Annotated in this window: 36 protein-coding genes; 14 read left to right on the plus strand and 22 right to left on the minus strand. The window is 54.4% G+C overall.

Annotated elements, in window-relative coordinates; genetic code table 11:
* Window positions 1-160: 160 nt before the first annotated feature.
* A complete protein-coding gene (locus Q0796_RS16380; protein WP_298445086.1) occupies window positions 161-937 on the minus strand; it encodes a nucleotidyltransferase domain-containing protein in 777 nt (258 codons plus the stop codon).
* Between the two features lie 244 nt (window positions 938-1,181).
* On the opposite strand from Q0796_RS16380, the gene Q0796_RS16385 reads away from it, so the two are divergent.
* The gene (locus Q0796_RS16385) at window positions 1,182-2,150 is read left to right on the plus strand and encodes an integron integrase (protein WP_298445088.1); all 969 of its coding nucleotides are present in this window, start codon (window positions 1,182-1,184) and stop codon (window positions 2,148-2,150) included.
* 247 nt (window positions 2,151-2,397) lie between these two features.
* Here Q0796_RS16385 and Q0796_RS16390 read toward each other — a convergent pair whose 3' ends face one another.
* Window positions 2,398-3,291, minus strand: coding sequence for an aldo/keto reductase family oxidoreductase (locus Q0796_RS16390; RefSeq protein WP_298445089.1), 894 nt, complete (start codon window positions 3,289-3,291; stop codon window positions 2,398-2,400).
* Between the two features lie 247 nt (window positions 3,292-3,538).
* Between Q0796_RS16390 and ompW the strand changes: the two genes are divergently transcribed.
* On the plus strand, window positions 3,539-4,162 hold the full coding sequence (gene ompW, locus Q0796_RS16395; protein WP_298445090.1) for an outer membrane protein OmpW: 624 nt from the start codon (window positions 3,539-3,541) through the stop codon (window positions 4,160-4,162).
* Between the two features lie 64 nt (window positions 4,163-4,226).
* On the opposite strand, the gene serA is transcribed toward ompW, so the two are convergent.
* The 7 genes from serA to Q0796_RS16430 form a co-directional block, all read right to left on the minus strand.
* Window positions 4,227-5,456, minus strand: coding sequence for a phosphoglycerate dehydrogenase (gene serA / locus Q0796_RS16400; RefSeq protein WP_298445092.1), 1,230 nt, complete (start codon window positions 5,454-5,456; stop codon window positions 4,227-4,229).
* A gap of 107 nt (window positions 5,457-5,563) precedes the next feature.
* Window positions 5,564-6,178: a TetR/AcrR family transcriptional regulator gene (locus Q0796_RS16405; protein WP_298445094.1), complete on the minus strand. Its 615-nt coding sequence runs from the start codon at window positions 6,176-6,178 to the stop codon at window positions 5,564-5,566.
* Complete coding sequence (locus Q0796_RS16410) at window positions 6,175-7,611, minus strand: coniferyl aldehyde dehydrogenase (protein WP_298445096.1); 1,437 nt, start codon at window positions 7,609-7,611, stop codon at window positions 6,175-6,177. The genes Q0796_RS16405 and Q0796_RS16410 overlap by 4 nt, the downstream gene beginning before the upstream one ends.
* A 134-nt stretch (window positions 7,612-7,745) precedes the next feature.
* Window positions 7,746-8,276, minus strand: coding sequence for a glutathione peroxidase (locus tag Q0796_RS16415; protein ID WP_298445098.1), 531 nt, complete (start codon window positions 8,274-8,276; stop codon window positions 7,746-7,748).
* Between the two features lie 81 nt (window positions 8,277-8,357).
* Window positions 8,358-9,014, minus strand: a complete 657-nt coding sequence (gene rpiA / locus Q0796_RS16420) for a ribose-5-phosphate isomerase RpiA (protein WP_298445100.1) — start codon at window positions 9,012-9,014, stop codon at window positions 8,358-8,360.
* 97 nt (window positions 9,015-9,111) lie between these two features.
* A complete protein-coding gene (locus Q0796_RS16425) occupies window positions 9,112-11,220 on the minus strand; it encodes a molybdopterin-dependent oxidoreductase (RefSeq protein ID WP_298445102.1) in 2,109 nt (702 codons plus the stop codon).
* Between the two features lie 161 nt (window positions 11,221-11,381).
* Window positions 11,382-11,822 (minus strand): Hsp20 family protein, encoded by a 441-nt coding sequence (locus Q0796_RS16430; RefSeq protein ID WP_298445104.1) that lies wholly within the window; start codon window positions 11,820-11,822, stop codon window positions 11,382-11,384.
* 281 nt (window positions 11,823-12,103) lie between these two features.
* Between Q0796_RS16430 and Q0796_RS16435 the strand changes: the two genes are divergently transcribed.
* Window positions 12,104-13,726, plus strand: coding sequence for a methyl-accepting chemotaxis protein (locus tag Q0796_RS16435; protein ID WP_298445106.1), 1,623 nt, complete (start codon window positions 12,104-12,106; stop codon window positions 13,724-13,726).
* A gap of 61 nt (window positions 13,727-13,787) precedes the next feature.
* Here Q0796_RS16435 and Q0796_RS16440 read toward each other — a convergent pair whose 3' ends face one another.
* Entirely contained in the window at window positions 13,788-14,000 is a 213-nt protein-coding gene (locus Q0796_RS16440; RefSeq protein WP_298445108.1) for a hypothetical protein, read from the minus strand.
* A gap of 192 nt (window positions 14,001-14,192) precedes the next feature.
* A complete protein-coding gene (locus Q0796_RS16445; RefSeq protein WP_298445110.1) occupies window positions 14,193-15,467 on the minus strand; it encodes a DEAD/DEAH box helicase in 1,275 nt (424 codons plus the stop codon).
* A 186-nt stretch (window positions 15,468-15,653) separates the two neighbouring features.
* Between Q0796_RS16445 and Q0796_RS16450 the strand changes: the two genes are divergently transcribed.
* Entirely contained in the window at window positions 15,654-16,994 is a 1,341-nt protein-coding gene (locus Q0796_RS16450) for an ammonia-forming cytochrome c nitrite reductase subunit c552 (protein WP_298445113.1), read from the plus strand.
* A gap of 101 nt (window positions 16,995-17,095) precedes the next feature.
* Here the strand turns inward: Q0796_RS16450 and Q0796_RS16455 are convergent, their stop codons facing one another.
* On the minus strand, window positions 17,096-18,361 hold the full coding sequence (locus Q0796_RS16455; RefSeq protein WP_298445115.1) for a diguanylate cyclase: 1,266 nt from the start codon (window positions 18,359-18,361) through the stop codon (window positions 17,096-17,098).
* 212 nt (window positions 18,362-18,573) lie between these two features.
* Between Q0796_RS16455 and Q0796_RS16460 the strand changes: the two genes are divergently transcribed.
* Complete coding sequence (locus Q0796_RS16460) at window positions 18,574-18,963, plus strand: GFA family protein (RefSeq protein WP_298445118.1); 390 nt, start codon at window positions 18,574-18,576, stop codon at window positions 18,961-18,963.
* 32 nt (window positions 18,964-18,995) lie between these two features.
* On the opposite strand, the gene Q0796_RS16465 is transcribed toward Q0796_RS16460, so the two are convergent.
* A complete protein-coding gene (locus tag Q0796_RS16465; protein ID WP_298445120.1) occupies window positions 18,996-19,331 on the minus strand; it encodes an EscU/YscU/HrcU family type III secretion system export apparatus switch protein in 336 nt (111 codons plus the stop codon).
* The gene (locus tag Q0796_RS16470) at window positions 19,321-20,364 is read right to left on the minus strand and encodes a hypothetical protein (RefSeq protein WP_298445123.1); all 1,044 of its coding nucleotides are present in this window, start codon (window positions 20,362-20,364) and stop codon (window positions 19,321-19,323) included. The genes Q0796_RS16465 and Q0796_RS16470 overlap by 11 nt, the downstream gene beginning before the upstream one ends.
* 151 nt (window positions 20,365-20,515) lie before the next feature.
* On the opposite strand from Q0796_RS16470, the gene Q0796_RS16475 reads away from it, so the two are divergent.
* From Q0796_RS16475 to Q0796_RS16485, 3 genes are all read left to right on the plus strand, one after another.
* Complete coding sequence (locus Q0796_RS16475; protein ID WP_298445125.1) at window positions 20,516-21,295, plus strand: VacJ family lipoprotein; 780 nt, start codon at window positions 20,516-20,518, stop codon at window positions 21,293-21,295.
* A 28-nt stretch (window positions 21,296-21,323) separates the two neighbouring features.
* Window positions 21,324-22,433 (plus strand): response regulator, encoded by a 1,110-nt coding sequence (locus Q0796_RS16480; protein WP_298445128.1) that lies wholly within the window; start codon window positions 21,324-21,326, stop codon window positions 22,431-22,433.
* 125 nt (window positions 22,434-22,558) lie between these two features.
* Window positions 22,559-24,064, plus strand: coding sequence for a GGDEF domain-containing protein (locus tag Q0796_RS16485; protein ID WP_298445132.1), 1,506 nt, complete (start codon window positions 22,559-22,561; stop codon window positions 24,062-24,064).
* 279 nt (window positions 24,065-24,343) lie between these two features.
* Here the strand turns inward: Q0796_RS16485 and Q0796_RS16490 are convergent, their stop codons facing one another.
* On the minus strand, window positions 24,344-25,303 hold the full coding sequence (locus Q0796_RS16490) for a LysR family transcriptional regulator (protein ID WP_298445134.1): 960 nt from the start codon (window positions 25,301-25,303) through the stop codon (window positions 24,344-24,346).
* A 105-nt stretch (window positions 25,304-25,408) separates the two neighbouring features.
* On the opposite strand from Q0796_RS16490, the gene Q0796_RS16495 reads away from it, so the two are divergent.
* A complete protein-coding gene (locus Q0796_RS16495; RefSeq protein WP_298445139.1) occupies window positions 25,409-26,593 on the plus strand; it encodes a multidrug effflux MFS transporter in 1,185 nt (394 codons plus the stop codon).
* Here the strand turns inward: Q0796_RS16495 and Q0796_RS16500 are convergent.
* Window positions 26,590-26,937: a hypothetical protein gene (locus Q0796_RS16500; protein ID WP_298445142.1), complete on the minus strand. Its 348-nt coding sequence runs from the start codon at window positions 26,935-26,937 to the stop codon at window positions 26,590-26,592. The two genes, Q0796_RS16495 and Q0796_RS16500, sit on opposite strands and share 4 nt — an antisense overlap.
* Before the next feature lie 169 nt (window positions 26,938-27,106).
* Between Q0796_RS16500 and Q0796_RS16505 the strand changes: the two genes are divergently transcribed.
* Together Q0796_RS16505 and Q0796_RS16510 are read left to right on the plus strand one after the other, a co-directional pair.
* Complete coding sequence (locus Q0796_RS16505; RefSeq protein WP_298445145.1) at window positions 27,107-27,757, plus strand: thiol:disulfide interchange protein DsbA/DsbL; 651 nt, start codon at window positions 27,107-27,109, stop codon at window positions 27,755-27,757.
* 185 nt (window positions 27,758-27,942) lie between these two features.
* The gene (locus Q0796_RS16510) at window positions 27,943-28,554 is read left to right on the plus strand and encodes a hypothetical protein (protein WP_298445147.1); all 612 of its coding nucleotides are present in this window, start codon (window positions 27,943-27,945) and stop codon (window positions 28,552-28,554) included.
* 106 nt (window positions 28,555-28,660) lie between these two features.
* Here Q0796_RS16510 and Q0796_RS16515 read toward each other — a convergent pair whose 3' ends face one another.
* Window positions 28,661-29,467, minus strand: a complete 807-nt coding sequence (locus tag Q0796_RS16515) for an FKBP-type peptidyl-prolyl cis-trans isomerase (RefSeq protein ID WP_298445149.1) — start codon at window positions 29,465-29,467, stop codon at window positions 28,661-28,663.
* A 217-nt stretch (window positions 29,468-29,684) separates the two neighbouring features.
* Between Q0796_RS16515 and Q0796_RS16520 the strand changes: the two genes are divergently transcribed.
* A complete protein-coding gene (locus Q0796_RS16520) occupies window positions 29,685-30,233 on the plus strand; it encodes a YaeQ family protein (protein WP_298445151.1) in 549 nt (182 codons plus the stop codon).
* 166 nt (window positions 30,234-30,399) lie between these two features.
* Here the strand turns inward: Q0796_RS16520 and Q0796_RS16525 are convergent, their stop codons facing one another.
* From Q0796_RS16525 to Q0796_RS16535, 3 genes are read right to left on the minus strand one after another with little or no spacing between them, the layout of a single operon-like run.
* A complete protein-coding gene (locus Q0796_RS16525) occupies window positions 30,400-30,825 on the minus strand; it encodes an HIT domain-containing protein (protein WP_298445152.1) in 426 nt (141 codons plus the stop codon).
* A gap of 55 nt (window positions 30,826-30,880) precedes the next feature.
* On the minus strand, window positions 30,881-31,924 hold the full coding sequence (locus tag Q0796_RS16530; protein WP_298445154.1) for an HD domain-containing phosphohydrolase: 1,044 nt from the start codon (window positions 31,922-31,924) through the stop codon (window positions 30,881-30,883).
* On the minus strand, window positions 31,905-37,169 hold the full coding sequence (locus Q0796_RS16535) for a PAS domain S-box protein (protein WP_298445157.1): 5,265 nt from the start codon (window positions 37,167-37,169) through the stop codon (window positions 31,905-31,907). The genes Q0796_RS16530 and Q0796_RS16535 overlap by 20 nt, the downstream gene beginning before the upstream one ends.
* Before the next feature lie 302 nt (window positions 37,170-37,471).
* Between Q0796_RS16535 and Q0796_RS16540 the strand changes: the two genes are divergently transcribed.
* Window positions 37,472-39,052, plus strand: coding sequence for a sensor domain-containing diguanylate cyclase (locus tag Q0796_RS16540; RefSeq protein WP_298445160.1), 1,581 nt, complete (start codon window positions 37,472-37,474; stop codon window positions 39,050-39,052).
* Between the two features lie 432 nt (window positions 39,053-39,484).
* On the opposite strand, the gene Q0796_RS16545 is transcribed toward Q0796_RS16540, so the two are convergent.
* Together Q0796_RS16545 and Q0796_RS16550 are read right to left on the minus strand one after the other, a co-directional pair.
* Window positions 39,485-41,428: a DEAD/DEAH box helicase gene (locus tag Q0796_RS16545; protein WP_298445162.1), complete on the minus strand. Its 1,944-nt coding sequence runs from the start codon at window positions 41,426-41,428 to the stop codon at window positions 39,485-39,487.
* Between the two features lie 259 nt (window positions 41,429-41,687).
* The gene (locus Q0796_RS16550) at window positions 41,688-42,311 is read right to left on the minus strand and encodes a glutathione S-transferase family protein (RefSeq protein ID WP_298445165.1); all 624 of its coding nucleotides are present in this window, start codon (window positions 42,309-42,311) and stop codon (window positions 41,688-41,690) included.
* A gap of 110 nt (window positions 42,312-42,421) precedes the next feature.
* On the opposite strand from Q0796_RS16550, the gene Q0796_RS16555 reads away from it, so the two are divergent.
* Complete coding sequence (locus Q0796_RS16555; protein WP_298445167.1) at window positions 42,422-42,919, plus strand: YbaK/EbsC family protein; 498 nt, start codon at window positions 42,422-42,424, stop codon at window positions 42,917-42,919.
* Window positions 42,920-43,226 lie beyond the last annotated feature (307 nt).

Below are 43,226 nucleotides of genomic sequence, written 5' to 3' on the forward strand. Positions count from 1 at the left end.
TTTCCATAATCAAAAAGAAAAAGAAAACACCAAATGCACTCCAAAACTCCACCATACTCTCCTTTACATATAACGCCTTGCTAAGCGGCGCAAAATAGTTGGCTATAATTTGCGAGGAACGAGCGAAAGCCAACTGTTTTTCGTCCGTTTAAGCAACTTGTTAACTGCCATATTCGCCATTTAGAACATCAATGAAGAATGGGTTTAATTTACTAAAATCTGTTTCAGATTTTTGTTGCTCTTGGGCTTTGTCCTTAAACCTTTCTAACTCTGAGCTAATAAAGTCACTAATTACATCAATTCGAGGAAGGTATGCACTTTCAAAACCTTTACGCTTATCTTCGAGTAATTTCTGAATTGCAGACTTTAGGGTTTCATCATGCACCAATTCATTTACTAGCACTTCAAATTCCATTGGTACAACACCACGATCTTGTTCGATCCATTGCATCGCTAGAATTGGTCTAAGGACATAGAAGTACTTCTTAATTCTTACTGTTTCACCCTGAAGGTATTCTCGAAAATTTCCACTCGCCATATGTGAGTAGTGGTAAAAGCAAGAGCGCGGCGAATAGAGAATTGGTATTAACTCTTTAAAAGCCTCTGTAAATTTTTCATTTTGCTGATAAACAATTGGAGAATTGAACCATTCAATTAAAGCTGGGTTTGATTTTCTAAGAAGCTTAAGTGCTTTTTTCAAGTCCCAACCACTAATATCTAATAAGTCATTAATAGGTTTTTCAACTACATCTCTACAATATTCATGATCAACTCTAAGGTACCAATCCTTATTTCGAACATATACAAAACGAACATCATAGTCACTGTCAGCTGATGGGAACCCCCATGCTCGACTGCCTGATTCACATGCATACAGTATTTTAATGTTCTCTTTAATTTCTAGAGTTTTAAGATTTTCCAATATCTCAGTACGCACTGAATACTCCTTGGCAGTTAACAGCTTATTATGATGCCAACTGGCACTTTGTTTACAACATTGGTAGGCATCTTATGTCCACTGTTGCAGTTTACTAACAATTTTTTAAAGTTAAACTTTTCAATACTTTACACGTAATTTATCTTTTAGGAAAACAGAATTCCGGTGTGATAGGAAGACTTGGCTTGTAAACAAGATGCCAAACCACTTAACTGTGTTTACATACAGTCTTTTGGTGGTGTTGATGGCTTCTCCTTATCTTGAGTGGATCGCAGAACAGATGCATCTACGTCGTTATCGTTTAGCTACGGTGAAGACCTACGTACACTGGATTAAAAGATTTATTTTATTCCATGGTAAACGTCACCCTAAAGGAATGGGCGCGACCGAGGTTGAACAGTTTTTATGTTATTTAAGCAATCAACGTAACGTTTCTGCTGCTACACAAGCAATTGCTCTTAACGCGTTAGTATTTTTATACAAAGAAATTATTGCTGCGCCACTCTCTACCACACTGAATTTTAATCATGCTAATCGCACTCGGGCTTTACCGGTGGTGCTTACTAAAGATGAAATTCGATCGTTATTTCGCTACTTGATCCCACCGCACTTACTGATTGCCCAGCTGATGTATGGCTCTGGTTTACGTAAGTCAGAAGCATTGCGGTTACGGATAAATGATATCGATTTTGATTTTTTGGCACTTCGTGTTTGGGATGGCAAAGGCGGTAAACATAGACAAACTACGTTAGCGAAAGAACTATTGCCCGCTCTATGCCAGCAGATTGAATTGGTTCGTAGGCTGCATCAACAAGACATTATTCAGCCTAATTATCTTGGCGCATCAATGCCTTTTGGCTTGGCCAAAAAGTACCCACAAGCACCAAAGCAACTGGGTTGGCAGTTTCTGTTTCCCTGCCGGAGCCTAAGCCAAGATCCTGCCGGTGGGGGATTACGACGTCATCATGTGCATGCCACGGCTTTGCAAAAGCAGTTGCTCAAAGCCGCTGCCAGTGCTGGTATTGGTAAACGTGTAACGAGCCACTGTTTACGGCATTCATTTGCCACACATCTGCTGCAAGCTGGTGCCGACATACGCACGATCCAAAGTCAGCTTGGGCACAGTGATGTACGCACTACTCAGATCTACACTCATGTGCTAGAGCAAGGGGCGGATGGGGTACTAAGCCCGTTGTCATCGTTGCTTAGGTAAGTGTTCGCTAACTGTGAACACAGCCATTGCTGCTGTTGGTTTCATGGCGGCAATAAATTCGCGCTATGGCTCCGCCTAAGTGTTTTCACCCTAAATCCAATCGGCTATTTTTGACACAGATAAAATCTAATAGATTTAGGATGTTAGAGTTTAATTGTGTAAGAAATATACCCGAGTTCGAATTGGAATGAAAAAGCCGAGCGTTTGCTCGGCTTTTTGTTGTGGTAACGGGAATTCCATGCGGTGGTTAAGGCACGTTGTGACCGGTGGCGGCAACCCAGATACGGAACCATTGCTCGCGTGTTAATTCGATGTCGAAGGCACCGAGCGCGCTTTGGATCCGCTCAATTTTTCCTGTACCTAAGATGGGCAGTGGTTTGCTTGGTAGCGCCAGCACCCACGCGTAAAGTACTTGATCGATGCTGTTGACGTTGACTTCACTGGCAATGGTTTGCAGTTCTGCTCTAATCCGGCGAGCTTGTGGATCTTCTGGGCTAAATAAACGGCCACCACCAAGGCAAGACCAGGCCATTGGGGCAATGTTCTGCATTTGCAGGTGATCTAAGGTGCCATCGTGTAACGGATTGAGTTGCAGCGGTGAGATCTCGAGTTGATTGGTGATCAGCGGCACATTGAGCCGCGACTGCAGCAGTTCAAACTGGGATGGGCTGAAATTGGAAACACCAAAGTGCAGCACTTTACCGGCTTGTTTGAGTTGCTCAAAAGCATACGCCACTTCGTCGGCGTTCATTAAGGGATCAGGGCGATGGATCAGCAGCAGATCAAGGCGATCAGTGCCGAAATTGGCCAGTGATTGTTCTACCTGCTTAACGATGTGGCCGGCGCTGGTGTTGTAGTGAGGCAGATCATAGCCTTTGTTGCCGGGCAGACAGATCCCGGTTTTGCTGATCAGCTCGATGTCGTCTCGCAAAGCCGGTTTTCGCTTTAGTGCCGCCCCAAAGGCTTGCTCACATTGATAATCACCGTAGATGTCGGCGTGATCAACACTGGTGATCCCCATATCTAGGTGTGCTTCAAGGTAGCTCAGCAGCTCCGTTGGGGTTTTATTCCAATCCAATGTGCGCCAATAACCGGCGATGTAGCGGGACAGTTCGAGTCCCTGCAGTGGCAGTCTTTCCATGAACAGCTCCTTTGCGCTAACGGCTTGATGCCGAAGGATATAGTGCCAAATTAGCAATTGCTATGGGCTGGTCTTAGGCATACGTATGCATTGCTCGTTGGGCGCAAAGTGTGATCACGGTCGACTTTATTACTTAAGGGGTAGTGTTCTGGTCACATTTTGTTCTGGATCAAGAACTGCGCCCTGCCACAAGGGTAGCCTTTGCGGCAAGAGATTTCGGCCATCGCCGTTCAAAAGGAGTGATAAGATGAAAAACAACCTACTTTCCGCCACCCTAATTGCCCTATTGGCTGTTCCGGCTTTTGCCCACGATGCGGGCGACATTATTGTTCGAGCGGGTGCTGCGATGGTGGCCCCGAATGACAGTTCGGATGATGTGGTTGGCATTGGTGAATTTGGGGTAGACGACAACACACAGCTGGGCTTGAACGTTACTTATATGGTGACGGACCATTGGGCGGTAGAGCTGTTAGCCGCGACTCCCTTTAGCCACAATGTGTCGTTGCCGGGGGTGGGTGATATCGCCAAACTAAAACACCTGCCGCCAACCTTGGTTGGGCAATATTATTTTGGTGATGGCAAGCTACGGCCATACGTTGGTGCTGGGATCAACATGACCGTGTTCTTCGATGAACAATTCAGTAACGATCTGGATGGCGCCTTAACGGATCTGGATGTGGATACCAGCTTTGGGCTTGCGGCGCAGGTTGGGGTGGATTATCAGCTTAATCAACATTGGCTGCTGAATGCGTCGGTGTGGTACGCCGATATTGGCACAGACGTTAATTTTAAGCTGGGCGGCACCGATCTGAGCATTGATACCGATATTGACCCTTGGGTTTACATGGTGTCAGTGGGGTACGTATTTTAAGTTGGTAACACCAAGCAAAAACGGGGGCTCATGTGAGCCCCCGTTTTCGTTTGTCGCTTAGTGCTCAGTGCAGGGCGCGGGCGCGAATGGTGCCGTCAATCTGCTTTAGTTCAACCAGCGCATCGTCGGCGTGTTCGGTGTCTACGTCCATCACAACGTAACCGATCTCGGCGGTGGTTTGCAGATACTGGCCACTGATGTTGATCCCTTTGGCGGCAAAGGCTTGGTTTATCTGATTCAACACCCCTGGCTGATTGCGGTGGATGTGCAGCAAGCGTGAACTGCCCACGTGCCCTGGCAGCGATACTTGCGGAAAATTAACCGCCGATAGGGTAGAGCCGTTATCTGAGTATTTCACCAGCTTTTGGGCAACCTCTAGGCCGATGTTTTCTTGCGCCTCTTGGGTTGAACCCCCGACATGGGGAGTTAGGATCACGTTATCAAATTCGCACAGCGGGCTGATAAAGGGATCTTGGTTGGATTTGGGTTCGGTAGGAAAGACATCCACCGCCGCCCCAGCTAAGTGCTTGCTTTGCAGCGCTTGGCACAGGGCATCAATGGCCACAACGGTACCGCGTGAGGCGTTGATTAAAATCGCCCCTTGGCGCATCTGTTGCAGTTGGCTGGCGGCAATCATCTCTTTGGTGGCTGGGGTTTCTGGCACATGCAGTGAGATCACATCCGCTTGCCCCAGCAGCTCTGACAAGCTGGCCACTTGGCTGGCGTTGCCCAGTGGCAGTTTATTTTCGATGTCGTAAAAGCGCACCTGCATGCCTAAGCCCTCGGCCAGCACCCCAAGCTGGGTACCGATGTGGCCATAGCCGATGATCCCCAACACCTTGCCTCGTGCTTCGTAGCTGTTGCTGGCCGATTTTTGCCAGATCCCGCGGTGTGCCAGCGCGTTTTTTTCTGGGATGCCGCGCAGCAGCAGCAAGATCTGCCCCAGTACCAGCTCTGCCACCGAGCGGGTGTTGGAAAACGGGGCGTTGAATACGGGAATGCCGTGCAGTTCGGCGCTGGTCAGGTCCACTTGGTTGGTGCCGATGCAAAAACAGCCAATGGCGGCCAGTTTGCTGGCTGAAGCGATGACGTCTTGGCTGAGTTGGGTGCGAGATCGAATGCCGATAAAGTGGACGTCTTTTACTTTTTCAATCAACTGTTGTGACGACATAGCGCCGCTCAGTTGTTCGATATTGTGGTAGCCGGCTTGATGGAACACTTCCAGTGCTCGTGGGTGTACGCCCTCGAGCAGCAGGATTTTTATCTTATTTTTATTGAGTGAATAATGATCCATGTAACGGCAACTCCCTGATGACGTAACGCTAACGCGGTAAGCGTTTTAGCATATCGAAAAGCCGTGCACATTAGGTCGGTAAATGCGCGACCGATAGCGGTTGTAAATCACACCATTGATGGCGCCATGTGCGGCGAACTGGCTCCCAAGGCACGCCATAGCATGGCAAAGCTGGCGTCAATATGCTGGGCGTGTGGCTGGTTGCTGCCTTGTTCGATTAACCACGCGGCACAGGTAAGAAACTGCGCGTGCGCCAGCCGATTGATCAGCTCTGGCGGTAAGGGCGGTAAGCCTTCTTGCTGCTGCCCCTGTTGCAAGATGCAATCAACGAAGGCGAACAGTTGATCAACCGTGTGTTGGCGCAGTGCATCGGTTGGGTGAAAGTGGATCTGCTGTAAAAACCGCAATTGCCGTGGATGAGTCAAGGCCCAGTTTAAGCCGCTGCGCCAGATCTGCAGGGCTTGCTGCTGCAACGGCGCGGGCTGATCCAGCTGGCCAATGCTGGCGCGCATCTGCTGCGCCAGCTCGGTTTTTACTTCGGTAAAGAGCGCGTTCACCAACACCGATTTACTGCTGAAATGGTGGAATAGGGTGCCATTTGCCACCCCCGCCGAACGGGCGATTTGCGCGGTGGCGGTGGCTTCAATGCCCTGTTCAACAAACAGCGTTAAGGCGGTATCGAGCAGCAGCTGCTTCTTCGAGGTGATCTGGCTCGAACTCATTTGGCGAACATTTTAACCATCATGCGTTGCAACCAGTTGCCGTAAGGCGGGTGCATCAATTTGGTGTAGTTGATCTTGCCTCGGTGCAGCACGGTTTTGGCGTGGCTGAAGGTTCTGAATCCTTCTACGCCGTGGTAGTGCCCCATGCCGGATGGGCCAACGCCGCCAAAGGGGGCGTCGTCTGCGGCAACGTGCACAACGGTGTCGTTTAAGCTCACTCCGCCGGCGTGGGTTTGCTCTAAAAACTGTTGTTGTAAGGTCGGGTCAAAGCTCATTAGGTACAGCGCCAATGGCCGTGGTCTATCCAAGATGTACTGCTTGGCTTCTTCGATGCAGTCGTAGGGAACCAATGGCAGCAGCGGCCCAAAGATCTCATCCTGCATGACGGTCATGTCGTCGTTCACGTTGGTTAGCAGGTGGGTGGTCATGCGGTGGTTGGCGTCATCGCGTGGGTGTTCAACCACGGTGTGGACGGTGGCGCCCTTGTCGCTGGCGTCTTGCAGGGTATCGCTTAACCGCTGGTATTGGCGAGCATTGACAACGGAGGTCAGATCTTTGCTGGCTAAGCCATCCGGGAAGCATCGATTGAAGTGGGCCTTATAGGCGCTGATAAAATCATCCACTTTGGCGCGGGGCAACAAGATGTAATCCGGTGCGGTACAAATTTGCCCAGCGTTAAGGCACTTGCCGTAAATCAAGCGCGCGACCGCTTCGCTAACGTCAAAATCCGGGGCGATCACGGTGGGGGATTTGCCGCCCAATTCTAGAGTGACTGGGGTGAGGTTGGCGGCGGCGGCACGCATAACGTGCTTGCCCACGGTGGTGGAACCGGTGAACAGCAGATGATCAAACGGCAGGGCACTAAAGGCGGCCGAGGCTTCCGCTTTGCCTTCAATGATGGCCACTTGCTGTTCTGGGAACTGCTGCGCCAGCATGTCGCGCAGCACCTTGTTGGTGGCGGGCGTGAATTCCGACATCTTGATCATGGCGCAGTTACCGGCGGCAAGGGCGGTGATCAGCGGCCCTAAAGATAGGTACATTGGGAAGTTCCACGGCACCATGATGCCAATGATCCCCAGCGGCTGATAACGCACCTCGACCTTCGAGGGCGCCAACATTAAGCCGGGGCTGCGGCGCGATGATTTCATCCATTTTTTGAGCTTTTTACGGCTGTAATGGATCAAGTTCAGGCAAGGCACAATGTCGCTGAACAGGGTGTCGTATTCGGCGCGCTGGCCAAAATCCGTTGAGAGCGCGGTAATAATTTGCTGTTTGTGGTTTTGCAGCAGCGCCGCCAATTTGGCTAAGTCTTGATCTCGTTGCGCCGCACTTGGGTAAGGATTGGCCCGGAAATGCTGCTGTTGCAGGGACAACAGCTGCTGCATGGAATCGATCGCCTGTTGCGGTTCGGCATCGGCTAGGGCTAGGTTCATGGTGGCTCCTCAACGGTCCGTTGTTGATGGGACGGACAATACAGCGTTGATTCTTTGCCCGACTGATTAGTCGGTCTAAAGTTAGCCAAAAAAAATCGACCCTGCAAGGATCGATTGATGAAAGCCGTGGGCCGTTATCGCAATGCGGCTTCGATGGCGTTGGTGATGTCGCTGTCATCGGGGCTGGTTTTGGGCGACCAGTAATCCACCAAGTTGCCTTGTTTATCCACCAAGTATTTGTAGAAGTTCCACTTTGGCGATCCGCCTTGGCGAGCAAGCTCGACGAAGATTGGATCGGCATCGGAGCCGCGCACTTCGGTTTCGGTCAGCATCGTGAAGGACACGCCGTAGTTTTTGTAACACACCTCGGCCGCTTCCTCTTCGTCGTCTGCCGCTTGGAAGAAGTTATTGGAGGGGAAGCCAATGATCACCAGCCCTTGTGGGCCGTATTGTTTATGCAAGGCTTCCAGCTGTTCAAACTGTGGAGTGAAGCCACAGTGGCTGGCAGTGTTAACAATCAGCACCGGTTTGTCGGCGGTAAGCTGACACAGATCGACCTTGTCTTTGCTGTGCAACTGGCGTTTTTCTACGTCTAACCAAGCTGGGCATTGTGCTAGCGCGGGGCCTGCAATCAGCAGTGCCAACAGCGGCAAAATCCGTTTCATGGGGGATCCTATGTAAGAGGGCGAAGCGATAAAGCAACGGCAACGGCATGCACTAAGCATACACGTTGCCGTAAAGAGACGTTACTTAATGGTTTTAACGCCGTCTGGGCCGCCCAGCAGCAGCACGTCAGCGCCGCGACGAGCAAACAAGCCGTTGGTTACCACACCAACCACGTTGTTCAGTTGCTGCTCTAGCGCTTTGGCATCGGTGATGCTTAGGCCGTGCACATCTAAGATGTGGCAGCCGTTATCGGTAATGCAGCCTTCGCGGTAGATTGGATCGCCGCCCAGCTTAACGATTTCACGGGCTACAGCGGCGCGTGACATTGGGATCACTTCCACGGGCAGTGGGAAGGTGCCCATCACCTCTACCAGCTTGCTGCCGTCGGCAATGCATATGAACTGCTTGGCGATGGAAGCCACGATTTTTTCACGGGTTAGGGCAGCGCCGCCGCCTTTGATCATGTCCATATCGTGGTTTACTTCGTCGGCACCATCTACGTAGATGCTGAGTTCGCTGACGCTGTTCATGTCGAACACTTCAATGCCCAGCGCTTTTAAGCGCTCGGTGGAGGCTTCAGAGCTGGATACCGCCCCTTTAATTTGATCCGCCATGCTGCCCAAGGCATCAATAAAGTGGTTTACGGTTGAACCGGTACCCACCCCAACGATGGTGTCTTTTTCAACGTAATCAAGGGCTGCCCAACCGGCGGCTTTTTTCTGTGCATCTTGCGACATGACAAGTTCTCCATAGGTTAATGGGGGCGATTATAGAGCGCCGTTGCGATGCTGTCGCGGTTTGATTAGAGCCAAACTAGATCCGAATCACATCTGACTAGGTTATTGATACCTCTACCTCTATGCCGCTTAAGATGGCGTTGCCGCACAGCGGATCCAAACCATTAACGTCGGTCAGGGCGTTCATGTTGGCGCCGGGGTGTTCGTTGGCCACCTGTTGGCGGGTATCACTGAAGGTGTGCCCCCAACCGTGGGGCATGCACACCACCTGCGGCATCATCTCGCGGCTGGCGCAGGCCGGCAGGCTGATCTGGCCAACCCCGTTACTAACGGTGACCTGTTGGCCCTCATTGATGTGGCGTTGTGTCATGTCGTCGGGGTGCATCAATAGCACGCAGCGCGGTTTGCCTTTGAGTAAATAAGGCAAGTTGTGCATCCACGAATTGTTGCTGCGTAAGTCGCGCTTACCAATTAACGACAACCCACGACTAGGGGCGCTGTCCATCGCCTGTTTTAGTCGTTCAATGTCGGGGGCAATGGCGGCTGGGAAAGTGTGAATGCGGCCATCGCTGGTGCACAAGCGCTTGGTTAACGAGGGGCGCAGTGGGCCTAAATCGATGCCGCTGAGGTTGGCTTTTAGGGTATCCAAACTGATGGCAGGTATGTCGCCACGGGCTTTGCTGTACGGCCCCTGTGAGAGCCAGTGTGCCAGCAGTTTTTCCGGCTCGGGCAGCGGCTTCAGTTCAACCTGCTGCAACTTAGCCAGCGCCAATGCTAAGCCGTTGAAGATCTGATGATCAAAGCGTTCCTGTTCCGCTTTGGCAAAAATGGCTGGGCTGAACTTCGCGCTGTTGTGTACCGCTAAACGGGCAAAGGCTAAGTCGTAATGGCTGTGCGCCAACGGGCTGGCGGGGGGCAGAATCAGATCCGCATGGCGGGTGGTTTCATTTAAGTAGGGATCGACACTCACCATAAAGTCGAGCTGGCCTAAGGCGTGATCCAGCTTGTGGCCGGAGGGGGTGGACAGCACCGGATTCCCGGCCACGGTGATCATCGCTTTGATCTGGCCGGTACCAGCGGTGGTGATCTCTTCCAGCATGGCTGAGCAGGGCAGTTCTTTGGCAAATTCGGGCAGTTGACGCACGCGGCTGTGCCAGCGGCCAAAACCGCCTTTGGCGTGATCCGTTGGCCCGGCAGGGTTCACTGCTGGGTGGGTTAACAAGGTGCCACCACGGGCATCCAGATTGCCGGTAATAAGGTTCAGAACTTGAATCGCCCATTGACACAGGGTGCCAAACCCGTGGGTTGAGACCCCCATGCGGCCATACACCGCAGCACTGTTGGCGGTGGCTAAGCGGTTGCCCAAACTGATGATGTCGTCGGCGCTGATGCCGCAGTAAGCGCTGGCCCACTCTGGGCTAAAAGCGCTGACGGCGGTTGCGATGGCATCCAGATCATCGCACAGGCTGCCTAAGTGATTAAGCGACACTTGGTTGCTGCTGAACAGGTGGTTGATTAACGCCAGTAACAGCGCGGCATCGGTGCCGGGGCGAATAAAGTGGTGCTCGCCTAATTTGGCGGTTTCGGTGCGGCGCGGATCGATCACCACGAGCTCGCCACCGCGATTGCGGATCGCCTTTAAGCGATTGCGAATGTCTGGGGCGGTCATTAAAGAGCCGTTCGAGGCCATCGGGTTCGCGCCCAACACCAATAAGAAGTCGGTGTGATCGAGGTCGGCAATCGGCAGCAAAAATTGGTGGCCATACATCCAATACGACACCAAATGGTGTGGCAGCTGATCCACCGAGGTCGCGCTAAAGCGGTTTTTGGTTTTCAGCAGGCGGCTGAAATGAGGGCCGTGGGTTAGGTGGCCATAGTTGTGCACATTCGGGTTGCCCGCGTAGAAGCCAATGGCGTCGGCGCCGTGTTGAGTGCTGATGCGGTGCAGTTGTTCGGCGACCAGCTGGTAGGCATCGTCCCAGCTGATCGGCTGCCATTGGCCATCCACTTTATGCAGTGGGGTTTTCAGTCTATCGGGATCGCGATGCAGATCTTTTAAGGCAACGCCTTTGGGGCAGATATGGCCTTTCGACAACGGATCGTCCATGTCGCCAGTGATCGAAATGATCTGCTCGCCTTCGGTCACAATTTTGAGGCCACAGATCGCTTCGCATAGATGGCAGGCGCGGTAATGGGTGGTAGGCATAGAGACTGTCCTTAGCTTTAAGCAATGATCTGCTTAAGTTGCCTCTAAGGCGCAGGCGCGGCAATTGAATAGTATTGCAATCCCAGTGTGAACCGCAGGCGGGCTGGGCGTTGGACCCAAAAAAGGGGCCTTGGGGGCCCCTGCATCGGTGTGCGTTTCAGTTAGTTGACTTGGGCGTCAACCACACGCTGACCGATGGTGATTTTCCGTGGTTTCATCGCTTCTGGCAGCTCGCGAACTAGGTCGATATTCAGCAGGCCATTTTCCAGCTGTGCGTCCATCACTTTAACGTGATCCGCAAGGCGGAAGCGGCGCTTAAAGTTGCGCTCGGCAATGCCTTGGTGCAGGAATTTACGCTCTTGTTCGCCTTTATCGCGGCGGCCTTCAACCCGGAGGGTATCGCCTTCCACTTCGATGTCCAGATCCGCTTCAGCAAAACCGGCAATGGCCATGGTAATGCGGTAGCGATCTTCTTTAACCAGTTCGATGTTGTATGGCGGGAAGCCGTTTTGTTCGGCACGCATCGCTTCGTCCATAACTTGGGCAAAACGATCAAAACCAATGGCGGATTTGTACAGCGGGGAAAGATCAAAAGTACGCATAGTTCGAGTCCTCAATTGAGCAACAGAGTGAATGGTATGGACCTCCATTGAGCATCCACAAAGACTATTTGAGGCTGGCATCTTGGGATTTAAAGGGGCAGGGCGATAAAAACGTAGATTTTTTTAAATATCTAAAAAAATCAAAGCTTTCCAATAGATGAAATCCCGTGATGACGGTCACGTTTTTCGGGGTTGGACTAGGAGAAAGCTTATGGATCTTGTTTCAATGCCGATACTCACCACCATGAACCCTCGCATAAAAAACGGTTGGTACTACTTCCATGGAAGATACTTCTAAGACGCCTCTTCTAGGGCGCATATCCTTAAATCAAATTACTTTTTTCTGGTTCGGCCTGATCTTGCTCTTTTGTGGGATCAGCGGGTTGACGCTCTCGAACAGCATTCGTACTGATATGAATTCATTGGTTGAGCGCGGCTTGCAGCAGCAGGCGCAGTTTGCCGCCCAAGTGTTGGCGAACGAAGCACAGCAGCCCGAGCGGATCCAAGCCAACTTAAATAAGATCCTCTATGGCGAGCACGGCAGCGATTACGTGTTTGTACTGGATGGCAGCAACGGCAACTATGTGGTTAACCCGCCTGAGCCGAGCAAAGTGGGCAGCCGGATTGGCACCATACGCATGGACGATGGCCGCACCCTTGTTGATGTTGCCGCCAAGGTGGCGCGGCAGCAACAGATGCTGACGGTGACTTACCATTTCCAAAAGCCAGGGCAGCGTGAATCGAGAGAAAAAATAACGGTACTGGCGCCGGTCACGGGCAGCAGCTTAGTGGTTGCCGTGGGCAGTTATTTGGATGAAACCAGCACGGTGTTTTGGACCATGCTGGCAGAGATGGCGCTGATTGGCGGGATCTGTTGTGTGCTGATGTTTGGTTTAGTCGGCAGCACCAACCGCTTGGTGCATTTTCGCATTGGCCGCTTGATTGATGGCCTGCAGCAGGTGGTGGACAAAAACCTCAGCCAGCCGATCCAACCGATGGGCAACACGCGCTTTAGCCAAGTTGAGCGGCAGCTGTTGGTGACCCAGCAAACCCTGATTGACTTGGTGAGCGAACAGCGCAGCGGCGCGGCAACCTTGGTGGCGGCAGCAAATCAGCTGGATCAGCTGGTGGAAAAATCGGTGGAAGACAACAGCGACGAACTGAACCGAGTGAATAACTTGGCGGCCGCGATGGAGCAGATGTCGAGCGCCATTACCGAGGTGGCGAACATGTCGGCCGCCAGTGCGGAAGAACAAGAGCTCAACCGCAACCGCACCAACGATGGCTTAGCGCATCAGCAGCAAAACGTCGATACCATTGAAGAGTTGGCGCAGCAGCTGCATCTGGGTGAGCGCAGCATGTCGCAGGTGGACACCAACGTGGGGGACATCGGCTCTATCATCGACACCATCAACGCCATTTCAGAACAAACTAACCTGTTGGCATTGAACGCCGCCATTGAAGCGGCCCGTGCTGGTGAACAAGGCCGTGGCTTTGCCGTGGTGGCATCGGAAGTGCGTGAGTTGGCTTCTCGCACCCAGTTAGCCACCGGTGAAATTGCACAGATGATCACCCGTTTGCAAGGCAACAGCAGCGAAGCCTTAGCGGTCTTGCAGCGTTGTGTGGCCAGCACCGCCCAAGGGCAGCAGTTGGTGCTTAACGCCACTCAGATCTTTAACGACATCGCCCAAAGCGTGATGAGCCAAAGCGATAATGGCCAATTGGTGGCACGGGCAACGGAAGAGCAATCCAGCGCGTCGAATGAAGCATCGAGCAACCTGCAGCAGATCCAACTGTTGGTGGAAAGCTCGGAACGTGAGCTGGAAAACTTAACCGCCGCCAGCCGTGGCTTACGCCAGCAAGCCGACAGTTTCTTAGCGCAAAGCGAAAGCTTTACCCTGTGATAGTTTGCGCTGACTCGGCATAAAAAAACGCGCCTTAGGCGCGTTTTTTTATGGCCATGGTTTACGGCATTTCGCTCCAGCCGCCGTCCATAATAATGCCATTGATGTGGCGCAGTTCATGGCCACAGGCATCGCAGTGGTACTCATGTTCCGAGAAGCCCCCATCCACGGTACTGGCTTCGTGATTCGCAAACTCACGCAGCTGGTCGTGAGGTGCGCTGGGCTGTTCGCTGATTTGATGCTGACACTGTTTGCAGAGCGGTTGCGTAGACATGGTGACCCCCAATTTAAGCGCGAGTGACTCCCTTTCGGTCTAGTTCAGCAACGTGCTATTTGCCAGTTCTTACGCTGAAAAAGCGCCGCTGCAGGCATGTTGCCAGTTGATTTAAGATCGGGCTTCTTCTGCGACAAAAAAGCCGATCACAAGGATCGGCTTTAGGCGAGCGCGGGGCGTTAAGGGCGCGGGTTAGCGCTTTTTGCGGGCACGCAGGCTTTTTTCGGCGGCAGATTGAGCGTTGCTGCGATCTTCGCTGGCGTTGTTACGGCGGCCGGTTTTATTGACGTAGCGCTTCTTGTTGCGCACGTCGTGCAGCAAGTTGTTGCGATCGGCAACCTCGTACCCGGTTTGGGTAATGCGGTGGATGTGTTGGCCGATCAGCTGTTCAATCTGTGCGATCGACAGCTCTTCGTCACGGCCCACCAACGAGACCGCATGACCACGTTGGCCAGCACGGCCAGTACGGCCAATGCGGTGAACGTAATCTTCCGCCAAGAACGGCACATCAAAGTTCACCACGTAAGGCAGGCCAATGATGTCGAGGCCACGGGCGGCCACGTCGGTGGCCACTAAGATGCGGGCTTTGCCCTCTTTAAATTCGGCCAAGGCGCGGCGACGGCCACTTTGGCTCTTGTCGCCGTGGCACACCACCGTTGGTAAACCGTTCAAGTTAAGTTCTTTCACTACGTTATCGGCGGTCTCTTTGTAGTTACAGAACACCATTACCTGACGCCAGTTCTTGCGGCCAATCAGTTCAGACAGCAGCTCGAGCTTACGGTTGTCTTCGACCGGGTAGAGCACGTGCGAAACGGTTTCGGCGGTGGAGTTATGCTCGGCGACGGCCACTTCAACGGGATTGGATAGACTTTGTTTGCACAGCTGCTTCATCGCCGGCGGGTAGGTGGCCGAGAACAGCATGGTTTGGCGTTTGGCTGGCACCAAGCTGAACAGGCGCTTCAGTTCGCCCGCAAAGCCCATGTCGAGCATGCGATCGGCTTCATCCAGCACCACGTGCTCGACACTGCCCATGGCGATGTTGCCTTCGGAAATGTGTTCTAACAAACGGCCAGGGGTGGCGATCAACAGATCAACCCCTTGCTGCAACGCTTTGGTTTGGCTGGCCATCTTAACGCCGCCATAAATGGTGGCGATGGACAGATCCAGATACTTAGCGTACGCCGCCGCGTTGGCGCCGATCTGCGCCGCCAATTCGCGGGTTGGCGCCAAAACCAAGGCGCGGCAGTTGTACTTACGCGTGGCTTTGGGGCTATCCGCGAGTTGCTGCAAAATGGGCAGCGCGAAGGCGGCGGTTTTACCGGTGCCGGTTTGCGCGTTCGCCAGAATGTCACGACCTTTGCGCGCAGCAGGGATCGCTCGGCGTTGTACCGGTGTCATTTTTTGGTAGCCGCATTCGGCAACAGCGCGGACAATTTCGGGGCAAAAACCTTGTGATGCAAAACTCATAAGCGGATAGAAAGCCTAAAAAACGGGGTGGCGTATCATACAGGATAAATGACTTTGGGGTAAGACGGTTGCGGCGGCTGTTGTGTTGCGCGGATTTGGCGAGCGGATCTGTTGCCAAGCTCACACTGTGGTTACGCTATGCTCGCTGTAAGCCTTGTGCTCGTGCGAAGATAAGGAACATATAAAATGAATCTTTTTAGCCTAATGAAATCTTTGTTCCCCATCGCGTTTTTGGCATTGCTGAGTGGCTGTAGCCCGGCAGAGTCTGTGCCGTCGGCTGATTTAACCCAACCGGCAGACACCCAACCGACCATCAGTTGGCAGTCCACCAGCAACAACGATGAACGCAGCGATATGCTGGCAGCGCGACCGCAACTGATTGTGCTGTGGTCGGGCTCGGGCTACGACAAGCAGTTCAGCACCCCCCGGGGTCACCAGTTTGCCATTAAAGACGTCACCAACGTGCTGCGTACCGGCGATGGCGAAAAGTCAGCCAGTTGCTGGAGCTGTAAAGGCCCTGCGGCACCGGCGATGATGGCGGAATTTGGCGAAAACGGCTTTGGTGGCAAAACCTTTGGCGAGGTTGGTCATCGGATGGATGTGTCGGTGGGGTGTGATGATTGCCACAGCCCCGATCGCAAAGCGCTGAAATTGGCGCGCCCGTTTGCCCAAAAGGCGATGGCGAAGGTGCAGCAAGATTTCGACACCATGTCGCCCGCCTGGCAAGGGGCGCAAACCTGTGGGCAGTGTCACGTCACTTACTACTTCCAGCCCGAACAAGACAATCGAGTGAACATTCCGTGGATCTTCGGTAACGACGCCGATGCCATTGAAAAGTACTACGACACTCGCCGTTTTTACGATTGGATCCACCCACTTTCTGGGGCGCCAATGGTGAAAGCGCGCCACCCAGAATATGAGCACTGGAGCCGCAGCGAACACGCCAAGATGGACGTAACCTGCGTGAGCTGTCACATGCCAACCCAGGTGGATGACGAGGGGCGGGAATACCACAGCCACAACACTGGCAAAGTGATGGATAACTTTGACAGCACCTGCGCCAGTTGCCACGCCAGTAAGAAGTCGCTGCAAGCGAAGCTGAGCAAACGCAAGCAACAGATCGACGACGCCCGTACCGAAGTGGAAAAACTGTTGGTGAAAGCGCACGCAGAAGCCGGTGCCCTATGGCGTGGTGGTGTGAATCAAACCAGCCTCAGCCCCGCCTTGATGGACATCCGTCACGCGCAGTGGCGCTGGGATTTTGCGGTGTCTTCCCACGGGGTGCATGCCCACAACCCAAGCGAAGGGTTGGCGCTGCTGGCCACGGCGAAGCGTCAAGCGCAGCAAGCCCGTGCCACCTTAGCGGTGATGCTGTCGCAAAACCCAGAGATTGAGGTGAGCTACCCCGACATCAGCAACAAGCTGGCCGCGCAGCAGGCGATGGGGCTGGATGAGGCCGCGTTGCAACAGCAAAAGCAGCGTTTCCTTGATGAGCAAGTGAAAGGCAAGTGGCCTGGCTGGGAGTAACGGCGCCTAAGCGCTGCTTGACGCACAATAAGAAACCCCTAGTGGCAGCCGCCACTAGGGGTTTTGTTTAGGCCGTGAACAACGGTTGCTGCGCCGAATCGCTAGGATGTGTGGCCACTGCGGTCGCTGATGACCTGATCGCGGCCACTGCTTTTGGCTTGATAAAGGAACTCATCAGCCCGCTGCAGTTGCTGATCAAGGCTGAACTCCCATTCGTCGGTTACCCCTGCGCTGAACTTCACCACAATCGGCCCCGCGGGGGTTTTGATCGGTTTGTCTGCTAACACTTGGCGCAGGGTATCCAGCAACAGGTGGGCGCGTTCGGAATCGATCCCCGGCATCACCACAAAGAACTCTTCGCCACCGGCGCGGGCAATTAAGAAACGGCTCATCCCTTGTTTTAGGGTACGGGCTAAGCCTTTTAACACCATGTCACCGGTTTGGTGGCCGTGGGTGTCGTTGATCAGCTTGAAGTGATCGATGTCGATCACGGCCACGGACAACGGCAGCTTTTGTTCACGGCTTTGCTGCATCAACTTCGGGCCGGTTTCAAAGAAGTAACGGCGATTGTATAGGCCGGTCAGGGCATCTTGGTTGGCGTTGTCGCGCATCAATTGGATCCGCTCTATCGACTCCATGTTGCTGTTTACTCGGCAGTAAAACTCTTCGTGGCAGAACGGTTTGTGGAGAAAGTCATTGGCGCCAAATTTGATGAATTTAGCCGATAGGCTGGTTTCATTGGCGCTGGAGAGGCCGATGATGCACAGATCGTCGTAATCGTGCTGGCGCCGCAGGTGCTGAATTAAGGCAAAGCCGTCGAGTTCGGGCATCTGGTAATCGGTAAGCACCAACCGAATGTGTGGGTGCTCGGTTAGGCACTGCAGTGCTTGGCGCCCATTGGCGGCTTCCACCACATGAAACAGGTGGCGCTGCAGTAGCGTGGTGATCATGCTGCGAACGGTGGCAGAATCGTCCACCACTAATACGGTTTGCTGGGTGTTTTTATCCAACCGCAGGATCAGCTTCAGTGCCAGCTGGTACGAGTGGCGTCCCTCTTTGGTGATGTAATCCACGATCCCTTGGGCTTGCAATCGTTCACGGCGTTCGTTGTCGAAGCTGCCGGTCAGCACAATGGTGGGCAGCTGGCGAGCCAGGGTCAGTTCTACCGCTTCGCCATTAGGGGCATCGGGCAGATTCAGATCGACAATGGCAGCAAATAAATGGGGGCCGACCTTATCCAGTACCGCTTCGGCTTCCGCTAAGGTGGTACAAAAAATGGCGTCGATTTCCGGCTCATTTTTAACCAAGTGTTGCATCACTTTACTGACAGTACGGCTGTCTTCGATGATCAGTACTCGTTTTTGCACCTACTACTCCATTGGCGGTGACTTTGCTTAGGCTTAGATGTAACAGAAATTACTGTCATACTTAAGTAATTGTTACGAATGTAACTCGCTTGAACGCTGGGATTACGGCGCACTCGCTGGCGTCTTCCCGTGATCAGCGCAGACGTTATTGACCATAACTAAGGATGTGAGGTGATGAGTTGGAGCAAACAGCCCCCGCGCGAGGTGATCCCATGAGCGTACAAGCCCAGTGCAGTTGTGGCCAATTACAGCTGAGTTGCAGCAGCGAACCGCTGCGGGTGTCGGTGTGTCATTGCGAGGATTGCCAACGCCGCAGTGGCAGTGCCTTTGCAAGCCAAGTGCGGTTGCATCAGGCCGATGTGGTGATCCGCGGCGAGGCCCGTTGTTATCAACGGCAGGCGGAGTCTGGGGCGCAGTTGGCCTTTGGGTTTTGCCCGCAGTGTGGCGCCACGGTGTATTTCAGCAACAGCGCGTTGGCTGGGGCGATGATGGTGCCGCTTGGTGCCATCACCAATCGGGCGTTGGCACCGTCGATCTCGGTGTATGAAGCTCGGCAGCAGCCCTGGTTGCACTTAACCGGCATTGAGCAGCACTACGATTAGCCAATGCCGCGCGAGCCTAGTGTGGCTTGGCGCTAGGCCTGAGTGTCTATCTTGTCGTGCAGCTGCTGCCACTGCTTAGGGAAGCGACCGTCTATCAGATAGGCGTAAGCGATAAGCTCGGCAATGATGTGGTACAGCTGCGGCGGGATCTGTTGGCCCAGTTCAAGCTTGGCCAGCAGTTGCGCCAGTTGCGGATTGTGGTGCACCAGCACGCCACTTTCTTGCGCTAACTGCTCAATTTGAGCCGCCACCATGCCATCGCCGCTGGCGGTGATGGTGGGGGCATTGTGGCCATCGTATTGCAGCGCCACCGCTTGCTTAGTGGTGGCCGGATCCTGAGGCTGATCCGTTGGGTGATTAGCGGCCATAGTGGCTCTCCTGGTGGCGCAGATCGGCGCTGATTTCGGCACGGCGACAGTGCAGCTCTTTAAGGGGGATCCCGCTGTGGTGCAGGCGCTGGCGTAACTCGGCTAAGTGCTCATCAGCGGCGTGGGTTAACGACACACTGGAACACAACAGCTCCAACGAGGCCTGTTCATCCTGCCACCGGATGTTGCCTTGCAGCACCCCCAATTCCAATTCAAACCGCACCTGCAGCAGCCAATTGTTGCTGCTGCCACCCTCTTGCCCAGCGTACTGTTTTAGGCTCAATTGCAGCTGTCGTTGTTGTTGCTGCTGTTCGTAGGGCAACGCCAAAAACAGCACGGCGCGATCCGGCTCGGCTTGGCTCTGTTGCTGATATTGATGCAGGCCCTTTACCAGCTCCGTCAGACTGCTGTGGGGATCAAACTGCGCCAACCAATGGCGAGTTAGGGTGCCAAGGGGGCCTTCCATCGCGGGGGCGAAAGGGAAGCGGCCAATCTGCCCCAGCAGCTGCGGCAGCAGCTTAATGTCGGCCAGCTGTGCCAAACTCGGCAAGGCGGTCAGCGGTGCCTTGGCGTTGGTGGTTGGGGCGTCAGGGCGATCGGCACTGACCGGCGTTAGCGTAATGGGTGCTTGCGCCCGATACAGTTTCAGTTGCTGGCCAACGCGTTGTAACAGCCATTGCCCCGCAGGCAAGGTGATGGCCAAGGCAATGGCTTGCCCAGCCAGATTCAATTGCACCGGCTGATTGGCCTGCGCCGTTAAAGTTAACAGACTTTGGTTGTTGTTTAATTGCTGGCTGAGCAACTGTTGCTGCGGGGCGGGTAAAGCCGACAACGGCAGCTGAGCGCCCAGCTGTAATGGCACCAGCTGGCCGGTTCCAGCGGCGAGAAATGGCCCCGCTTGGGCTGGGATCTGAAAGCGCTGCGAGCCACTGCCCAGCTGCATCTGGCCGTGACTTAGCTGTAAATTTGCCAAGGTCAGTTTGATGCTGCTGGCTTGAACGCTGTTCGCTAGGGTAATTGGGGTTATTTCCATAATAAAAGCTTACATTTGTTCTAACGCAGACACAGCCTTTACATCGGCCAATTGCTAAACTTATCGACTTTTCTGCGCTGTATTGGCGATTAACTAAAATGTGGTAACCCTGTATCGGCACTCTGGTGCAGGGAGTTTAGGAGGATGTTGGGTGAGCAGAGTATTTCTAGGATTGTGGTTGCTGGGAGCCGTGGCGCTGCCAAGCGTAGGCCAAGAGCAAACGCCAGCCGAGGTAACCATTGAGCCAGAGATTGAAGCTGAACGCGATCCGCGTGACCCGTTCGAATCCTTTAACCGCGTGATGTGGCAATTCAATTATCAAGTGCTGGATCCGGTGGTTCGCCCTGCGGTGCACCTGTACGACGATTACGTGCCCAAACCGGTAAAAAACTCGGTCGGCAGCTTTGTTGATAACCTCGATACCCCTTTTAGTGCGGTTAACCACCTGTTGCAGTGGAAGCCTAAAACCGCTGGGCTGGAAGTGCTGCGCTTTACCATTAACACCACCGTTGGCATTTTTGGCCTGTTTGACGTAGCAGGCGAGATGGGCTTACCAAGCCACCACCACGAGGAGTTTGGCGAGGTGCTGCACCAAGTGGGCGTGCCTAATGGCCCCTATTTGATGCTGCCGATCCTTGGCCCTACCACGGTGCGCGACGAAGCCGGTGATTACGTTGACCGCCTCTATTTCCCCTATACTTTGCTCAATCCGTGGCAGAACTTTGGCCGCTGGGCGGTGGATGGCTTAAATTCACGCGCCAACTTGAGGGAACAAGAAGCGCTGCTTGATAACGCCCTTGATCCCTATGTATTTGCAAAAGAAGCATATTTCCAATTATTAGAGTACGATTTGTACGATGGTCAGCCGCCGCAACCCGAGCCTGAGGATGAAGAGTGGTTAGACGAATATCTAGACGAGATCGACCAATAATAGTGATAAATAGCTCGTTGGAGTGTTTATGGGGTTGGAAGGAATCAAGGTCCTAATCGTTGAGGATGATCCGGTGTTTCGCCAATTGGTAGGGGATTATTGTCGACAGCAAGGGATGAGCGTAGACGAAGCAGAAGATGGCCAAGTTGGGCTGGAACGATTTGAGCTGCAACGGCCGGATCTGATGCTGGTTGATCTGTGCATGCCACGGATGGGGGGGCAAGAGTTGTTGGGGGAGATCAGCAAGCTTGGGCCGGAAGTGCCCAGCATTGTGATCACCGCCAATAAGGCGATGTCGGATGTGGTGGATGCCCTGCGTCATGGCGCTTGGGACTACCTGATGAAACCGCTGACGGATTTACGGATCCTGCACAACGCCATGAGCGATTGCCTGCGCGAATCCGGCGGCATTGAACCCAATACCAGCATTCCGCAGCCAGCCTTAAAAGCAAACGACTCGCTGTCTCTCAACGACAACTACGACGCGCTGCGGAACGATCCCCATACCGCTCAATTGGTGCAGGCACAGCTGTTTCCGGTGCCAGAATTGCACGGTGCACGCTGTCACTTCGGGTATAGCCTCTATAAAACCGAGCCGGTCAGCGATCGATTGTGCGATGGCTTTGAAGCCGACGCCGAGCACTTTTGCGTTTATCTGGCCAAAATTAGCCCGCAAAGTACCGCCAATGCCTTTGTCAGTGTGTTAATTCGCAGCTTCTTTAATCAAAAGCTAAAACGTTATCGTCAAGGTGGCAGCAGCGCCATTATTGAACCCTATGCCATGCTGGGCTACCTCAACGAGCAGTTGGTGAAGTCGGGCCTGAACTGCGCCATTGAGATTGTGTATGTGGTGTTAGAGCAGCGCAGCCGCCGAGTCTCAATGGCGCGCTACGGCAGTCAAATCAAAGCCTATTTACGCAGTAACGATACCCTGTCGCCACTGCTGATCGCCGACTGCAAACCCTTAGGCAGCCACAGCGATAACAAACCCGTTAGTCACTTCCGCAATTTAGAAGCCAGCCAAGCACTGACTTTACTTGAAGGCGATGACACCGCCCGTAACGAACTGGTGAGTAACCGCTTTAGTGGGGTTAATCAGGCTCAGTTTGGTGGCGCAGCGTTACAGCTTCGAGTTTGATTTTGCACTGATTTCCCTTAAATCGGGGCAAGTTTTTTTGCCCCGATGTCGATTTTTGCTGCCATGCTTAATCGGAGCCCAGCCAGTCGTGGCAGGGCGATGGTTGCTGTCATGGGAGCCTCAGTTTGACCCTACGTTCTCTGTCTATTGCCGCCGCCATTGGCACCATGCTGTCGCTGTTGGTGGCTTACCTGTTGCTGCGTTTTGGGGTGTTTCTGCCTTACGCGGAACGGCAAGTGCTGCTGACCCAAAATCAGGAACTGTCGCGGCTGCACGATAACCTCAGTTTGTGGCAGCGCGAGTTAGAACAGCAAAATCGCGATTGGGTGCTCAGTGCGTCGGTGTTAGCGGATGCACAGGGGCAACGGCGCTTATTGCGCTCGCCGGTGGTGGATGCTATCTACCAATACGACAACTCTTTGGTGCTGCAATGGCACAGCGCCCAGCCAGGGTTAGCCGATACGCTGCTGGATCAAGATGAGGGCTATGCTCGAGCGCGGTTAATGCCAGTGCGCCATGCCCAGCAACCCCGCTGGCGCCACGGCTGGCTCAACCTGCATGGTCAGCTTTATGGCTACAGCAGTGGCACCTTATGTCGCAGTCAGTTAGAACGCTGTGATTCGGGTTTCTTGCTGCTCTTGCGCCAATTTACCCAAGCCAGCCTTGATGGCTTGATGGCCAACAGCAACCTGAGCCTCGCTTTGCGCCCACCCACCCACGCCGACAGCCAATTGCCCCGTTTACCTTATGAAGCGACTCATGTGGAACGACTGCGGCAGTTGGTGCTGGCGGATGACGGCGGCATGCCGTTGCGGGTGCTGCAATTGCAGCATCAAGCCCAACCACCGGATCGCTATAGCCGAGTGCAGTGGCTGGTGTTGTTGGTGTCGCTGTTGCCGGCGTTGGTGATCTATTTGTTGTTGATGCGTTTGGTGGCTCAGCCGCTTAGCCGCGGCGTACGCAGCTTGCGGGCGATGGAGCGGCAACAGCAACACCGAGCGGTGGCCAGCCCCAGCGTGTTGCAGGAGTTTCGCCAACTGGCGCGAATCTTTAACGGCTTGCTGCGGCGATTAAGCCAGCAGCAAGAGAAGCTGACAGCGTTATCGCGCCGGGATCCATTAACCGGGTTGATGAATGCCCAAGCGATGCAGCTGTTTATCGCACAAGAGTGGCGGCGCAGTTGCCGCTATCGGCGGGGATTAGCGCAGATCTTGGTGGAGATAAAACCGCTGACGTGCTGCTCGGAAGCGGCCAATTCGGATGAAGCCGCCGTGGTGATGGCGCGGGTGCTGCGTTCGTTCAGCCGCCGCGGTGGTGAGCTGGCTGGGCGCGACAGCAACGGCTTGTTTTCACTGGTGTTGGCCGAGGTTGATCAGCCGCAACTGGAAGCCTTATTAGAGCGATTATGGCAGCGCAGTGCCGAGTTAAGCCCCTTTGATCGCTGCCCCGCATCGCTACAAATTGCCATTGGCGCTGCATTGATCCCCGCTGGACACGACATCACGAAGCAGGGGTTAACGCAATCGGATTGGCTGGAACAGGCCAACAATGCGTTATATCAGTGCAAACAGCCGGGGGTAGGTGGATGGCGCCTGTGGTCGGCAGACAGTGACAGCAACCCACTGGAGTAGTCGTGGCAGTGAAAACAGCAGCAATCAGTTCGGTCTTTTTCAGCGCCGTGGCTTCGGCGGCGTGCCCACAAATGCAGTTAAGTTGGCCAGAGCTGCGGCAGCAACGCTGCTGGTGTGAACAACAGATCTGTCGCTTGCAGTGGCAATATCAAACTCCACCCAATGGCCGCCAACTGATCGAAATATTAACCCAATTGCAGGCGGGAAAGGCCGCGCCCGTACTGTGGTTGGATGATCCCATTCATGAACAATTGCAGCTGCAATTTGCTGAAGCAGCGTCTAAGTCGCTGTGTCTGGCTGCAACAGCGCCGGAGTGTAAGTTGCAAAAAACCGGCGCAGCCATTGGTGCGCCGGATCGTTATCCAAGCTCGGCGGCCACAGCATATTGAAGCTGATGGGCGCGAGTTCTAACGGCATCGGCAAGGTGGTTAGGCCAAAGCGTGGCATCAGGTGGTTGGCAAATTGTGCCGCACACACAAACAACATATCCGAGTGCTGAGCCATCAAGGCGGCACTGTGGAAGTCCGGCACCTGAGCGCCAATCACACGAGGGCTGCCTACGCCCGCCAACACATTATCCATTAACCAGCGTTCACTGCCCTCGACCCAGATGGTGATGTGCTGGGCAGACAAAAACGCTTCCATGGTCCACGGCTGCGACAATAACGGGTGATCTCGGCGCAACAGCACGCGGTGGCCATCCATAAACAGCTGTGCTGTTGAAAGGTTGTTGGGCAGGTGATCAAGATGCCACGGATAGGGGGCGCGATTATCGGTGTCGCGCGGGATCACCAGCAGATCCAACTGACCCCGGTGCAAGCGCTCAAACTGCTCTAAGGTTTGCGGCACCAACTTCAGCCGCATTTGTGGCGCTAGGGCGTTGAGCTTCGGCAGCAAGGGCAACAAGGTGTGGAACGCGGTTTCCGCCATGGTGACAGTAAAGCTGCGCTGATCCACTAAGGGATCGAACTGCGCGGGCTGCAACATCGAGCACGACAGCTGCAGCCACTGTCGCAACGGGGCTTCCAGCGCTTGAGCTTTCGGTGTTGGCACCAAGCCTTGGCCGGAACGCACAAACAGTGGATCATCCAGCCGCGGCGATAACTGTTGTCGTAGCTTGCTCAGCTGCTTGCTGACCGCCGATTGGCTTAGGTGCAACCGAGCCGCGGCGGCACTGACACTGCGCTCCTCGAGTAGGATCAGCATCAGTTGCAGTAGGTTAAGATCGATCCGCTCCATATTGTTTCCTTTTTGGAATATCTTTCTTTCTGATAAATCATTTTTCATCATAACTGCTGATCCCTACAATGGCGCCACTTTTTAGTTCAGTCGGTGGCAGCAGTAATGAAGCGGATCCCTACCTTTTGTTTGTTTATGTTGATGGTGGTGTTCAGCCCATTGGCGATCGATGTGTTTTTGCCTGCGGTGCCGCAGATGGCAACCGAGTTGGCAACGCCAACCGGATCGGTGCAGGCGATTGTGGCTATTTTTATTCTGAGTATGGGCTTTGGTCAGTTACTGGCTGGGCCATTGTCGGATCGGTATGGGCGCAAACCCTTAGCGATGACGGGGGTGGTGATCTACTTCATTGCCGCGTTGGGCTGCGCTTGGGCGGTGAACGTGGAGATGCTCTGGGCGATGCGAGTGCTGCAAGGCTTTGGCACCTGCGCCATCGCCGTTGCCGCTTACTCGGGGGTGCGCGATCGGTACCAAGGGCCTAAGCTGGCGGCGATTTACAGTTACTTAAATGGGGTGATCTGCGTGATCCCCGCACTGGCACCCATGCTGGGTGGCGTGATCACTGAAACCTTAGGCTGGCGCGCCAACTTCGAACTGATGGCACTGTACGCCTTAGTGGTTGGCATTATCTTATGGCGCGGTTTGCCTGAAACGCGCCCCGACAACACGGTTGTGGGCAAGCGGTTACTGAGCATCAGCCAGTATCGCCCCATTTTGGCGCACCCGCAGTTTCAGTTTTACGTGGCGCAAATGACGCTGACCTTCACCATTATCTTGGCGTACGTGTCTTATTCGCCGGACGTCTTGATGGTACAGATGCAGCAGTCGCCACTGGCGTTCTCAATGTGGTTTGGTTCCAACGCCGCCATTAACATTGCCGGTGCCTTTTTAGCGCCAACAGTTGTGAAGCACCTGGGCAATCGTCGCAGTTTGTTGATTGGCGTCAGCCAGTGTGCGCTGGCTGCGGTTGCGGTATTGGCGGGCTTGAACCTGAGCCACCCATTGGCCTTTATGGCACCGGTTTATCTGGCCAGCTTGGGGTTTTGCATCATCTTAGCCATCAGTTCTGGCTCTGCCATGGCGCCCTTTGGTGAGCGCGCGGGCACCGCATCGGCACTGCTGGGAATGCTGCAGATGAGTGGCGCCGCGATCTTACTGGGGCTGATCAGCTTGCTGCCGATGAGCCCACAAGCGTGCTTGGCGTTCACCATGGTGCTGCCTGCACTGTGGTGGCTGCTGTTTAGCCGCCGCCGTGGTTACGCGCTGGTGAAACAGTCACTGCAAAGCTAATGGATGGCGCTGCAGCGACCGGCAAGGGTGATCCCTTTGGCGGTGGGGCGGCGTTCCATGATTTGATACCCCTGTAAACAGAGCTGGCGTTGGTCCAGCTCTTTTTCTAGGTGCAGGAATAAGTTGTGATCATCAAGAAGCGGGTTGGTGCGGCGTTTGCTGCTTTTGTACCAGCTGCTATCAGGCTTGAAGAAGGTGATGCGAAATTGGTTTTGCAGCACGGCATCAGAATCAAGCCAAAAGGCGTACTCTAGGCTTGGGGGCGGCTCTGGTTGGCTGCTGCAGCCGGTGAGCGCCATAACGGTGCCCAGCAAGCTAAGGCGAAGAAAAAGAGTCAAACGCATAGAGATCCCGTGTTGGCGTCGGCTAAGGGGACCAACGCAAGATAAAATAGGCTCTGGATCGCAAAATTTGGTTTTAATCCAAGAACTTTTTGACCTTAGAGCAACTCCAAGCTCTACCCTTGGTCATAGACTTAGTTTTGAATATTAACGTGTTTTGACAGGATATCCCGTGAAAAAACTGATTGTGGCATTGTGGTTTGGATTGGTAGCCAACATGGCTTGGGCAGCAGACTTTCAAGAGGGGGTGCATTACCGCACCGTGAACCCGGTAGGATCGGCGGCACAACCGACCGTTACTGAGTTCTTCTCTACCTATTGTGGCAACTGCTACAACATGGAACATCGCTTCTTGCCGCTGATCACGCCAGAGCTGGAAAAGCTGGGCATTGAGTTTGAAAAGAAGCACGTTAACTTCTCTGGCGATCAAATTGGGGAAGACATGGTGCGCGGTTACGCCACCATGATGCAGCTGGGTGATGAAAACGCGCAGTTGTTGGATAAGCTGTTTGAGCTTAACGGCGCGAAGAACCACGATCACAGTGCTCACGCTGACACTGGCGAGCCAGAAAAAGCGCTGAAAAACTTAACCGACATTCGTACGCAGTTTATTGAATTTGGTTATGAAGGTGAGGCCTTTGATCAAGCGGCCAGCAGCCCTGCAGTTGAAGCGGCCATTAAGCAGTGGGCGCAACAGCAGCAGCTGTATGAGATCTATTCCATTCCGGCGTTTGTGGTCAATAACCGTTACCTGATCAACATCAATAAGATTGAAACCGTTGCGCAGCTGGTTGAATTGATGGAGTTCCTGTCTAAACGTTAAGCGAAAACTCCAGCCGGCAAGCTGGTTCGGCTGCATTTGATAACGCCCTGCAATTGCGGGGCGTTTTGCTGTCTGTGTGCGGCAACGCACTGGCCTGATAGGGTTTATTTACTCTTTACTGGGTTAGACATCATCAGATGCTTATGCGAGTTTGAGCCTTTTCGGCGCAATTAAGGATGACTGCGATGCTGACGTTATGGCGATGGGCTGCGGTGGCTGCACTGCCCCTGTTGGGGGCGTGCAGTTCGATGCCGATCTCGACCATGTACAAAATGGTGACCCTAGAACCGCTTGAGATCGATCCGCAACAGGTGAAGTTTGCGGTGCGTACCGATCGCAATGCGGTGATTGGCGAAAAGGGGGTAGTGATGGGATTGAGCTACCACAGCGAAGATGGCCAAGTGCAATTGGATGAAGAGTACAGCGTCAGGGTGAATCACGATATGCGCCCCAGCGGTGTGCTGTTGCAGGGGCAAGAGCCGGGCGAGCAAGTGGTGATCTTTAGTTTAAGCCCGAGGGATGCCCAATCGATGCGCCGTTTCCAGCAAAAGGTGGCGAAACATCAGGAGAACGGGGTTGAAGGCAGCGGTGGGCTGAGCATCAATCTGGATGAGTTTTGCTTTAAGCAAGCGCCGACGGAGCCGGTGTTGGCCGATATGTTTATGCAGACTGAACGCGCCGATGGCTTTTTTGTGTTTTTGAACAACGTGGACATTCTGGAGCCGGATTGCGACAACTGCGAGATTGAGCCGATCCCGCTGTGTGACCAACGGGTGCAGCAACAGCAGCAGCAATAGCGCTGAGCCGCCGTGACACCAAGACAAAAACGGGCACGAAAAGGAAAACAAAAAGGGACGCCGAAGCGTCCCTTTTGGGTCTGTTAGCTGCACATGGGGGCGCGAATTATTCCGCCGCTTCTGCTGCTTTTTGCGATGGAATGCTCACCAGTTCAATTTCGAACTTCAGTGCCGCATTGCCTGGAATGTCAGCACCAGCACCACGTTCGCCGTAAGCCAGCTCTGCAGGGATGTACAGATCGTACTTAGAACCCACTTCCATCAGCTGCAGACCTTCGGTCCAACCTTTGATCACGCCGCTTAATGGGAACTCGATGGTTTTGTTGCGATCGTAAGAAGAGTCAAACTGCTTACCGTCACGTAAGGTGCCACGGTAGTGCACTTCAACGGTATCGGCGGCGGTTGGCTTAGCGCCATCAGCGGCACGCTGTTGCACCAAGATCAGGCCAGATTCGGTCACGCTGGCGCCGTCCAGCTTAGCCATCTCGGCCAGCCATTTTGCGCCTTCGGTTTTTTCCAGCTCGGCGTTGGCGGCGGCGTCTTTCGCCATCTGCTCTTGCTTCGCTTGCATCGCCGTTTGCATCTCTTGCTGGAACTGCTTCAGTACGGTGGTGATCTCTTCGTCACTCATCTGGCTGTTGGCCGTCAGCGCATCGTTGATGCCGGTGCGGATCAGCTCTGCGTCCAGCGGCTTATCCATTTCAGACTGCTGCTTGATGATGGTATCGATGTTCGATACCACGCTCTGACCGATAGAGGTACCGATGGCGTAAGCCACCTTTTGCTGTTCGGTTTCAAAGCTGATGGTGGCTGCGGCAGGCGCTGCAGTGGTTTCAGTTTCGGTTTTGCCTTCAACACAACCTGTTAATGCAATCGCAGCAGTTAACATGCTGACTTTAAAAATCGTTTTCATCGGTCATTCCCTAAAAATTGGTATCAATACTATTGGGGTGCAACTGCTTGATTGCAAGCCCTTATTGTTCTGTGTTGTGGCCAACTGGCGTTAAGACCGAAGCGCTTGCTGAAAGTTCCCGTGGCCATGGCTTTTTGCGGTGTTGAGCGTCACTTGTAGTTCGCCGCTATACCCTTTACCCTGCCGTGCTTTATCAGCCCAATTAAGTGAGTCGAAGATGGCGTTAAAAGCCACTGTGTTTAAGGCCCGAATTCAACTGTCTGACATGGATCGTCATGTTTACCTAGAGCAGCCGCTAACGATGGCGCGCCATCCCTCGGAAACCGACGTGCGGTTGATGCTGCGAGTGCTGGCTTGGAGCATGTACGCCAACGAACGTTTGGATTTTTCTAAAGGGTTGTGTGAAGAAGACGAGCCGGAGTTATGGCAGAAGAGCTACGCCGACGAGATTGAGCTATGGATTGAGCTGGGCACGCCGGATGAAACCCGGCTGCGTAAAGCCTGTGGCAAGGCGCAGCAGGTGGTATTGTTCGCCTACGGCGACAACTCCGTGGCGGTATGGTGGCAGAAGAACCAAGGTAAGTTCAGCAAGCTGCGTAACCTGACCGTGGTGCAGATTGACGATGCCAGCACCGCCGAACTGACCGAAATGACCGCCCGTACGATGGATTTGGCGGTAACCATCAGCGATGGCCAAGTCAGTGTGAGCAACGACAATGGCTATGTGATGATTGATCCTATCTGGCTGCAGCGTTTCGATAACTGAGTTGCGATCAACAATGCCAGCGTGCGCCATGCCCTTGGGTTGACGCGCGGCTTGCGCCGACGATCGAGGCTGCTGATCTTGATCGCCCAGATGGCATAACGCCGCAACGGTAACGTTGCGGCGTTATTCATTTTCGGGATCGCCCGCTTCTGTCATTCAAGGCGACTTAGCTGCGCTCAAACTCCACCAATTGCGCTAAACGCTGCTGCCACACTTTGGTGACTTCGGTGAGATCTTCACTGGCGTACGGTTGGGCAGGCAGTTGCCCCCACATCGGTTTAGGCCAGCAAGGGTCATTTTGGTAACGTGCCACATGGTGCACGTGCAGTTGCGATACCACATTGCCTAACGCGGCCACATTCATCTTATCGGCATGCACGTGTTGCTCCATCAGCGCGGCCACGGTGCAGGATTCGTGCATCAACTGCTGCTGATCGTTGTGGCTTAATTGATGGATTTCGGTGATGTCGGCGCGCATTGGCACCAAAATAAGCCATGGGAATTGGCTGTCACGGCTTAGGCGTACCTGACACAGCGGGAGAGTACCAAGCAGTACGCTGTCTGCGCCTAGGGTCGGATTTAATTCAAACATAGTGTTGGCTCAGTCAGTTAGGTTGGCAGTTTAGGGTGGAGTACTGCCCTTCACGCTAACCGATCGAGGGGGCGTTATCCAGATAACACTGTCGAATTTCCTCTAATTGCGGCTGCAGTGAGAGGAAGATATCGACCAAATTGGGATCGAAATGGCTGCCTCGTCCCGCTTGAATTTGCGCCATGGTTTCATCCACGCTCCAGGCCGATTTATAGGGGCGATCGGAGGTAAGGGCATCGAAGACGTCACTGATGGCCACAATGCGCCCCTCTAATGGGATCTGTTCGGCTTTGATGCCGTTGGGGTAGCCGCTGCCATCCCAGCGTTCGTGGTGGGTAAGGGCAATGCGCGACGCCATCTGCATCAATTCAGAATCTAAACTGCCTAAAATGTTGGCGCCCAGTTGCGGGTGTTGGCGCATCACCAACCATTCGGCGTCATCCAGCCCAGCGTTTTTTTTCAAAATGTTATCGGGAATGCCGATTTTGCCGATGTCGTGCATGGGCGCAGCGTGCAGCAGCAGATCGCAAAACGGCTGGTTTAATCCCGCCGCACGGGCCAGCAGTTCGCTGTAGCGGCTCATGCGGATAACGTGCAAGCCGGTTTCGTTGTCTTTGTATTCGGCCGCCCGCCCCAGACATTGGATCACGTGTAAGCGAGTATGTTGCAGTTCACTGGTGCGCTGTTGCACCAGTGATTCTAAGTGCTGTGCTTGGTTGTATAGCTTGAGCTGGCAGGCAACTCGGGCCTGCACCACGGCGGCGTTGATGGGCTTGGTGATGTAATCCGCCGCGCCCAACCGGAGCCCTTCGGTTTCATCGGTGGCTTCGCCGAGGGCGGTAACGAAGATGATGGGGATGGCGGCGGTCAATGGGTTGCTTTTGAGGCGCTGGCACACTTCGAAGCCGTTCATGCCTGGCATCATCACATCCAGTAGGATCAGATCCGGTGGCGTGTCGGCCACGATCTTCAGCGCGGTTTCGCCGTTCAGCGCGACTTTGAGTTGATAGTCATCCCGTAATACCCCAACGAGAATGTCGATATTGGTGGCGTTGTCGTCCACCAGCAGCAGGGTCGCGTTATGATTGGTTGTCGTCATGGGCATCAAGCTGTTGGGTTAGTGCCTCTAAGGCTTCATCAAATTGGTAGCGAGAGATCATGGTGGTGAGCTTACTGAGGCCGCCATATTCGCGGTTAAGTTGCTGGGCTAAATCGGCGGCGGCCGGATCGCTGTCGAGCAGCAGCTGTTGCAGCTCTTGTAACGATAAGCGTGGCACCGCTTCGGTGGCTTTGCTCGGTTTTGGTTGGGCTTTATCGCCCATCCAGTGTTGCAGGCACAGCACCAATTGCTGCCCTTGGCTGATCAAATGTTCGAGCCTGTCGGCATCAATGTCGCCGCTGTCGGCCTGTTGCTCTAACCACGCCATTTCAGCCATCAAGTGCGGGCTGGCTAAGCTGCCACACAGCCCTTTGAGCGCATGCGCCTGCATTTTTAGATCGGCGCCTTCAAGCTCGGCCAAGCGCCCCATTTGCTCGCCTTGGGTCTCACTAAAGCGCATTAATAAGCGGCGGTAGAGTTTGCTGCTGCCGCCAACCAGCTGCAGGCCGCGATCGACATCCAGCAACGGGTGCTCGGGCCAGGGCCGTGGGGTTTCGGCAATCACCTCGGCGTTTGGCTCAAGCGCCGTCGCGCTGGGATCGGGGTTATCGCCATCGGTGCTGTCGGTGGCAGGCTCTGCGCCTACCCCTAAGTAGTGCCAAATGGTTTGATGCAAGGCGGCGATGTCGATGGGTTTGGCGATGTGATCGTCCATGCCGATTGCTAAGCATTTCTCTTTGTCGCCCTGCATGGCGTTGGCGGTCATGGCCACGATAGGCAGGGTCATGTTTAGCTGCTGGCGGATGATCTCGGTGGTTTGATAGCCATCCATGATCGGCATTTGGCAATCCATTAGGATCATGTCGTAGCGGTAGTGTTCAAGCTTTTGCAGCGCCAGCTTGCCGTGCTCCGCCACGTGCACCACCAGCCCCAGTTGCTCTAACAGTTCGCAAGCCACCTCTTGGTTTATCTGGTTGTCTTCCACCAACAGAATGCGCTTGTTACTGAGGCTGGCCAGTTGACTGGCCGTTAACGACGGCGACGCGTGCCGACGCACGATGTTGTTGCCGTGGCGATGGCCCAAGGCGGAGAGGATCGCTTCCAGTAAGCGGCTGGGGTTGGCGGGTTTACTTAAGAAGCCGGCAACGCCAATGGCGCGGCTTTGCTGCAGTAATTGTTCGTCGTTGTGGGCGGTCAGCAGCAAAATGCGATTGGCGGCGATCCCTTGTTCAATTAAGTGTTTGGAGAGCGCCAACCCATCCATTTGTGGCATGCGGTAATCGGTGATCACCAACTCTGGTGTGGGGATCTGCTGCAGTTTGCTGAGCGCCTGAGCGCCGCTGCGAGCCGGATATACTTCAAAGCCAAAGCCTGACAGGGTGCGCTCTAACACCTCCAGCGAGGTGTCGTTGTCGTCCACCACCAGCAGCGGTCTGCCTTCGAGCTCTATCACCTTTTGACGGGTACGTTGCGAGGCCACTTGCAGTGGCATGGTGAAGGTGAAGCTGGTGCCGATCCCTTGGGCGGATTCCACGCGGATCTCGCCCCCCATCAGGTTAACTAAGTGTTGGCTGATCGCCAGCCCTAAGCCGGTGCCGCCGTAGCGACGGGTGGTGGAGCTGTCGGCCTGACTAAAGGCTTTAAACAGCCGTTGCTGTTGCTGTTGATCCATGCCAATGCCCGTGTCGCGCACCTCAAAGCTCAGCAGGGCTTGATCGTCGCGGATCCCCTCGATGCCGATGGTGAGGATGATCTCGCCGTGCTCTGTGAACTTGATGGCGTTGGAGAGCAGGTTGGTGAGCACCTGGCCGATGCGTAAGGGATCGCCATACAGCCGAGTTGGGCATTTCGGATCAATGGAGAACAGCAGTTCAATCTCTTTGCTGTTGGCGCGGGCGGCGAACAGATCGGAGATCCGTTCGAGCACTTCGTCTAAGGCAAATTCGGTGTGCTCTAAATCCAGCTTGCCCGCCTCAATTTTAGAGAAGTCGAGCACGTCGTTGATCAGGGTTAGCAGCGATTGGCTGGCGGAATCTATTTTGCTGAGGTAATCCGCTTGGCGGCCTTTCAAATCGGTTTGTAAGCACAGCTGAGTCATGCCGATGATGGCGTTCATCGGGGTGCGGATCTCGTGGCTCATGTTGGCGAGGAAGTGGCTTTTGGCTTGGTTGGCTTGATCGGCGGCGTCTTTGGCCTGTTGCAGTGCTTTGTTGATTTGGCGCCGCTCGGTGATGTCGCTCATGGTCAGCACGATGGTGTGCAGCTGCTGCATGCGATCGTGCAACTTCACCATCCGCAGATCGGCCCAGCGTTCTTCCCGTTGGTTGAGGTAGCGCAGTTCGTGGTTGGCTTGGGGTTCGTTATTGCGGCAAAAACGCTGCAACTGCAGGTTGAATTCGTCGCGATCTTCCACCGGCAGCAGCTGGCTAAAGTGTTGCCCTTGCAACGCCTGATTGTCGCGGTTGGTGAACTCACCCAGTCGATCGTTGCTTTGTTCAATCACCCCTTGCGGGCTTAAGGTGGCGATGGCGATCCCGGCGTTATCAAACAGGGCACGAAAATGCGCTTCTGAGGCTTCCAGTTTTTGCGCCATCTGCCGCTGGGCGGTGGTTTCCAGCAAGAAGCCATTCCAGCACAGTTGCGGGTTGTCGCGATCGTAACGGGCTTCGATGTTGATCCAGCGGATCTGGCCGTGTTGGCTGGGCAGGGGTAACTCCATCTGCCAGTCTTTGCGCCTAAACAGTTTGCGGGCAAAACGCTGCGTGAGCGCGGTTCGCTGATCTTCTGCAAACAGGTGCACAAATTGGCCTAAATCGCTTTGCAGCTGCTGCTGGCTTAGGCCCAAGGCGGCGCTGATCCCGCCGCTCACAAAACTGCACTGAACCGATTTGCCCGTAACCAAAAGCTGAAAAACCGCCCCAGGCACCGATTCGGTAATGTTTTCGAGTTGCTGTTTGGCCCGCTCGATGTGTTCGGCGCTCTGTTTGGTGCTGGTAATGTCGTACAGCACCCCATCGATCCAGCAGGGCTGGTGCTGCTCATCAAAGTACAGCTGGCCCTGATCCGACACCCAAGCGCGGTTGCCTTTGCGATCCCGCAGTTGGTATTCCAGCTCAAACCGGCCATCGCCTTTGCGGGCGCGTTCCAGCTCGGCCTGCACCAGTGGCAAATATTCGGGCAGGATAAATTGTTCGATGCGGCGGTTGCCGTCGGCACCAAATTCGTCGGCGCTGTGGCCGGTGAGTTCGATGATGTGATCGCTGACGTACTCTTCGCTGTGGCTGTTATTTAAGCTGGTGCGATACACCACCCCAGGAATGTTACTGACCAAGGAGCGGAAGCGATGCTCTGAGGCCTGCAGGCGCTGATCCATGGCGAAGCGATCGCTGATGTCGCGGATCACCGTGGCGATCCGCGGTGGCTCGCCGGCGATGGCGGGCAGCTGACTGAGGCTGATCTCCACCGGCACTTCATTGTTATCGCGATTAAGCAGGGTCAAGTTGCGGCCTAAGCCCATCGGCCGTGGCTTGGGGTTACGCAGGAAGTTTTGGCGCATGGCAGGGTGCGACTGGCGGATCCGTTCTGGCAGCAACACCTCCACCTGTTGCCCCTGCAGCTGATGGCGCTGATAACCGGTTAAGCGTTCGGCTTGCTGGTTGATGTATACAATGCGGCCGTCGGGCTCGATCAGCAAAATGGCATCGGGGGCGGATTCCACAATGGATTGATACCAACGATCGCGGGCGAACTCTTCACTGATGTCGGTAAGCAGCGCCTCTAGCCCAGTAATTTGCTGGTGCCGATCACGGGTGGCTTGCAGGTACACACTGAATTGACGCAGGCTGCCGTCGGCGTGTTTTAGCTCTAATTTGTGCGGCGGCACCGCTTCACCGGCTAAGGCCGCTTGCTGCAACTGCCAGTTGTGTTCGTTGATGCTGTTGTCGCTGATCAGGCGGTGGAATTTGTGTTGAAACTCGTTGCTGGGGTAGCCCAATTGCGCTTCAACGCTGTCGCTGACTTGCAGCACCTTACCATGGGCATCTAACAGCAGATAAAACGCTTGGTCGTCGATGTTACTCAGTAGCGATGCCAAGCGTTGATCATGCTGCTGCGCCAGCCACTCTTCCCGCTGTTGCAGCGCCGCCGCCATATCCAGCAAGCCCTGATCCAACTCTTGCAGTTCGCGGCTGCCGGGATCGGCTAATGGGGCGAGCTCGGTGTGGCCCGCTTTTAAGCTGGCCATGCGTTGGCGCAACAAAAATAGGGGCCGCAGCAAGCGCCGCAGTTGGAAGGCGCCGATCAACAGCAGCATCACTAACACGCCGCCTAAGCGGATCCAGTGACCTCGGATCTGTTGTTGTAAGGGCGCCAACATCTCTTGCTCGGAACGCAGCAACAACAGCTGCCAGCCACTGGACGGGATCGGTTGCAGGCTCAGAAGGTAAGGCTGCTGCTGTTGGCTGGTAAAAGCGATGCCGTTGTTCTGATTGAGCTGCTGCAGCAGCTGTTGTGGTTGGTCAAATTGCGCGAACAGCTGTTCTAAGGTGCCAGTAAGCAGCAGCTCGGATTGGTGGTGGACTAACAGTCGACCTTGGGCATCGGCGATGATCAGTTCGTTCGGGTTGAGTTTGAGTCGCTGCGCGATGGTGGCAATTTCGATGTCGGCGGTCACCACCCCATGAAACACCCCTTGGTAGAAAAAGGGCGCACTGAAGGTGGTCATCATTACGTTGCCTGCGCTGTGATCAAAGTAGACCGGTGTCCATCCCGCTGCGTTGCTTTGCTTGGCTTGTTGCCACCATGGCCAGTTGCCGTCGCTGTAATCGTATGCATTGGCGGCGATGTCCATGCTGCTTAACCGCCCCTGATCGCGCCAGCTGTAGGGGGCAAAGCGGCGCTCAAAGACTTCGGGATCAAGGGCGATGGCGCTGCCATAGAGGATGGGGTTATCGGTCAGCATCTGCTGGGTAAGAGAAAACAGCTGCTGATCCGGCAGGGTGGGGGTTTCATCTAAGCGGGCGGTCAGGGCATTCACGCTTTGGCTTACCGTGGCCAAAATATGTTGCAGACGCTCGGCAGCGAGGGTGGTTTCCGCAGCAAACAGGTGCTCTGCTTGTTCCGCAAAGCGTTGCCGTTGCTGTTGGATGTTAAGCCAGATCCCCAGTAACAACAGCAGCGCTACCGGCAGCAGTAGCTGCAGTAACATGCGTTGCGCCAAGGTTTGCGGGGGAGAACGATATGGCACTGACGGCACCTATGGTTGGGCGACAGAAACACAAAGTGTAGCCCTTGATGGCCATACTGGTTTGATTTTGCAGCGTAATCTGCCAACGAGCCGGTGGCCGCGATGATGGGTTAAGCCATTGATGGCTGGTACAAAAATGAATGAAAGTAAAAAATGTTAGTGGCAGCTGGTGATGTTAAGGGCTTGATCAACAAATTGGCCTAAACAGTGTGCTAATTTGCATCCGCGGTGGGATCGTCTGTAGTGGCTGTGGTTGCTGGTCGATATTTAGTGATTGATGGTTGTAGTAAAGGATATCGCCTGTGAATTCATTCTTTTCCTCGTCGAATCGAACCATTTGGGCAGCATTGGGATTTGCACTGATTTTCAATACCAGCATCTACGCCACCAAGGTGGATTTAGAGCAGCGCACCAGCATGAATGTCAGCAGCACCATTGAAACCCTGCTGAAAACCACAGAAGAAGCGTTGTTGATCTGGGTGGATAACGAGATCACCACCTTACGCAATTTCGTTGGTTACTACCCAGCTTGGGCGAGCATGGTGCAGCAATTAACCCCGATGAAAGATGATTTTATCCAGTTGATGGCGGCGCCCGCACAGGCGCGCTTGCGTCAAGATCTGTCGTTGCTGCTCACCAACAAGGGCTATTTGAGCTTCTATTTGCTCAGTGCCGACTTCACTACCTTAGCTGCCCATGTGGATTCTGAATTAGGCCGCAAGCGCTTAGCGGCGGTGCTGCAACAGCCCAAGCTGCTGACGCAACTGCAGCAGGGGCAGGCGCTGTTTGTGAACCACCTGCTGCAGGATGGCAGCGATCGCCGTTCGCAGTTGTATATTGTTCAAGCCTTGCTGGACAGCGATAAGCAGGTGCTCGGCTACTTTTTGTTTGAGCTGAATCCGGCGCTGCAATTTAGCAAGATGCTGCACCTTGGCCGCTTTGGCAGCACGGGGGAAACCTACGCGTTTGATCAACAGGGACGGTTGCTGTCTGACAGTCGTTTTGTGTCGTCAAACCGTGGCGATCACGGCGTATTGCCCGTGCGGTTAAGCATGGCTCGGACTCGCAGCGACAATGTGGTGGTAAAAACCAAGCCGTTGGCTGCCATCCATCAAGGCCGTTGGCACGGGATCGATACCGAAGGCTATTTGGATTATCGCAACATTGATGTGGTTGGGGCGTGGCAATGGTTAGAGGCGCTGCAATTGGGCTTGGTGACGGAAATTGACAGTGGCGAAGCCTTCTTCAATCTAAACGAAACCAAGATTGCGCTGGCGGCCAGCCAAGTGCTCACCAACGTGCTGTTGCTGTTTACTACCTTGTTGAATCTGCGGCGACAGGAGCAGATCCGGCGGTTTACCTTGATTGATCCATTAACCGAGATCGGCAATCGCAAGTATTTGGAAACGGAATTAGGGCGGATCTTAAACGAAGGCAAACGCAATCAATTGCCGGCCACGGTAATGATGTTGGATATCGATAAGTTTAAGCCCTACAACGATGAGTTTGGCCACCCGCAAGGGGATGTGGCGCTGAAACAGATCGCCACGGCGATTAAGCTGGCGGTGCCACGTTCCACCGACATTGTGGCGCGCTATGGCGGCGAGGAGTTTTGTGTGGTGCTGCCATTTACCGATGGCGCCCAAGCGCAGGTGGTGGCCAATAAAATTTTGGCGGCGGTTGCCGCGCAGCAATTAACCCCCAGCAGCAAAGCCAACCACAGTTACGTTTCGATCAGTGTGGGTTATTACAGTGCCATACCCGATGCACACACTACGCCACAGCAGTGTTTGCAGCTGGCGGATGTGGCGCTGTATCAAGCCAAGGCGCTGCTGGGCAACATAGCGGTGCGCTATCAGGTGCAGTTGCAACGCAGCGCATAGGCTGTTTACCCGTTAACGGTTGAATCGCTTTGGCATCAGCAGCACTGAGCATCGCTGTGCTGTGGATCAGGCAACCAGCGATGCCGCTGATGCTCTTTTGCCGCATAGGAGGTGCCCAGCGTAGCGTTTTGGGCACCGGCCTAAGGCAAAGGGGGATCCCCTTTGGGAGCTGTCGCCACCGCGACATAACCACTTGAAAGCAACGTTGCGACATCGCACCGCAGGTGCCAATGCCTTCATCACAGCAACACCAACAGTTAACCAAGACACAGCCAGCGCATCGGGGCACAGCATTGAGGCTCAGCGCTTAGGGATCAGCACTCAGCGTTAGTCGTTAACGCGAGCAACCGGCACCAATACTCAAATCGCAGCCAGCAAAAAGCCGACCCTAGGGCCGGCTTTGTTGGTTTACCCGCTTACTTAACGTAAGGCTTACTGGTTACCGAAGTTGTCGTCACGACGTGGACGACGATCGCCGCGTGGTGCGCTATCGCGACGCTCGCCACGGAAACCGCCTTCACGACGTTGACCGCCATCGCGCTGACCGCCGCCATCACGTTGGCCACGGAAACCGCCTTCACGACGTTGACCGCCATCACGTTGGCCGCCTTCGCGTTGACCACGGAAACCGCCGCCATCACGACGTTGACCGCCTTCGCGTTGACCACGGAAACCGCCGCCATCACGACCGCCTTCGCGACGTGGTGGGCGAGGTGGGATCACTTCGCTGGTGCGCTCTGCTTCCAGTGGACGGTTACGTACGTTCACTTTCTTCAGTTTCGCCATGGTTTCAGCAGGCATATCCTTCGGCAGTTGCACCAGCGTGTGGGCATCTTGCAGACGGATTTGACCGATCAGGCCGCTGTCCAGAGACAGTTCATTGGCGATAGCGCCAACGATGTCTTTCACCTGGGTGCCGTGCTCACGACCTACTTCCAGACGGAAGGTGTCGAATTCAACGTTGGCACGACGTGGGCCGCGCTCACGACGCTCGCCACGATCAGGGCGGTCGCCACGGTCGTTGCGATCACCACGGTCACGTTCGAAACGTGGCTTAGGATCTGGCTGTGGTGCCAAAGGCTTGGTGCGCTGACGTTGGAACAGCAGGGCTGCAGCCAGTTGTTCAACGGTCATCTCGTTTTCTTCAACCATGGTAGAGATAACTTTTTGCATCTCGTCCAGGTTGGTGCCAGACACACATTCAGCCAGCTCAACGCTCAGCTTCGCGGTGCGGTGCTTGCCCAGCTCTTCAGCGGTAGGCAGCTCCATCATTTCGATGGTGCTTGCAGTCTGACGCTCGTAGAAACGCAACTGACGCAGTTCACGTGGACGAGCAAACAGGATGGCGGTACCGCTACGACCAGCACGGCCAGTACGGCCAATACGGTGTACGTAGGACTCGCTGTCCATTGGCAGGTCGTAGTTCAATACGTGAGAAATACGAGGTACATCCAAACCACGAGCGACAACGTCGGTTGCGATCAGGATGGAGATCTTACCTTTGTGCAACTGAGAAACCGTGTGCTCACGTTGCTGCTGGCTCATGTCACCGTTCAACGCCGCGGCTTTGAAGCCTAGGTTGTTCAGGTGGTTGGCCAGTTCCATGGTGTCGTTACGAGTACGTACGAACACGATCATGGCATCGTAATCTAAGGTCTCAGCCAGACGCTCAAGGGCGGTCAGCTTGTTCAGACCGGACACCTTCCAAGCTTTCTGGGTGATATTGGCTTTCTGCGCTTTATCAGCAGCGATCTTAACGTGCTTAGGATCCTTCAGGAAACGCTCAGCGATACGACGGATCTGGTTAGGCATGGTGGCCGAGAACAACGCCATCTGAGTTTGCTCAGGCAGGTGCTCAAGGATCCACTCGATGTCTTCCAGGAAACCCATGTTCAGCATTTCATCGGCTTCATCCAGTACACAGCACTGGATAGAGTCAAGCTGCAGGCTGCCGCGACGGATGTGATCCATCAGACGACCTGGGGTTGCTACAACAACTTGAGCGCCACGCTCTAAGTCACGCAGCTGTGGTGCGTATGGCTGACCACCGTACAGGGTGGTAACGCGCAGGCCTTTCATGTTTACTGCGAACTCTTCCAAGGCAGTAGATACCTGGATAGCCAGTTCACGAGTAGGGGCCAGTACTAACATTTGAGAAGCACGCTGACGTGGATCGATTCCAGCTAGAGCAGGCAGACCAAAGGCAGCGGTTTTACCGGTACCAGTTTGAGCTTCGCCCAAGATGTCGTTACCTTCCAGCATAAATGGAATGGATTGCGCCTGGATCGGGGTAGGGCTAGTGAAGCCCATATCGGAAACGGCAGTCAGCAGCGCTTCGGGTAAACCGAGGCTGGAAAATTCACAGCTATTAGACATTAAGATGCTCTGTATAAAGGCAGAAGGGATCTGCAAAGTTGTAAAGAGGTGCTAGCCCAGCGACGGTCCCAAAAAAACACGCTGTCTTCTGGCGCTACTCACCCCGAGTAGTCAAGTGTAGGCAAGACGCCGGACTTGAGGGCGCGAACTATACAGGATAAAAACTAAAACACAAGTGTTTTGTCCAATAACTGAACAGATGTTAACGCGGATGAACTGGCTTCATCCGCACAGTGGCAAGGGTTGTGGTAAATGGGAGTTAACCCAGTGACGCGGTCTCTTTTGCGAGGGCCGATTGAGCCGCTGGGCGCTCGGTTAAGCGGGCACGAAAGGCTTCGGCTTTGGCGCTGAGCGGCTGCTCAAAGCGCTTCGCCCAGTTGAGGGTTTGCGCCAGCAGGATGTCGGCCACGGTCAGGTTATCCCCTAACAGAAAGCCTTGTTCTGGCAGCGCCGACTCGAGCTCGGCCATGATCTTGGCAAACTCCCATTGGGCGGTAGGCAGCAGCGCGGGAATGCGATGCTCTTCAGGCAAGGCGAACTTATGTTTGCCCATGTTCCACAGCGGTTGTTCGATTTCGCTGATGATCAGGCTTAACCATTGTTGGTGCTTGGCTGAATCGGCAGTGCCTGCGGCGGGCAGCAAAGCGCCATCACCAAACTTCTCGGCAACAAACACACAGGCGGCCATCGATTCAGTGATCAGCTGGCCATCCACCTCTAAGGTGGGCACGCGCCGCCGTGGATTCAGTTGGCTGTAGTCGTGGCCTCGTTGTTCGGCTTGGCGAATGTTCACCAGTTGGTAGTGCCAATCCAGCCCGAGCTCTTCGAGTACCCAAGATACGCGCCAGGAACGAGTTTGTGGAAAGCCATACAGTGTGATCATCGGTTGCTCCATATTCGATTGGTTAATCGGCTGTGTTATCGTCCTTTCCTTGTTGCTTGAACCACTATGTTGTTCTGCTGTTTTTATTACCAGATTTTATTGTACCGATGATGTCTCACTCCGCACTTACTGCCCTGTTTCAGCAATTGGCGATCCATTGCCGCCAATATCAACACCCACCATTAGCCACCTGCAGCGAGGCTGATGCCTTGGGGCTAAGCCGTGCAGGGCTGCGTACTAAGAACCTGTTTTTACGCAACGATAATGGCAAGCGCCACTTTCTGTTGGTGACCAGCCCAGAATGCAGTGTGGATCTGAAGCGGTTGTCGAAGCAGATGCAGGTGTCGCGACTGGGGTTTGCTTCGGCCGAGCGGCTGGATAAATATTTAGGGGTTCAGCCCGGTCATGTGTCGTTATTGGCCCTTGGGCATCCCCATGCAACCGACGTTGAGCTGTGGATTGATCGGGCGTTATGGAATGGTCAAGGGTTGCAGTGTCACCCCATGGACAATCAGCACACTTGGGTGGTGCCTGCGGCGGCGGTAGAGCAGCTGTTGTGCCATTGGCAACGGCGCTGGCAAGTGATTGACGTACCGGTTGCCGAATAGCCAGATGTTAAGGCGATTTAAACCAAAGCGACCCTAACAAGCCTGAACCTTGATTTCGGGCTTGTAGCTGCATGGCGCCTCGTCCCGGAATCGAGGCAGGGATACGCGCCGATGTTTAAAATCAGTCAATCCGCTGCTGCTCTTGTTGTCGGCGAGATACAAAAAAGCCCCGAACTTTCGTTCAGGGCTTTCTGTTATATGGTGCCTCGTCCCGGAATCGAGGCAGGGATACGCGCCGATGTTTAAAATCAGTCAATCCGCTGCTGCTCTTGTTGTCGGCGAGATACAAAAAAGCCCCGAACTTTCG

This window comes from uncultured Ferrimonas sp., from assembly GCF_947489035.1.
Lineage (GTDB): Bacteria > Pseudomonadota > Gammaproteobacteria > Enterobacterales > Shewanellaceae > Ferrimonas.

What these genes read in the sequence shown, in the direction of transcription:
- Q0796_RS16440 (WP_298445108.1), bottom strand. Translation starts at nt 14,000, where the DNA reads ATGTCTACGCAACCGCTCTGCAAACAGTGTCAGCATCAAATCAGCGAA.
- Q0796_RS16470 (WP_298445123.1), bottom strand. Translation starts at nt 20,364, where the DNA reads ATGGAAATAACCCCAATTACCCTAGCGAACAGCGTTCAAGCCAGCAGC.
- Q0796_RS16480 (WP_298445128.1), top strand. Translation starts at nt 21,324, where the DNA reads ATGGGGTTGGAAGGAATCAAGGTCCTAATCGTTGAGGATGATCCGGTG.
- Q0796_RS16515 (WP_298445149.1), bottom strand. Translation starts at nt 29,467, where the DNA reads ATGAAAACGATTTTTAAAGTCAGCATGTTAACTGCTGCGATTGCATTA.
- Q0796_RS16410 (WP_298445096.1), bottom strand. Translation starts at nt 7,611, where the DNA reads ATGAACCTAGCCCTAGCCGATGCCGAACCGCAACAGGCGATCGATTCC.
- Q0796_RS16435 (WP_298445106.1), top strand. Translation starts at nt 12,104, where the DNA reads ATGGAAGATACTTCTAAGACGCCTCTTCTAGGGCGCATATCCTTAAAT.
- Q0796_RS16525 (WP_298445152.1), bottom strand. Translation starts at nt 30,825, where the DNA reads ATGTTTGAATTAAATCCGACCCTAGGCGCAGACAGCGTACTGCTTGGT.
- Q0796_RS16390 (WP_298445089.1), bottom strand. Translation starts at nt 3,291, where the DNA reads ATGGAAAGACTGCCACTGCAGGGACTCGAACTGTCCCGCTACATCGCC.
- Q0796_RS16550 (WP_298445165.1), bottom strand. Translation starts at nt 42,311, where the DNA reads ATGATCACACTGTATGGCTTTCCACAAACTCGTTCCTGGCGCGTATCT.
- rpiA (WP_298445100.1), bottom strand. Translation starts at nt 9,014, where the DNA reads ATGTCGCAAGATGCACAGAAAAAAGCCGCCGGTTGGGCAGCCCTTGAT.
- Q0796_RS16530 (WP_298445154.1), bottom strand. Translation starts at nt 31,924, where the DNA reads ATGACGACAACCAATCATAACGCGACCCTGCTGCTGGTGGACGACAAC.
- Q0796_RS16465 (WP_298445120.1), bottom strand. Translation starts at nt 19,331, where the DNA reads ATGGCCGCTAATCACCCAACGGATCAGCCTCAGGATCCGGCCACCACT.
- Q0796_RS16500 (WP_298445142.1), bottom strand. Translation starts at nt 26,937, where the DNA reads ATGCGTTTGACTCTTTTTCTTCGCCTTAGCTTGCTGGGCACCGTTATG.
- Q0796_RS16495 (WP_298445139.1), top strand. Translation starts at nt 25,409, where the DNA reads ATGAAGCGGATCCCTACCTTTTGTTTGTTTATGTTGATGGTGGTGTTC.
- Q0796_RS16555 (WP_298445167.1), top strand. Translation starts at nt 42,422, where the DNA reads ATGTCTCACTCCGCACTTACTGCCCTGTTTCAGCAATTGGCGATCCAT.
- Q0796_RS16445 (WP_298445110.1), bottom strand. Translation starts at nt 15,467, where the DNA reads ATGAGTTTTGCATCACAAGGTTTTTGCCCCGAAATTGTCCGCGCTGTT.
- Q0796_RS16460 (WP_298445118.1), top strand. Translation starts at nt 18,574, where the DNA reads ATGAGCGTACAAGCCCAGTGCAGTTGTGGCCAATTACAGCTGAGTTGC.
- Q0796_RS16545 (WP_298445162.1), bottom strand. Translation starts at nt 41,428, where the DNA reads ATGTCTAATAGCTGTGAATTTTCCAGCCTCGGTTTACCCGAAGCGCTG.
- Q0796_RS16385 (WP_298445088.1), top strand. Translation starts at nt 1,182, where the DNA reads ATGGCTTCTCCTTATCTTGAGTGGATCGCAGAACAGATGCATCTACGT.
- serA (WP_298445092.1), bottom strand. Translation starts at nt 5,456, where the DNA reads ATGGATCATTATTCACTCAATAAAAATAAGATAAAAATCCTGCTGCTC.
- Q0796_RS16430 (WP_298445104.1), bottom strand. Translation starts at nt 11,822, where the DNA reads ATGCGTACTTTTGATCTTTCCCCGCTGTACAAATCCGCCATTGGTTTT.
- ompW (WP_298445090.1), top strand. Translation starts at nt 3,539, where the DNA reads ATGAAAAACAACCTACTTTCCGCCACCCTAATTGCCCTATTGGCTGTT.
- Q0796_RS16450 (WP_298445113.1), top strand. Translation starts at nt 15,654, where the DNA reads ATGAATCTTTTTAGCCTAATGAAATCTTTGTTCCCCATCGCGTTTTTG.
- Q0796_RS16415 (WP_298445098.1), bottom strand. Translation starts at nt 8,276, where the DNA reads ATGAAACGGATTTTGCCGCTGTTGGCACTGCTGATTGCAGGCCCCGCG.
- Q0796_RS16405 (WP_298445094.1), bottom strand. Translation starts at nt 6,178, where the DNA reads ATGAGTTCGAGCCAGATCACCTCGAAGAAGCAGCTGCTGCTCGATACC.
- Q0796_RS16425 (WP_298445102.1), bottom strand. Translation starts at nt 11,220, where the DNA reads ATGCCTACCACCCATTACCGCGCCTGCCATCTATGCGAAGCGATCTGT.
- Q0796_RS16510 (WP_298445147.1), top strand. Translation starts at nt 27,943, where the DNA reads ATGCTGACGTTATGGCGATGGGCTGCGGTGGCTGCACTGCCCCTGTTG.
- Q0796_RS16520 (WP_298445151.1), top strand. Translation starts at nt 29,685, where the DNA reads ATGGCGTTAAAAGCCACTGTGTTTAAGGCCCGAATTCAACTGTCTGAC.
- Q0796_RS16490 (WP_298445134.1), bottom strand. Translation starts at nt 25,303, where the DNA reads ATGGAGCGGATCGATCTTAACCTACTGCAACTGATGCTGATCCTACTC.